This is a genomic window from Streptomyces sp. NPDC059443 (assembly GCF_042750105.1).
In the GTDB taxonomy this organism is placed as follows: Bacteria; Actinomycetota; Actinomycetes; order Streptomycetales; family Streptomycetaceae; genus Streptomyces.
In genome coordinates this window covers 56052-111413 of the sequence record NZ_JBHYVM010000022.1, presented here as the reverse complement: position 1 = coordinate 111413, position 55362 = coordinate 56052, and the positions used below count along the sequence as shown (strand labels likewise).

Genomic DNA, 55362 nt, shown 5'->3' with positions numbered 1-55362 from the left:
CTCGCTGCTGGCCTTGACCGGAGCGGCGGCGCCCGTGTTCACGTCCACGGTCTTGATGGACTGCGAGGAGGCGTACGAGAGCTCGAAGTAGCCGATCGCACCGTCAACGGCCTTGACCTGCGAGGCGACACCGGCGGAGCCGGAGGCGGCCTGGCCACCCGGGGCCGGCCACTTCTTCGCGGCGTCGTAGGACCAGGCGTCGGGGGCCGCGGCCTTGAGGTACTTGCCCAGGTTCTCGGTGGTGCCCGAGTCCTCGGAGCGGTGGAAGGCCTGGATCGCGGTGGAGGGAAGCGTGACGCCGGGGTTCAGCTTCTTGATCGCGTCGTCGTCCCACTTCTTGATCTTGTCGTTGAAGATGTTGGCGATCGTGGGGGCGTCCAGCGTCAGCTTGTCCACGCCGGCGACGTTGAAGCCGATCGCGATCGGGCCGCCGACCATCGGCAGGTCGATGCCCTGGCCGCCGGTGCAGACCTTCTTCGACTCCTCGACGGCGTCGGGCTTCAGCGCGGAGTCCGAACCGGCGAAGCCGACCGTGCCCTGGTTGAACGCGACGATGCCCTCACCGGAGGAGGAGGACTTGTAGTTCACCTCGACGCCGGAGCAGGCCGCCATGTAGTTCTTGATCCACAGGTCGACCGCGTTCTTCTGCGCGGAAGAGCCGGAGGCGAGCAGCTTGCCCTTGGCGCCGTCGCACTTGACGTCACTCGCGGCGGCGCTCGGCTTGCCGGACGCGGTGGCGTCGGTCTTCGTGTTGTTGTCCGAGCCGCACGCCGTGAGGACCAGGGCGCTGGACACGACGAGCGCGCCGAGGGCGGAGGCACGAAGCATGTTCTTGCGCTGAAGCTTCACTTTCGGGTGTTTCCTTCCAGAAGCCGCCGGCCGCTTTCTGTATCGGGGCGGCGTGCGAAGAGGACTACGTCGGTTGCTCGGGGGAATCGTCGCCTTCGCGGTGACTCGCACCTTGCATCTACGAAGTTAGGCAGATCAGGTGAAGCGGCCGACCGGGGTAGGTGAACGGATGGTGAACCGTGGCGGACGGGGTGGTGTGTCCGGACGGATCCGCCCCCTGCCGTAATCCGGCGTTACCTTGCCGTTACCGTTACGTGACCGGCTTCGGCCCCCGGGAGGGCGTGGCCGGATTTCGGCTGCCAGATGTGGTGGAAGGTCAGCCGGGCCGCCTCGACCTCGTGGCGCTGGTCCGCGTGCAGGATCCCCAGGGCGTACGCCGTCGCCGGGGCGATACGGGGCGTGCGCGCGGCCGTGGCCGAGGCCGCCGCGGCTTCCGCAGCGTCCCGGTGGCGGTCCAGGGCCTCGCCCGCGGCGGCCGGCCGGGCCACGTCCTCGCCCAGCGCCTCCCTCGCGTACCGGTGCACCCGCAGGAGGCGGCGCACCTCGTTCCACGGGCCGTCGTGGTCCGCGTTGTACGGGTGCGCGGGGCAGGGCGCGGGGAGGGCGGCCACCGCCGCGGACAGGCGGGATCCGGCCACTTCCGCCAGCGGGACCAGGACCTCGTCCACCCGGCCCCGGGCCGCGACCGCGTCCAGCGGGACCTCGGAGGCCAGTACCGCCACCGCGTCCGCCACCGCGTGGAAGCGGGAGGAGCCCAGCGCCTGGAGCGTCGCCGAATGCGCCCGCGTGCGCGCGAGGGTGAGCTGGCGCTCCAGCAGTGCGCCGGCGCGCGCCGAGCCCACGGTGAGGGAACCCGAGGTCGCGCCGCGCGGGGCGGGTACCTCCGGGGAGCCGGAGAGACGGTGCAGGGCGTCCATCAGCCGGGTCAGCCGGGCTGCGTACGCGTGCTCGTCGGCCAGGGTCGAGGAGAGCCAGACGAGCTCCGTGCGCAGCGAGTCCGCCCAGGCCGAATCGGCCACCGCCCTGAAGGTGGAGAGGGAAGAGGAGATGCGGCGCGCCGCCCCCCGCAGGCTGCGCGCCGCATCGGCTCCCTCGGCGGCGTCGGCACCGCTCTCCTCGTGCAGGCGCAGTCCGCGCAGGAAGGCGGTGGCCTGCGAACGCAGGTAGACGCCGAGGACGTCACCTGCCGTAATCGCGGTCGGGTCATGGTTTGGCTGAGCCACGCCGGCGCCTCCGGGCGTCTATGAGCATCTCCTGAACGTGCCGCAGCGGCTGGCCCTCGCCGTCCGTGCTGTGCCGGGTCCATTCGCCGTCCGGGCCCAGGTGCCAGGAGGAGGTGGCGTCGGACATACCGGTTTCCAGCAGCCGGTCCAGTGCCGCGCGGTGGGCCGGGTCGGCGACCCTGACCAGTGCCTCGATACGGCGGTCGAGGTTGCGGTGCATCATGTCGGCGCTGCCTATGTACACCTCGGGTTCGCCGCCGTTGCCGAAGGCGAAGACCCGGGAGTGCTCCAGGAAGCGGCCGAGGATCGAGCGGACCCGGATGTTCTCCGAGAGCCCGGGGACCCCGGGACGGATCGCGCAGATGCCGCGGACCCAGATGTCGATGGGCACCCCCGCCTGCGAGGCCCGATACAGGGAGTCGATGAGCGCCTCGTCGACGATCGAGTTCATCTTGAGGCGCACGTACGCGGGGCGGCCGGCCCGGTGGTGGGCGGCCTCCTTGTCGATCCGGGAGACCAGGCCGCCGCGCAGCGAGCGCGGGGCCACGAGCAGCCGGCGGTAGGTCTCGCGGCGCGAGTAGCCCGACAGCCGGTTGAACAGGTCGGAGAGGTCCGCGCCGACCTGCGGGTCGGCGGTGAGCAGCCCGAGGTCCTCGTAGAGCCGTGCCGTCTTGGGGTGGTAGTTGCCGGTGCCGACGTGGGAGTAGCGGCGCAGCTGGTCGCCCTCCTGGCGGACGACGAGCGACAGCTTGCAGTGGGTCTTGAGGCCGACGAGGCCGTAGACCACGTGGCAGCCGGACTCCTCCAGCTTGCGGGCCCACTTGATGTTGGCCTGCTCGTCGAAGCGGGCCTTGATCTCGACGAGTACGAGGACCTGCTTGCCGGCTTCGGCGGCGTCGATCAGGGCGTCCACGATCGGGGAGTCGCCGGAGGTCCGGTACAGCGTCTGCTTGATCGCCAGCACGTCCGGGTCGGCGGCGGCCTGCTCCAGGAAGGCCTGCACCGAGGTGGAGAAGGAGTCGTACGGGTGGTGCAGCAGCACGTCCCGTTCGCGCAGCGCGGCGAAGATGTCGGGGGCGGACGCGGACTCGACCTCGGCGAGGTCGCGGTGGGTGCCGGCGACGAACTTCGTGAACTTCAGCTCGGGGCGGTCCAGCGAGGCGATGCCGAAGAGCGCGGTCAGGTCCAGCGGGCCGGGCAGCGGGTACACCTCGGAGGCGTTGACCTTGAGCTCCTGCACGAGGAGGTCCAGGACGCCGGGGTCGATGGACTCCTCGACCTCCAGGCGGACCGGCGGGCCGAAGCGGCGCCGCATGAGCTCCTTCTCCAGGGCCTGGAGGAGGTTCTCGGCGTCGTCCTCCTCCACCTCCAGGTCCTCGTTGCGGGTCACGCGGAACATGTGGTGCGCGAGCACCTCCATGCCGGGGAACAGCTCCTCCAGGTGCGCGGCGATGACGTCCTCCAGGGGGACGTAGCGCTGCGGGGAGGCCTCCAGGAAGCGGGACAGGAGCGGCGGGACCTTGACCCGGGCGAAGTGGCGGTGGCCGCTGACGGGGTTGCGCACGACCACGGCCAGGTTCAGGGACAGGCCGGAGATGTACGGGAACGGGTGCGCGGGGTCCACGGCCAGCGGGGTGAGCACCGGGAAGATCTGGTTGCGGAACAGGGTGAAGAGGCGCGCCTGCTCCTTCTCGGTGAGGTCGTTCCACCGGATCAGGTGGACGCCTTCCTCGGCGAGCTGGGGGGAGATGTCCTGCTGGAAGCAGGCGGCGTGGCGGGCCATGAGCTCACGGGAGCGGGTCCAGATCTGGTCCAGCACCTCGCGGGGCTGGAGGCCCGAGGCCGAGCGGGTGGCGACGCCGGTCGCGATGCGGCGCTTGAGGCCGGCGACGCGGACCATGAAGAACTCGTCGAGGTTGCTCGCGAAGATCGCCAGGAAGTTCGCGCGCTCCAGGAGGGGCGTCGTCGGGTCCTCGGCGAGCTCCAGGACGCGCTCGTTGAATGCCAGCCAGCTGCGTTCCCGGTCGAGGAAGCGGCCCGGGGGCAGCTCACCGCCGTCCTTGTCGTCGTAGGCGTCCAGGTCCGCGTCGAGATCCGGTTCCAGATCGACGTGCGGGCGGTGGGCGGCTATGGACCCGAGACGGGCGTGCGCACCGGTGGTCGCGCGCGCGGCGACCGCCTCGGGGGAGGAGGCGGCGGCGGCCACGGAGGCGGAGACGTCGGCGGCCGAGGGCGCGGACGGGGACGCGAACGTGTGCGACGGGTGCTGGGCGGGGACGTCGGTGGGGCCTGCGCTGGGCTTGTGGCTCATGACTCCATTCTTCCGCGCACGCGGCAGGACAGGCGCGTCGGAAGTGTCGGCCGTCAGTCGGAGTCGGGGCTGCATGCGGTCAGCTTCGCGAGCGCGCATTAATGCCCGGTTAATGGCGTGTGGCTTCCGGGGGCCGGGCGGACGGCTGCGCCGTGCGGGTGACGGGGTGGGGGGGGGGGGCGGGCCGGCCGGGGGGGGGGGGGGGGGGGGGGGGGGGCGGGGCCCCCCCCCCCCGCCCCCTGGGGCTCCGCCCCAGACCCCGCGCCTCAAACGCCGGCGGGGCTGGATCTTGGCGGGGCTGGAATCGTCAGCTTTCCGTGCGGTACATCAGGTCCACCTCGTGGGTGGTGAAGCCGAGGCCCGCGTAGACGGCGAGGGCGGCCGGGTTGTCGGCGTCCACGTAGAGCATGGCGGTGGGCAGGCCGGACGCCGCGAGGTGGTGGAGGCCGATCGCGGTGAGGGCCTTGCCGAGGCCGCCGCCCTGCGCGCCGGGGCGCACGCCGACCACGTAGACCTCGCCGAGCTGCTGCTCCGCGTGCACCTTCGTCCAGTGGAAGCCGACGAGTTCGCCGTCGCGCTCGGCGAGGAAGAAGCCCTTGGCGTCGAACCAGGGCTGCGCGATCCGGTCGTTGAGGTCCCGCTGGGTCAGCGAGCCCTGCTCGGGGTGGTGGGCGAAGGCGGCCGCGTTGACGGCGAGCCAGGCGGCGTCGTCGGCCCCGGGCACGAAGGTGCGGACCGTCACGCCGGGCGGGAGGACGGCCTCCGGCAGCGGGGTCGCGTCCGTGCCGGCCCCGCCGAGCGGGCGGCGCAGCTGACGCAGCTCGCGGAACAGGGTCAGGCCGAGGACCTGCGCGAGGTGGCGGGCCGCGGACTTGCCGCCGTGGGCCCATACCCGGATCCGCTTGCCGGAGGCGGCCAGTAGGGCGGTGCCCAGCGCCCGGCCGTGGCCGCGGCCGCGCATCGAGGGGTGGACGACGAGCTCGGCGGCGGGGGCCTCCACCGGGTCGGTGTCCTCCAGTTGCCCGTAGCCGGCGAGCCGCCCCTTCTCGGTGAGCAGGAAGTGCCGGATCCCCTCGCGCGCTCCGCCGCGCAGCTGGAGGCGGCCCTGTTCGGACACCGCGGTGGTGCCGTCGGTGCGGGCCGCGTCCTCGATCAGCGCGAGGACCGCGTCGGCCTGCTCCTCCGTCAGCTCGTCGAGGGTCTGGATCTGCCGTCCCGGCTCCAGGGCCGTTGCTGCGTCGTCAGTCATGGAACGAGCCTACGACCCCGGCATGTAACCAGCTCGATACCCCGTACCCCCTGTCGCGCTACGCGCGTTGACAATAGGCTGCGGCGAACCTCCCAAGTCGTATCGCTGTCCACAAAGGGGAACAAATGTCAGCGACGCCACAACGGCACCGCCGAGCCCGCCGGTTGACCCTCACCGCTCTCGCCGTGACCGCGGCGGCCGGTGCGATGGTCGCCGCCGCCCTTCCGGCCGGAGCCGCGAGTGGTGGCGGTGAGGGCCGTGGCCACGGCCGCACCGTCGACGTGCAGATGCTTTCGTTCAACGACCTCCACGGCACCCTGGAGCCCCCGCAGGGCTCCTCCGGCAACGTGACCGAACGTCAGGCCGACGGCACCACCAAAGCCATACCCGCGGGCGGTGTCGAGTACCTGGCGACCGGCCTGCGCGAGGCCCGCAAGGGCCACCCGTACTCCGTCACCGCGGCGGCCGGCGACATGATCGGCGCCAGCCCGATGCTGTCCGGCCTCTTCCACGACGAGCCCACCATCGAGGCGCTCAACGACCTCAAGCTGGACGTCACCAGCGTCGGCAACCACGAGTTCGACGAGGGCAAGACCGAGCTGCGCCGCATGCAGTACGGCGGCTGCCACCCGGTCGAGGGCTGCTTCGAGCCCGGCAAGACCTTCGAGGGCGCCGACTTCAAGTACCTCGCCGCGAACGTGGTGGACGAGAAGACCAAGCGCCCGATGCTGAACCCCACCTTCATCTGGAAGAAGGGGGACGTGAAGATCGGCTTCATCGGCGTCACCCTTGAGGGCACCCCCGACGTCGTGACCGCCGACGGGGTCAAGGGCCTCAAGTTCGGCGACGAGGTCGAGACGATCAACAAGTACGCCGAGCAGCTGAACAAGCAGGGCGTGAAGGCGATCGTGGCGCTGATCCACGAGGGCGGCCTGCCCGCGAGCGGCGCGTACAACTACGACTGCAACGTGCCGGGCGCCGGCGCCGGGATCTCCGGTGCCATCGTCGACATCGCGAAGAACGTCTCGCCGAAGGTCGACGCCCTGGTCACCGGCCACACGCACCAGGCGTACGCGTGCAACATCCCCGACCCGGCGGGCAACCCGCGCACGGTCACCTCGGCCGCCTCCTACGGCCGGCTGTTCACGGACACCACGCTCACGTACGACCGCAAGACCAAGGACATCGTGCGTACGGCGATCACCTCGCCGAAGCCGGTCCAGACGGTCGTCAACCGGAACCAGCCCAAGGCCCCGGACCTGACCGCGCTGATCCAGCGGTGGAACGCGCTGGCCGCCCCGGTCGCGAACCGTCCGATGGGCTACATCTCGGCCGACATCTCGGGCCGCGGCTCGGAGGCGTACGAGAAGCCGCTCGGCGACGTGATCGCGGACGCGCAGCTCGAAGCGCTGTCCCCGGCCGCCAAGGGCGGTGCGCAGCTCGCCATCATGAACCCGGGCGGCATCCGCGCCGACCTCGCCTACAAGGCGGCGGGCAGTGAGGGCGACGGCGTGGTGACGTACGGCGAGTCGTACACGGTCCAGCCGTTCACCAACATGATGAACGTGGTGGACCTGACCGGCGCCCAGCTGATCACCGCGCTCCAGCAGCAGGTCAGCGGTCCGGTCAACGGCCCGAACCCGAAGATCCTGCAGGTCTCCAAGGGCTTCACCTACACCCTGGACACCACGAAGGCGGGCGCGGACCGCATCGTCGTGGACTCGGTGAAGCTGAACGGTGCGGCGATCGACCCGGCGAAGACCTACCGGGTCGCGATGAACGAGTTCCTCGCGGGCGGCGGTGACGGCTTCACCGTCCTGAAGGAGCACAAGAACAAGCTGGTGGGCGCGTCCGACCTGGACTGCTTCAACGCCTACCTGACCGGCCACTCCTCGGCGGCGGCGCCGCTGGCTCCGCCGGTGGCGGACCGGATCACGGTCATCAAGTAGTACCTGCGTCAGTACCCGCGAGGGGCGGTGGGCCGGTGACGGCCCGCCGCCCCTTCGGCGTTCTCAGAGGGTGGCCAGGAACGTCCGGATGGCGCCGTGGAAACCCTCCGGGTCGGTGAACGGCAGGAAGTGCTCGCCGTCCAGGGGTGCGTACGAGGTCTCCGGCCGCTTGGAGACCATCGCGTCGGCCTGGGCCTGCGGGAGCGAGGCGCTGCGGACGCCGTGGATCAGCAGTGCCGGGCAGGTGCTGCCGAGCCAGGCGGCCCAGTGGTCGCCGCGGCAGGCCTCGACGGAGTCGAGCACGTCCTGCGGGTGGAACGGCAGCCGCCAGCCCCCGTCGGGGAGCGGGCGCAGGGCCTGGGCGACGAACTGGGAGCCCACCGGCCCGGCCGCGGCGAGGAGTTCCTCGCGGGTGGGCGCGGTGTAGCGCATGTCCCGGAGGAAGGTCAGCCAGGCCATGTCCGTGAGGTTCACCTCCACGGCGGCCTCCGCGTCGATGAGCACCGAGATCCGGTCGGGGTGGGCGGCGGCCAGGTGGACGGCGTTGAGTCCGCCGAGGGAGTAGCCGAGGAGGGCGACGGGGGCGTCCAGGCCGAGGTGGTCGAGCAGCGCGACGGCGTCGGAGACGTAGCCGGCCCGGCTGTAGTCGGCGGCCCGGTCGGAGTCGCCGTGGCCGCGCTGGTCGGGGGCGATGACCCGCCAGGCGTCGCCCAGGGCCTCGGCGAGGCCGGCGAAGGCGAGTCCCTCGGGCATGCCCCCGTGCAGCGCGAGCAGGGGGCGGCCGGGGCCGCCGAAGTCCAGGTACGACAGCGTGCGGTCTTCGATGGTCATCGTGTGGCGCATGGTTCCGCTCTCCCCGGTCGTGTCCTGCTGCTGTGTCCTGCGGTGTCCCGCGGTGATGGACTCAGCCTGCCAGGATTTGGGCAAGCGCGCAATACATACGTCTTGGGCACTTGCCCAAGTGGGGGCGCGGCTACGATCCCGGCATGGGAAATCGCGAGGACCTGCTGGCCGGAGCGCGCCGCTGCCTGGAGGAGAAGGGCTATCTGCGCACCACCGTGCGCGACATCGCTTCGGCGTCGCAGGTGAGCATGGCCGCCATCGGCTACCACTTCGGCTCGCGCGAGGCCCTGCTCAACCTCGCCCTCTTCGCCGCCATGGACGAGTGGGCCGCCGGGTCCGGACGGCTCGCCGGAGAAGGGGACACCGCCGAGGAGCGGTACGCCGACACGTGGGACCGCAAGATCCGGGACTTCGGCGACATGCGCTGGCTCTGGATCGCCTCCGTGGAGGCCTTCGTCCACGCGCAGTCCTCGCCCGAGCTGCTCGCGATCCTCGCCGAGGGCCAGCGCCGGTCCCGGCGCATGGTGGCCGCGCAGCTGCGCGGGGTCCCCGAGAGCGAGGTCGCGGAGGAGGACGTACGGGCCCTCGGCTCGGTGCACATCGCCCTGCTGACCGGGGTGATGGTGCAGGCCCTGACGGACCCGGAGCGGGTGCCGGCGGGGCGGGAACTCGCCCAAGGTCTGCGCACGATGGTGGAGTTGCTCGAAAGATGAGCGTTACCGACGGGTAGTAAACGCGGGCCCCGCACGCCATACTCCGTTCCCATCACCGGGTCGGCAAAGGGGCGGGCATGGCACTGGATCGTCGGGCATTTCTGGTCGGGGCGATGGCGGCGGGCGCGGCGGCGGGACTCGGGGCGGCGGCCGCCCCGGCCTCCGCGAGCACCCTGGGGACCCAGGACTGGATGGCCGGGATCGGCGACTCCACCGCCCTCCAGCGGATGACCATCCCGGGCACCCACGACTCCGGCGCCACCCGGGGCGGGCTCTACGTCGCCTGCCAGAACACCACCATCGCCCAGCAGCTCGACTCCGGGATCCGGTTCCTCGACGTCCGCTGCCGGGTGACCGGCGGATCGTTCGCGATCCACCACGCGGCGTACTACCAGAATCTGATGTTCGGCGACGTCCTCGTCGCCTGCTGGAACTTCCTCGCCGCGCACCCCTCTGAGACCGTGCTGATGCGGCTCAAGCAGGAGTACTCCGAGGAGAGCGACGCCACCTTCCGCGCCGTCTTCGACGACTACCTCGACAACCGGGGCTGGCGCCCGCTGTTCAAGATCGCCGACTCGGTGCCCACCCTCGGACAGGCCCGCGGCAAGGTCCTCCTGCTCCCCGACAACGGCGGTCTGCCCGGCGGCCTGCGCTACGGCGACGGCAACGTCTTCGACATCCAGGACGACTACATGGCCGAACCCTTCGCCAAGCGGGGGAAGATCGAGAACCAGTTCCGCAAGGCGGTCCAGCAGCCCGGCAGGTTCTTCATGAACTACACGAGCACCGCGGCCGCGCTCCCGCCCCGCTGGAACTCCGACCGTCTCAACCCGCAGGTGCAGTCCTTCGTGGACGGCTCGGAACTCACCGGCCGCACCGGGCTCGGAATCGTCCCGATGGACTTCCCCAACACCCGCTCCGGCCTGGTCGCCTCACTGATCCGGCACAACTGACGGCTGCCCGGTCCGCTCCGGCCGGTCGGCCGGAGGCGGGGCCGGGGCGCCCGGGATGCGCAGGACCGCTTCCGCGCCCGGACCGCCGTCCGCCGGGGCGCGGAGTTCGGCCGTGCCGCCCGCGCGCAGGACCGTACGGGCCACGATGGACAGGCCGAGGCCGCTGCCGGGGAGGGCGCGGGCCGAGGGGGAGCGCCAGAAGCGCTCGAAGACGTGCGGGAGGTCCTCGGCCGGGATGCCGGGCCCGTGGTCCCGTACGGTCAGCTCGCCCGCGCGCAGCCGGACCACGACCGTGCTGCCCGGCGGGCTGAACTTCACCGCGTTGTCCAGGACGTTGACCACCGCCCGCTCCAGGGCCGCCGCCTCGCCGCGCACGTACCAGGGCTCCACGTCCGAGCGGAACTCCAGCTCCGGACCGCGCAGCCGGGCCCGGGAGAGCGCGGCGCCCGCGATCTCGTGCAGGGCCACCACGCCCAGCGGGCCCGGCGAGGCCGCGTCGGGGCGGGAGAGCTCCTGCAAGTCGCCGATGAGCGAGGCCAGTTCCGTCATCTGCGCCTTGACCGAGGCCAGCAGCTCCTTGCGGTCCTCCGGCGGGATGGCCCGGCCCGTCTCCTCGCTGCGCGCCAGCAGCTCGATGTTGGTGCGCAGCGAGGTGAGCGGGGTGCGCAGCTCGTGGCCGGCGTCCGCGATCAGCTGGGCCTGGCGCTCCTGGGAGGAGGCGAGCGCGGCCGTCATGGAGTTGAAGGAGCGCGACAGGCGGGCGATCTCGTCGTCGCCCTCGTCGGGGATCCGGACGGTCAGGTCCTCGGTGCGGGCGATGTGCTCGACGGCGCCGGTCAGTTCGTCGACCGGGCGCAGCCCCGTACGGGCCACCCACAGGCCGGCCGCGCCCGCGCCGACGATGCCGATGCCGGAGACGAGGAGCAGCACCCAGGCCAGGGTGGACAGGGGCTTGTCGATGTCGGCGAGCGGCTTGGCCACGGAGATCCCGAAGACCGGGGAGCCCGGCTGGGCCTGCGCGGTACGGGTGTAGACGCGCATCTCGGTGCCGTCGGCGGTGGTCGCGTCGTGCAGGGCGCTGGTGCGGCTCCCGCCCGCGGCGATCTGCTTGTCCAGGGTGGTCACCGGCAGGGTCGTGGTCCCGCTGACCCAGCAGTGGTTGCCGTCGGCCGTCACGATCTGCACGACCGCGTTGAGGTTCCCGGCGATCTCCTGGCCGGGCTGGCTCGGCGGCTTGTCCACGCACGCGCCGTCGCGGATGGTCCGCAGCACCTGCGCGGACACGTTCGTGGACATCAGCGAGCCGTCCAGCTGGTCGCGCAGCTGCGCCCGCACCATCACCCAGGACACGGCGGCGACGGCCGCGACGGCCAGGGCCACCGCGACCGTCACGAGCAGGGCGAGCCGCGAGCGCAGCGGCAGCCCGCGGAATCTGGCGGCCGGGCTCACTCCGGACCGCCCGGGTGGTCGCCGGCTCCCGCGGCGCGCAGTACGTAGCCCACCCCGCGCACGGTGTGGACCAGGCGGGGCTCGCCGCCGGCCTCGGTCTTGCGGCGCAGGTACATCACGTACACGTCCAGGGAGTTGGAGCTGGGCTCGAAGTCGAAGCCCCACACGGTCTTGAGGATCTGCTCGCGGGTCAGGACCTGGCGCGGGTGCGCGAGGAACATCTCCAACAGGGTGAACTCGGTGCGGGTCAGCTCCACCAGGCGCCCGGCGCGGACGACCTCGCGGGTGGCGAGGTCCATGCGCAGGTCGCCGAAGGCCAGGGCGTCCTCGTGCTCACCGGCCCCGGCCGCGGCGGGGGCGGCGTAGGCGCTGCGGCGCAGCAGCGCGCGGACGCGGGCGAACAGCTCGTCCAGTTCGAACGGCTTGACCAGGTAGTCGTCGGCGCCCGCGTCGAGTCCGGTGACGCGGTCGCCGACCGTGTCGCGGGCGGTCAGCATCAGGACGGGCGTGGTGCTGCCGGCGGCGCGCAGCCGGCGGGCGGCCGTCAGTCCGTCCATCCGGGGCATCTGGATGTCGAGGACGATCAGGTCAGGGGCGTACGAGGCCGCCTTGTCGAGGGCGTCGAGCCCGTCGACGGCGGTCTGCACGCCGTATCCCTCGAAGGCGAGGCTGCGGCGCAGGGCTTCGCGTACGGCCGGCTCGTCGTCGACGACGAGGATGCGCTGCGGGTCGCCTTCGGTGGTCATGTCGCTCTCCCCCGGGGGTGGTGGTCGGTCCTACCAGGCTCGCACGGGAGGGCTAGTAGGAGGTTCCGAAGCCGTTGGCGGCGCTGCCGGAGCCGCTGTTGCCGCCGTTGTCGCCCGCGCCGCCGGGGCCGCCGTTGCGCAGGGAGGACAGGTCGGCCTTGATGGTGTTGACCGGGATGGCGAAGCCGAGGCCGACGCTGCCGGCGGTGGAACCGCCGCTGGAGGGGGAGTAGATCGCGGAGGGCATTCCGACGATCTCGCCGTTCATGTTGACGAGGGCGCCGCCGGAGTTGCCGGGGTTGAGGGAGGCGTCCGTCTGGATGGCCTTGTACGAGGTGGTGTCGGAGCCGGTGTTCCCGTTGAACTGCTGGCCGCCGTAGGAGAACGGGAAACCGCCCTGGGGGGACTGCTTCTGCTCGGACTTCGGGACGTTCACCTCGCGGTTCAGCGCAGAGACGATACCGCTGGTGACCGTGCCGGTGAGCCGGTCGGGGGAGCCGATGGCGACGACCTCGTCGCCGACCCTGAGGCCGTCGGAGTCGCCGAGCTTGGCGGGCTTGAGGTCCTTCGCGCCCTCCACCTTGATGAGGGCCAGGTCCTTGTCCGGGTCCGTGCCGACGATCTTGGCGCTGTACTTCTTGCCGTCGCTCATCGTCACCTGGATCTTGGCGGCGCCGTCGACGACGTGGTTGTTGGTGACGATCTCGCCGGATTCGGTGATGACGATGCCGGAGCCGGTGCCCTGGCCGGATCCGGTGCTGGTGTCGATGCGCACGACCGAGGGGCTGACGTTCTGGGCTACGCCGGCGACGGTGCCGTTGCTCGACTGGGAGATGGTGCTGCCGTTGACACCCGTTCCGGTGCCGTGGGCGGTGCCGAGGAACTGCTGGACGGCGGCGGCCGTTCCGCCGCCGACCACGGCGGCGGCGAGGGCGACGGCGGCGAGGAGGGCGACGGGGCGCTTGGCCCTGGCGGGGGCGGCGTGCTGCGGGGCGGCCGCCGCCGGGGCCTCGCCGCCCCAGGTGGCCCAGCCGCCGTTGCCGGCGCCGCCGCTCTCCTGGACGCCGGTCCGGGGGACCGTCTCGCCCTGGATCACCGGGGGCTGGTGCGCCTCGTGCCAGCCCGGCGCGGGGGCCGCCGGAGGGTACGCGGGCGGCGGGGGGTACGACCCGGCCGCGGCCTGGTGGGCCGGCTGGTCACGTCCGTTCGTCCAGCCCTGGCGGTCGTCCTGGTGCGGGTACTCGCCTTCGCGGCGGAAGTTCTCGGTCATGGATACGACTGTGTCCGCGGATCATGAGAGCTTCCTGAGTCCCGGCTGAGAAGCCCGACAGAACCTCGTATGCCCGATATAAACCCGGGCCGTGCCAGGCCCTGGCGGCAGGTCCTAGCGGCAGCCGCAGGAGCGGCGGATGACCAGGGCCGAGGGGAACTGCTTCAGGCGCTCGCGGCGGGAGCCGGCCACGCGCAGGCCGTCGTCCAGGACCAGGTCCACCGCCGCACGGGCCATCGCCGGGCGGTCCGAGGCGATCGTGGTCAGCGGCGGGTCCGTGAGGGCCGCCTCCTTCACGTCGTCGAAGCCGGCGACCGCGAGCTGCTCGGGGACGTCGATGCGGAGCTCGCGCGCGGCCCGCAGCACGCCGATCGCCTGGTCGTCCGTGGCGCAGAAGATCGCCGTCGGCCGGTCGGGCCGGGCCAGGACCTCCAGGGCGACCTTGTACGCGTCGTAGCGGTTGTACGGGGCCTCGATGATCCGGCCCTCGGTCGAGCGGCCGGACTCCTGCATGGCCCGGCGCCAGCCCTCGACGTGGTCGGCCACCGGGTCGCCCACGGACGGGGTGTTCTCGATGCCGCCGATGCAGGCCACGTACTCGTGCCCGTGCTCCAGGAGGTGGCGGGTGGCGAGCTGCGCGCCGCCGATGTCGTCCGTGACGACCGCGACGTCGTCGATGGCCTCGGGGCGCTCGTGCAGGAGGACGACCCGGGCGTCCCAGGCCTCGATCTCGCTGGCAGCCTGCTCGCTCATGCCCTGGCTGACCAGGATCAGTCCGGAGACCCGCATCCCGAGGAAGGCCCGCAGGTAGTGGACCTCGCGCTCGGTGCGGTAGTCGGAGTTCCCGACCAGCACCATCTTTCCGCGCTCGGCGGCGGCCTGCTCGACCGCGTGCGCCATCTCCGCGAAGAACGGCTGACGGGCATCGGGGACGATCATGCCTATGAGGTCGGTGCGCCGTGAGGCCATCGCCTGGGCGACCCGGTCCGGGCGGTAGCCCAGATCCTTGATCGCGGCGAGGACACGCTCGCGCGTGGCCGGGGCAACCGGCCGGGGTCCGTTGTTGATCACGTAACTCACGACGGCGGTAGAAGTACCCGCAAGTCGTGCCACGTCATCCCGCGTCACCTTGGCCACGCGCGGAAGTCTACGCGGGGTGACCTACCTCTGGGCAGGGCGTCCGGAGGAGGTCATTCCCACACGGGTTCCCGCGCCCGCCCTAGTCCATCCGGGTGAGCGCGGCCGCCGCCTGTGCCGCGGCCTCCGCCGCCGCCTTCGTGGCCGCCTGGGCCGCGGCTTCCGCCGCCGCCCGCTCGACCTTCTCCGGGGTGACGAAGCGGTAGCCGACGTTGCGGACGGTACCGATCAGGGACTCGTGCTCGGGCCCGAGTTTCGCGCGCAGACGCCGTACGTGCACGTCCACGGTCCGGGTGCCGCCGAAGTAGTCGTAGCCCCAGACCTCCTGTAGCAGCTGGGCGCGGGTGAAGACCCGGCCCGGGTGCTGCGCGAGGTACTTGAGCAGCTCGAACTCCTTGAAGGTGAGGTCCAGGACCCGCCCCTTCAGCTTCGCCGAGTACGTGGCCTCGTCGACCGACAGGTCACCGTTGCGGATCTCCATCGGGGAGTCGTCCGAGCCGAGCTGCTGGCGCCCGGTCGCGAGGCGCAGCCGCGCCTCGACCTCGGCCGGGCCCGCGGTGTCGAGGAGGACGTCGTCGATGCCCCAGTCGGCGGTGACGGCCGCGAGGCCGCCCTCCGTGACCACGAGGATCAGCGGACAGCCCGGTCCCGTGGAGCGGAGCAGCTGGCAGAGCGAGCGGACCTGCGGAAGGTCGCGGCGGCCGTCCACGAGGATCACGTCGGCGCCGGGGGTGTCCACGAGGGCGGGGCCCTCGGCGGGGGCCACCCGGACGGAGTGGAGCAGCAGGCCGAGTGCGGGCAGCACCTCGGTCGACGGCTGCAGGGCATTGGTCAGGAGCAGGAGTGAGCTCATGCCCGACCACCCGCCCGGCTCGGGCTGTGGTGCGTGTGCGTGTGCGCACGCACGGTTCGCTGGTCCATCACGTCGGTTCCTCCTCGGTCCCGTCGAGGACTTTCGCGGCACTGCTTCGTACGACTTGCCGGCATCCGCCCGGTCCCCGCGCCCTGAGGCCCGGATGGGTGCCACTGATCTCGTTTGTTCCCGGTCCGTTCAACGGGCCGAAAGCACAAAAGGACCCGGGGGCTACGTTGCCCGGATCCTCTCGGCGTCAGAATAGCCCACTGGCCCTGGCGGGGCCGAGGCTTCGACGGTCGTCTCTTCTGTGGTTCGCGCCACCCGGGGGCCCGCATATGGGCCGGTTTCACCGGATCGATGGATGTGGCGCGGGCTGCCTGGGCGCACGCCGGGCGCGCGGAGGCACGCCGGGATCGGTGGCGCGAGGGTTCATGATGGAGGCCGACGGCAGAGCGCCGACGAGAGGAGCGTGCAGTGGCAACCGGAACCATCCGCTACTGGGCGGCGGCGAAGGCCGCGGCCAAGACGGCGGAGGAGCCGTACTCGGCGCGGACCCTCGCCGAGGCGCTCGAAGCCGTGCGGGAACGCCATCCCGGGGAGCTGACCCGGGTCCTGCTGCGCTGCTCCTTCCTCGTGAACGAAGAACCCGTGGGCAAGCGCCCGCACGATTCCGTCGAGCTGACCGAGGGGGGCACCGTCGAGGTGCTCCCGCCGTTCGCGGGCGGGTGAGCGGAGTCCCATGAGCACGCCCGAGGAACAGCAGCAGCAGCAGTACGCGCAGCAACACCAGCAACACCAGCAGGAGCCGGAGCCGTACGGGACCCAGACCTGGCAGTCGCCGACGTGGGACACCTCGTACCAGCCGGTGCAGCCGCCGCTGGACGCCGTACCGGCCCAGCAGCCGCTGGCCCCCGAGGGCTGGTTCCGCGAGGAGCCGCAGGTCCAGGCGGGGGTCCCCGGGGCCGAGTGGCAGCAGCCGCATCAGCAGCCGCAGCCGTATCAGCAGCCGTATCAGCCGCAGCAGCCGCAGCAGTCCTACGCGGATCCGTACGCCGCACCCGCGTACCCGCAGACGGCGGCCCCCGACCACTGGTTCCGCGAGGAGCCGCAGGCCCCCGCGCCCGCCCCCGCGCCGCAGCAGCAGTGGGGCGAGACCGCGTACCTGCCCCCGTACCCCGGTCCGGCCGACCCGGCGCAGGCCCAGGCCCAGGCCCAGGCCCAGGCTCCGGCTCCGGCTCCGGCCCAGGAGTGGACGGACCAGACCGCGTACCTGCCGCCGCAGGCGGCGCCCGAGTTCCAGGCCCAGGCCCAGGCCCTTGCCGCGGACCCGGCAGTGGACCCGGCGGCCGCTGACCCGGCCGTGGGCGGCCCGGCCGCGCACCCGGCCGGTGAGGAGCCCGCCTACTCCCCGCCCACCCTCGCCGGCAACACGCTCCGCGCCGTCGACCCCGCCCAGGCCCGCGCCGAAGGCCGCTCGCCGATCATCGACCCCGGCCCGCAGGCGGCCATACTGACCGCCGCCCTGGGCCTGGTCATCGCCGCGGCCGCCGCCCTGGGCAAGCTGGCCCTGCTCGCGCCGCTGATCGCCCTCCAGGGCCTCACCGCGGGCGGCTGGTTCCGGCTCAACGGCATGTGGCCGGCCCGCCAGGGCATCGCGCTCGCCTTCGCCGGAGCCCTCGTCGCCGACGTGGCCGTGCTCGCGGTGGCCGAGGACAACGGGCCCGGCGCGATCATCGGCACGCTCGGCGCCTGGGTGCTGCTCACGCTGGTCCTCCAGCTGCGCAGCCAGGCCGATCCGGACGAGCGGATGTACGGGCTGATGGCCTCCGTGGCCTCGGCCGCGCTCGCCATCGTCTGCGCCGGCTACCTCGCGGCCGGCGGCGCCGCCGCGACCGTGGGCGCGGCCGCCGTGGCGGTGGCCGTCTTCGCCCGCGCGCTCCCGCTGCCCACCGCGCCCTCGGTCGGCGTCTCGCTGGCCGCCGCGGCCGGTGCGGGCATCGCGGTGGGCGGTCTGACGTCCATCGGGGCCGGCGGTGCGCTGATCGGCCTGGCGGCCGGGGTGTGCGCGCTGATCGGGCTGCGCGTGGCGGCGTACGACTACCCGTCGAAGTTCGTCCACATGACGGCCGGTGTCGCGCTGCCGCTGGCCGCGGCGGCTCCGGCGGTCTACCTGATCGGCCGGGTGGTGGGCTGACGGCCGCCGGGGCCCGCCTCACGGAGGCCGGCGCCCACCTCACGGCCCGCTGACGGGGCCGCATGGTCCACTGGGCCCCACGGACCAACTATCTGGGGGGTGGGCGCGTGCGCGTCCTGCGAGTCGTACTGGTTGTCGGAGTACTGCTGGGCGGGCTGTTCGTCGGGGTGGACCGGTGGGCGGCCGGCTACGCCGAGAACCGGATGGCGGAGCGGATCCAGACCCGCGAGGGCGGGCTGCCGGGCGTGCGCGTGGACATCCAGGGGTTCCCCTTCCTGACCCAGGCGCTCGCCCACGACCTGGACGAGGTGGACCTGAAGGTGTCCAGCGTCGGGGTGACCACCCCGGAGGGCCGCCGGACGAGCCTGTCCGATCTGCGGATCGCCTTCCACGGGGTGAAGCTGAACGGCGACTACAGCGGCGGTACCGCCCGGACCGCCGAGGGCTCCGCGCTGCTGGACTACCCGGCCCTGACCAATGCCGCGCAGCCCGGCGTGACCCTCGCCTACGGCGGGGCGCCGGGCAAGGTGAAGGTCACCGCGACCTTCGAGTTCCTCGGCCGGAAGGTGACCCGCAGCGTGGTGTCCACGGTCTCCCTGGTGGACGCCAAGGACGGGAAGGGCGGGAAGACCGTCCGGGTGCGCGCCGACGAGGTGCCGGGCGAGGGGCTCCCGGGCATCGAGACCGCCGTGCGCAAGCTGACGGACTTCGACCGGCGGCTCGACAGCGGACTGACGGCCGGGATCCAGCTGACCGCGCTGACCTCCGACGAGGCCGGTGTTCACCTCACTCTGGGCGGCACGAACCTGGCACTGGCCGGATAGTGAGACGCGGGGGTCCGTTCCGCAGATGGGACGGGCCCCGCGGGTGTTCCCGCGGGCGGCGCGGCAGCCGCCCGGAGTCATTCGATCCCACTATTCGGACGATCCTGTCTCGGTATATGACACGGCGGTGACAGAGCGGCCGATTCGTCCCTACGATCCATGGCTATGAAGCATCAGCAGGCGGACCTCACGAAGCGACGGGCAGTAGACCTGTGTCGCGTCGCCGCCATGCTCTGTCGATCCATGTGACGTGTGAGCGCATCCCGCTCCATAGCCGGACGACGGCCTTCCGATTTCCCGTGTGACCACCTCTGCCCCCGCCCTCCTGAAGCCTCCCCGCAACAGGATCGTCGAGCGCACCCGGAAACACGCCTCACGCACCACCAGCACCACCCCGCCGCACACTGCCCCGGAGGAGAACACCATGAGCCGCAGCGACGTCCTCGTAGACGCCGACTGGGTCGAGGCCCACCTGAACGACGCCAACGTCGTCATCGTCGAGGTGGACGAGGACACGTCCGCGTACGACAAGAACCACATCACCAACGCCGTCCGGATCGACTGGAAGAGCGACCTCCAGGACCCGGTCCGCCGTGACTTCGTGGACCAGGAGGGCTTCGAGAAGCTCCTCTCCGCCAAGGGCATCTCCAACGACGACACCGTCGTCCTCTACGGCGGCAACAACAACTGGTTCGCGTCCTACGCCTACTGGTACTTCAAGCTCTACGGCCACCAGGACGTCCGCCTGCTCGACGGCGGCCGCAAGAAGTGGGAGCTCGACTCCCGCGACCTGGTCGACGGCACCGAGGTCCCCAACCGCCCGGCCACGAACTACAAGGCCAAGGCCCAGGACACCTCGATCCGCGCCTTCCGTGACGACGCGGTCGCCGCGATCGGCACGAAGAACCTGGTCGACGTCCGCTCGCCCGACGAGTTCTCCGGCAAGCTGCTCGCGCCGGCGCACCTCCCGCAGGAGCAGTCGCAGCGTCCGGGTCACATCCCGAGCGCCCGCAACATCCCGTGGTCGAAGAACGCCAACGACGACGGCACCTTCAAGTCCGACGAGGAGCTCACCGCCCTCTACCAGGCCGAGCAGGTCGACCTGGCGAAGGACACCATCGCCTACTGCCGCATCGGTGAGCGTTCCGCGCTCACCTGGTTCGTGCTGCACGAGCTCCTGGGCCAGGAGAACGTCAAGAACTACGACGGCTCGTGGACCGAGTACGGCTCGCTGGTCGGCGTGCCGATCGAGCTCGGCCCCAACAAGTAGTTCCGACAAGCGATCCGGGGCACGCGACGCCCCGTAGTCATCCCTCTCTAGGACAGGACAGAGAACATGTGTGGAGCACAGATCGGCGGGCCCGACCTCTCGACGCTCAAGCCCGGTGAGACGGCCATCCAGGGCCAGGTCACGCAGAACGGCGAGCCGGTGTCCGGCTACGTCCGCCTGCTGGACTCGACCGGCGAGTTCACCGCCGAGGTCCCGACCTCGGCGACCGGCCAGTTCCGTTTCTACGCGGCCGAGGGCTCCTGGACGCTGCGCGCGCTCGTGCCCGGCGCCCAGGCGGACCGCGCCGTGGTCGTCGTCGAGACCGGCGGCGTGACGGACGTGGCGATCGCGGTCTGACCACCGCACCTGTGTGACGGTATGACCGGCCGAAGGGCCGCACCCCCGGGGGTTGGACGCCATCGGATCGGGGTGCGGCCCTTCGTGCTGCTCCGGACCCTTCGCAGCAGCCGTCTCCGGCTCTACCCTGAAGGCATGTACGCCCGGCGGCGCCGCGCCTACTTCCTGCTCATGGGCGGATGCCTGTTCCTCTTCGTCTCCGCCTGGTCCTTCGTGCGCCTGTTCTCGGTCGAGGCCGCCGTGGCGCTGTGCGTGGTCGCCATGGTCATCCCGCCCGTCGCGGCGATGGTCGCGAACCGGCGGGGTCCGGACGACCGCTGGTGGGACGACCCGTCGGGCGACCCGAAGTCCGACGAGTGGTGGGACGAACTGGACGGAAAGCGGCGGCACGAGGACTGAAACCCGCCGAGATAAAAATGTAATAAGCGTGCGTACAACATCTCTCCACAGCAGGGTGTCATCTGTGTGCGCGGTGAACCGATCGCGCCTCCAGTCCTGTGGGGGGACTTCTTTTGGAACACGAACAGACCATCCCTGAGCAGCGGAAAGAGGAGGAGAGCGCCCCGGAACAGGGCACTCCCGACGCCGCTTCCGACGCCGCTCAGCCAGGTCCCCGCCGCCGTGGACGCCGTACGGTCCTGCTGATCGCGGGCGCGGCCGTCCTCGGCGTCCTGGCGGGCACGGTCACCGGTTACGCGATCCAGTACCACCGCGCACCGACACCGCTGGCACCGCTGGCGCAGGCGGACCTGACGTCCCCGAAGGCGCTCGCGCCCGACGACGCCACCACGAACAAGACGATCAACGCCAACCGCTGGCACAAGACGGACGACGACCTCGCGAAGGTGCTGATCGAGGCACCGAGCGGCGCGAAGAAGGGCGGCTCGGGCTACGGCACCCTCGACCTCCTCGCGCTGGACTTCGAGAAGCCGGACCACATGCTGCGCAACCTGGCCGCCACCAAGACCCGCCGGATCGCTTCGGTGAGCTGGTCGGAGGACGACACCACCTTCGTCGAGGTGACGGTGCTGCAGTTCAACGATCGCAGCGGCGCGGACGACTACCAGGCCGGCCAGTCCAACTACATGTCCACCAAGGATTACGCGGGCAACCCGGGCGTGCCCATCGAAGGGTTTCCCTCGCAGCTCGGACACGTCTGGGTGTACTCGGAGGCCGATGAGAAGCCGGGCTATCTCCCGTTGCGGACCGCCCGGGCCATCGCCCGCCGCGGCGACCTGGTGCTCGACATCCACTACATGAACAACCGGGGCAAGATCGCCGAAGGCGACGTCATGGACCTGGCCAAGCGACAGCTGGAGCGACTGTGACCGAGCCGCAGAACGACGTGACCCCGGCTCCGGTCCCGGCCGAGGCCGTGGAGCCCGTGGCTCCCGTGGCGAAGCCCACGCGCAGGGTCAACCGCAAGGCGGCCGCCCTGGTGGCCGGTGGTGTGGCCGTCGCGGTGCTGCTGGGCGGTGGAGTCTGGGCGTCCTCCGCGATCGCGGACGCCGACCGGGAGGCGCCCACGGCTTACTGGGCGCCCCTCGGCGATCGGCTGAAGCAGCCCGCCGAGCCCGACTCCGTACCGCCGAACGAGCTCTCCGGCAAGCTGCTGCCGGTCCCGTCCGGCTTCGCCCTCGGTCCCGACCTGGGGGCGAACGGCAACAACTTCTTCGTCTCCGGAGAAGCGGCGATGGAGGGCTTCAAGGAGTCCCGCGACGGGCTGTCCACCACGGAGCGCAAGCAGCGCGACGAGACGCTCGCCGAGCTGAAGCTCAGGGGTCTGGCAGGGCGCAGCTACGTCAAGGGCCGGGGCGACTGGATCGCCGAAGTCCACATCATGCAGGCCGATCCGAAGGCCGTGGGCAAGTTCTCCGAGCTCACCAAGAAGCTCCTCGATATCGCCGGCGACAAGCGCGAGGCACCGAAGGTGGACGGGTTCCCGGATGCCAAGTGCTCGCTGCTGGCGATCGGCGAGAAGGACAAGGAAAAGATCGACTCGATCGACTGCACGGCCGTCCAGGGCGATGTGGCCGTCACCTTCCGCGCCTACGGTCCCAAGCCCTTCTCCACCTCCGACGCCGTCGCGTTCTTCAAGAACCAGATGAGCCACCTGAAGTCCCCCGGGGAGTCCGCGTGACCGAGCAGAACACCACCGGAACCGTGCCGGCGCCCCCCGAGGACGCGGTGCCCGCGCAGGCCGCCATGCCCGCGCAGGCGACGCCGCTCGCGGTGAATCCCTTCGCGGCCCCGGAGGTCCCGGCCGCGCCCAAGGACCGCCGCAAGCTGTTCGCCGCGCTGCGCTGGACCGCCGCCGTACTCGTCTTCGGCGCCGTCGGCACGGGAGTCGCGTACGGGGTCACCCAGCCCGCACGCACCGACATCCCGGGCCTGTCCACGAAGGCCGACGGCCGCTGGGTCTACCCGGCGCTGGCCAAGCCGACGCTGCCGCCGGGTGCCGCGCTGCCGTTCGCCAAGGACAACAAGGACGGCATCCACTACGCCGGCCTCACCCAGCTGCTCCTGCCGCCGCCCACCGGCTCCACCCCCGACTCCACGCTGAAGCTGGAGAAGGACGAGGTGGTGAGCACGGACACCTTCCTGGCGGAGTACGACCCCTCCGCTCACCGGGAGATGAAGGACCAGTTCGCCAACGAGGGGCTGCGGCAGATCGTCGGCCGCGGCTGGATCACCCCGGACGGCACCCGCACACGCGTCTACCTGCTGCGGTACCACTCCTCCGGTTTCGCGGACACCTTCAAGGAGTGCAACGTGGGCATGCACCTGAAGGGCACCCACACCATCGTGGACGCGGACTGGACCAAGGCCAAGGGCAAGGCACAGGGCGACCAGGCCGCACCTCCCCTCGGCGGCGTCTCGCTCTACGCGGAGCCGGCCCCGGTCGGCGACGAGCAGGCCAAGGTCGGCTGCATCCGCTCCGGTGACGTCGTGGGCGTCGTCCTCCAGACCCGCAAGGGCGAGGTGGCGACCGTTCCGTTCCACCAGACGGTGATCCTCCAGCACCAGCTGCTCCGCTAGCGCGCGGGCCCGTCGTACGGGCTACCTCACAGAGTGCGCCGGTCCCCAGGCCAGTAGGCTTGGGGACCGGCCCCGTAATGCCGCCCACACACTCCGAGGAGCACCCCGTGCTTGAGGCAGTCTTCACTTCCCTGCTGGTCCTGGTCTGCGTCGGCGTTCTCGCCTTCTCCGGGCTCGCCGTGAAGAAGCTGTACCAGGGCCAGCGCTGATCTCCTGATCGGCCGCCGCCCGCCCCGGATACCGGAACCCCTCCCACAGATCGCCTGAGCAGCCATTCATGATCCAGATCCCGTCCGACCTGAACCCGAGCCTCGTCCCCCTCGCCTTCCTCCTCGGCAACTGGGAAGGCGCAGGCGTCTTCGACTTCCCCGGTGAGGAGAAGTGCAACTTCGGCCAGGAAGTCGTCTTCAGCCACGACGGCCGGGACTTCCTGGAGTACCACTCGCACAGCTGGGTCCTCGACGCCGAGGGCAACAAGGTGCGGCCGCTGGAGTCCGAGTCCGGCTACTGGCGCATCGACGGCCAGCGCAAGGTCGAGGTCGTCATGGTCCGCGACCAGGGCGTCGTGGAGATCTGGTACGGCGACCTCGCCGACCAGAAGCCGCAGATCGACCTGGTCACCGACGCGGTGGCGCGTACCGCGACCTCCCGTCCGCACAGCGGCGGCAAGCGGCTCTACGGCTACGTCAAGGGCGACCTGATGTGGGTCGGCGAGAAGGCCACCCCGGACGTCGAGCTGCGCCCGTACAAGTCGGCCCAGCTGAAGAAGGTCGTCACCCCGGAAGAGGTCGCCGAGATGGCGCGCAACCTCCCGGACATGCCGGACGACGGCATCGCCTTCTTCCGCTAGACCGCGCCCCCGAACGTGCGTGAGCCCCCGGCAGCCTTCGCCGCCGGGGGCTCCCGCGTATGACCGGTCAGCCGTCAGCCGTCAGCCGTCAGTCGTCAGCCGTCAGCCTTCAGCCGGTGGCCGCGACCGGGCCGTCCCAGGCGTTGCGGTCGACGGTCAGGGTGGCGCCGCCGTAGGTCTCGCGCTGGTTGACCTGGTACTGGTGGCCGCGCCGGTGGCCGGTGAAGAGGCCGGCGGAGTACGGCCAGCTCCCGGTGGTGTCGGCGGCGCCGTCGTACTTGGCGTACCAGAGGGCCTCGGGCAGATCGGCCTCGCCGCGCTCGGCCGCCCTGGCGATGCCGGCGGCGCTGGAGGAGGCGAACCCGTAGAAGCCGGGGCGGTAGGCCTTCGCCTTCACCGCCCGGTCGAAGGCCTTGGTGTAGGTGAGCACCGCGTCCGCGCAGGCGGTGTCGGCCGTGTTGTACGCCTCCATGTCCAGGTACAGGGTGCTGCCCGCCCGCATGCCCAGCGCGCCGGCCTTGGCGGCCGCGTCCGCGCCGTCGGCCGCGCCCAGGGACTGCGCGGTGGCGGCGGTGATCTTCTCCGGGCTGGAGCCGGTCTGGCACGGCGGCTGCGCGCCGACGTAGAGCGGGATCAGCTTCCAGCCGGAGGCGCTGACCGTGCTCACCCAGGAGGCGGTGAGCTGCGGCTGCGCGCAGCCGCGGTTCTTGCCGCCGACGTAGACGGCGACGGCCCCGTACGGGGAGGTGCCGCGCCACGCGTTCATCGTGGAGGTGGGCGGCGCGGTGCAGGTGTCGAAGGCCAGGCCGGTGAAGACCCCGCCCGAGGAAGAGCCGGCCGGGGCGCCCGCCGGGGCGTTCCCGCCCGGGGCCTTCGAGCCGCCGGGCCCGGGTGCGGAGGCGGTGCCCGACGCGGACGCGGACGCGGAGGGGGAGGCCGAGGAGGAGGCCGAGGGGGAGGCCGAGGAGGACCCGGACGGGGAGGCGGAGACCGGAGCCGTCCCCGGGGCGGAGGCGGCGGCCGATGCCGCGCCCGATGCCTGTCCGGCCGCCGCGGCGGGGGTACGGGGTTCACCGGCGGGCTTGCCACAGCCGCTCAGCAGCAGGGTCCCCGCGGCGAGGACGGGCATGACGGCGAGGAGACGCTGACGGGGAAGGGGCACGGGGTTCCTTACCGGGCAGGACAAGGCGGAGGCACGGCTGCGCTCCCGAAGATCGCGACGCCATGCCTATCATCCGATCCGGACGCGCGGACAGTTGGGGTGACCATGCCCTGGGCCTACACTGGCCGGGTGGCGACCACCGACAGCAGCGACAGCACGGCCGGCGCAGTCGGCGCGGCAGGCGCGGACGCGATCGCCGGAGCCGAGGGCATCACCGGAGCCGGAGTCGGTGCCGGAGCCGGAGTCGGTGGCGGTGACTGGAAGAGCGACCTGCGCCAGCGCGGATACCGGCTGACCCCGCAGCGCCAGCTGGTGCTCGAAGCCGTCGACGCCCTGGAGCACGCCACCCCGGACGAGATCCTCGCCGAGGTGCGCAAGACGGCCTCCGGGGTCAACATCTCCACGGTCTACCGCACGCTGGAGCTCCTGGAGGAGCTGAAGCTGGTCTCGCACGCCCACCTGGGACACGGGGCCCCCACGTACCACCTCGCCGACCGGCACCACCACATCCACCTGGTCTGCCGCGAGTGCACCGGCGTCATCGAGGCGGACGTGGACATCGCGGCCGAGTTCACGGCCAAACTCCGCGACACCTTCGGCTTCGAGACCGACATGAAGCACTTCGCGATCTTCGGCCTCTGCAAGAAGTGCGCCGCCAAGCACCACGACACGGCGGCGTAGCCACGGCGGAGGAGACGGCCTGGGAGCCCCGGTCGCGGGGTCGTAGGCTGGTGGCATGACCAGCAGCCCCTTGCTCCATCTCCCCGGCGCCGTACCGGCCGAAGGCCGCGACGAGGGCGTCGCCGCCCACTACGGAGAGCTGTACGGCGAACAGCGCACCCTCGCCGACGGCCGCGGCTTCGTCGACCTCTCCCACCGCGGGGTCGTCACCGTCACCGGCCCGGACCGGCTCAGCTGGCTGCACCTGCTGATCACTCAGCACGTCACCGAGCTTCCGCCGGGCCAGGCCACCGAGGCGCTGATCCTCTCCGCGAACGGCCACATCGAGCACGCGCTCTACCTCGTGGACGACGGCGCGACGACGTGGATGCACGTCGAGCCCGGGACCCAGGAGGAGCTCATCGCCTACCTGGAGTCGATGAAGTTCTTCTACCGCGTCGAAGTCGCCGACGGCACGCCCGAGTTCGCCGTCGTGCACCTGCCGGCCGGAGCCATCGCCGAGGTGCCGAAGGAGGTGGCCGTACGGGAGACCGCGTACGGCCGTGACGTCTTCCTGCCCCGCGCCGAGCTGGAGGCCTTCGCCGCCGCCCACGGTCCGGCCGTCGGACTGCTCGCCTACGAGGCCCTGCGCGTCGAGGCGCACCGGCCGCGGCTCGGCCTGGAGACCGACCACCGCACCATCCCGCACGAGCTGGGCTGGATCGGCACCGCCGTGCACCTCCAGAAGGGCTGCTACCGCGGCCAGGAGACGGTGGCCCGCGTCCACAACCTGGGGAAGCCGCCGCGCCGCCTGGTCTTCCTGCACCTGGACGGCTCCGAGGTGCTGCTCCCGGCGCACGGAACGCCCGTACGGCTGGCCGCGGACGGCGAGGAGGGTCGCCAGCTGGGCTTCGTGACCACCGCGGTCCGCCACCACGAGCTCGGGCCGATCGCGCTCGCGCTGGTCAAGCGGAACGTCCCGGTGGACGCGCCGCTGCTGGTCGGCAAGACGGCCGCCGCGCAGGAGGTCGTCGTAGCCCCGTAGGCCCGGCGGCCTGGATGGCGGCCTAGATGTCGATGACGATGGTGAACGGGCCGTGGTTGGTCAGCGAGACGCGCATGTCCGCACCGAACCGGCCCGTCTCCACCGTCGCGCCCAACGCCCGCAGTTGCGCCACGACCTCGTCCACGAGCGGCTCGGCGACCGGGCCGGGCGCGGCCGCGTTCCAGGTGGGGCGGCGGCCCTTGCGGGCGTCTCCGTAGAGGGTGAACTGGGAGATCACCAGCAGCGGCGCGTTCACGTCGCTACAGGACTTCTCGGCCTCCAGGATCCGCACCGACCACAGCTTGCGCGCCAGCAGCGCCGCCTTCTCCGGGGTGTCGTCGTGGGTCACCCCCACCAGGACGCACAGCCCCTCCCCGACGATCTCCCCGACGGTCTCGCCGGCCACCACGACGCTCGCGCCGTCCACCCTCTGCACCACTGCTCGCATACCACCTGTGTACCAGGCGTGCACCGTCCCTAGCGATGCCGGCCGGTATTGGCCGAATCGCTGTGCGCCGGACTGGCCGGTTGTCTCCCCGAACGGTCTTGGGAGACGGGGAGCAGCGCGGGCTGGTCGCTTCGGTCCCGGCAGGTCTTGTCACCTTGGTGGGGTGTGCCTGTGGTCCTTGGCGGGCTCGCGGTCCCGCGTGCCCTGGGTACGGTGACGGTCTGGCCGGTAGCTCTCCGCGCGACGATCCTCTGGTCGTGTGCGGTCACACCTGGCCGACGCCGTGTCCCGTGTCCGAGGGCGCGTCTGCCGATCGCCACCGAGGCCGCGTGGTGGCCGGTGACGGTCGTGGTCTTCGATTGCTGCTGGAGTGGTGCCTTCCAGTGCTGGGTACCCCAGCGGCTGGTGTAGGCGGGGTCGACCGCGACGACGACGAGGCCGGCGTGGTGGGCCATGCCGGCCAGCCGGTCACGGAACTTCGCCGTGGGGAGGTTGGCGACGGTGCGGCGGAACGTCTTGCCGCGCTTGCCTCGTCCCATCGTCTCGCGGCCGGTGGCGCGGGCGTCGGTGAAGCCGAGGTTCTCGATCGCCAGACCGGCACAGCCGTGCTGGTGCGCGAGGCGGATGAGTTCGCTGATCGCCTGCCGCAGGCGCCCGTCGCGCCGGGATGCGGTGCCGGTCAGGTCGGTTGGGACGGTGATGGGTTGGCCGACCGGGTTGCCGTGGACGTCGACGACGCAGGCGGCGAGGTGGTCGGCGTTGAGGTCCACGGCCAGGAGCCGGACGTCGGTGGCGGCCAGCTCCGCAGGAGTCGGGAGCGGCGTTGTCGGAGTGGACCAGGAGGCATCGAGGTACCACCGCCCGCGTTCGGGGTCGCACACGATGTCGTAGCGCACCGAACGGTTTGCTGCGATCCGGTCCAGCCATTGCTCCTGGCGGTGGTTGAAGCTGACGGTGCAGGCGAGCCGGTACCGACCGCGTGGGGCGTTGGCGAGGTGCCTGAGAGGTTCGGGCAGGACGATCGTCACCGTTCCGTTGACCGGTTCCACGCTGATCGTGTAGTTCCCGTACGGCGCACCGGACTCCCCATCAGCAGTCAGGAACAAGCGCTGAGCGTCCCAGCGCTCCCGCCACTCGATCTCGCTCAGCCCGGCGTCGGCGAGGTTGTGCCGCACCTTTGCGAGCCGGCGGCCGCCGACCACGATCGCCGGATGCCCGGCCTCGATCCGCCGCTCCACCTCCGCCAGGCGCTCGGTCAGGGCCTGTAACCGGCACTGCTTCTGCGCACGCTCAGCCCGGCCCGGATACCCCTGGACACCACCCACCCGGCGACCGCACGGCACGGCCAAACGTTTTCTGATCTTCGCGATGGTCCTGCGCAGGGAGGCCCGCTCATCGAATAGACACCGCAGGGAGAGTTGGTACTGGTCCTCGCTGGCTCGTGTGATGGCACCCGCCCACCGGGACGACGACACGTGCGTCAGCGCGCGCTTTCGATCCGCCCGCCGGTTGTTCCTCACCGGAACCACCCCGATCCGCACCCGCTCAGCCAGATCAGCACGGGCGCGCTCGCCCAGATGCCGACCGACCACGCGCAAGACCTCGTTATCGGTAGTGGACAGGTGCAGCCGGTCCCGGATTCGTGCACCCATGGGCGCAGACACAGTGAATGGAGCCCGCAGTGCGCGCAGTACGCCCATCCGCTTCTGCTTGTTCCCACCGCGTGCCATCCGGTCACCGCCTCTCCATCATCTACAGCCGTACTGGCGTTCTCAACTGAGACTGACGTCTCGGCGAGGCCCGGCGTGCCCTGGCAGCCCACCGTTCACCCGTATGAGGTATCCGATGGCCAACTAGAGGCAGAACGAATCAACCGTTGGCCCGTCCGGGGCCGATCGGGTGGAGTGGGACTGCGTCGGGACCACGGAGAGTGGCACGATGCACGCAGGCGGTGCCCCCAGCACCGGTCGAGGGGACGGACACGAACGTATGAACATCTCTGGTACCTCCGCACCTGCACCCGCTGCGACACCCGCAACACCCGTCGCAGCCGCAGAAGGGCCGGGGCTGCGACCGCCCGCGCAGCGCACGGGCACTGACGGTGCCCCCGGCGAGGGCGCGGCGACGGCGGCCACCGCGCTGGGGCTGCCGGAGCTGCGCGCTCTGCGCCGCGACGCGCAGCGCGACGAGGCGGACCTGAGCTACGTGCGGCGCCTGCTCCAGGGCCGCATCGACATCCTGCGCGCCGAGCTCGCCCGGCGTACGGATCCCGAGGCGCCGGTGGTGGACCGGCTGTCGGAGATCCTCGCGGACGCCCCGTCCAGCCGCAGCGCCTCCGCCCGGCACGTCACGCTGGGCACCCCGCACGGGGAGGAGTACCGGCTGCTGGCCGCCGAGATGCTGTCCAACGTGGAGCTGTCGGACCTCGGCGCCCGCACCGACGAGGAACTCCACGAGGGCCTGGCCCGGCTGGTGCGCTACGAGCAGCAGGTCTCGCGGCGCCGGCAGCAGCTCCAGCGCACGGTGGACGACTGCAGCACGGAGATCACCCGGCGCTACCGGGACGGCGAGGCGCAGGTGGACGACCTGCTGGCCTGAGCGGGCGGAAATCCGGGCGACGGGGCCGGATCCGGCGATTAGCGTGGCCTGTTATGAGTGCTGACGTCCGGACGATCACCGAATCCGAAATCTCCGACTGGCTCGGGGCGGTGAACTCCGGGTTCCTGCGCCCCGGTCGCCCCACCGCCAACGATGTCGCCGAGTGCTTCTCGTACGAGGAGCCGCACCGGGTGCTGGGCGGGTTCGACCCCGCGACGGGCCGGTGCGTGGCCACCTTCCGGTCCTTCTCCCAGGAACTGACCGTGCCGGGCGGGGCGTTGCTCCCGGTGAGCGCCGTCTCGAACGTGACCGTGCTGCCCACGCACCGCCGTCAGGGGCTGCTGACCCGGATGATGGGCGTCGAGCTGGCCGCCGCCAAGGAGCGCGGCGACGTCCTGGCGATGCTGATCGCCGCCGAGTACCCGATCTACGGGCGGTACGGGTACGGGCCCGCCGCCTCCGTCTCGGAATGGGAGATCGACGTACCGCGCACCGGACTGGACGCGCACCGGCCGGCGCAGCTCGCGGGCGGGCGGATCGACCTGGTGGACGTGGGCGAGGTGCGGGAGGTGGGCCCGGCGCTGCACGAGCGGCTGCGGGCGGCCACGACCGGCGTGATCCGCCGGGACGCGCGCTGGTGGCGGCGGACCACGGGGGCCGAGGAGTGGTCGCACAGCCCGTACAAGGAGAAGTTCCACGCGGTGTACCGGACGGCGGAGGGCGAGGTGGCCGGACTGGTCACGTACTCCACGGACGACAACTGGACGGACGCGAAGCTCCCGCTGAACACCTTGCAGGTCAAGGACTTCCTCGCCGTCACCCCGGACGCGGAGCGGGCCCTGTGGCAGTTCCTGTGCTCCATCGACTGGGTGCTCAAGGTCCGCACCGGCATGCGCGCCCCCGACGACCTCGTCGCCCGGCTGCTGCCCGACGCGCGCGCGGCCCGGCTGGTGACGGCCGCGGACTGGCTGTGGGTGCGGCTGCTGGACGTCGTACGGGCCCTGCGCGCGCGGACGTACGCCACGGCGGGCATCCTCGTCCTGGAGGTCACCGACCGGGCGGGGCTGGCGGACGGCCGCTACCGGCTGGACGCGGGCGCGGGGGACTGCGTACGGACGGACGGGCCGGCCGACCTGCGCCTGGACGTGAGCACGCTCGGGTCGCTGTACCTCGGCGAGGAGTCGGCGGTGCGGCTGGCGGCGCTCGGCGAGATCACCGAGCTCGGGGGGTCCGGCGGGGCGGTGGCGCTCGCGGACGCGGTGTTCCGCACGCCGCGCCGTCCTTGGTGCCCGGACATCTTCTGAGCCGGCGGACAGGCTGGCGGACGGGCTGGCGGACGGGCCGGCGGATTACGAGACTTGGGACGAAATGGCGACACTGGTGGAACTCCTGCGCGCGGCCGGCTGCGTCTTCGCGGAGGAGGAGGCGGAGCTGCTGACGGCGGCCGCCGAGGACGAGGGGCACCTGGCCGGGCTGGTGGCCCGGCGGGTGGCGGGGGAGCCGCTGGAACACGTCGTCGGCTGGGCGGAGTTCTGCGGTCTGCGCATGGAGGTCGGCGAGGGCGCCTTCGTGCCGCGCAGGCGCAGCGAGTTCCTGGCCCTGGAGGCGGTGGCGCTGGCCCGCCCCGGCGCGGTGGTCGTGGACCTGTGCTGCGGGGTCGGCGCGCTGGGCGCGGCGGTGGCCGCGCAGGTGCCGGGCGCCGAGCTGCACGCGGCGGACATCGACCCGGCCGCGCTGGCGTACGCCCGCCGCAACGTGGCCCCGTACGGCGGGCAGGTCTGGGAGGGCGATCTGTACTCCGCGCTTCCCGCCTCCCTGCGGGGCCGGGTGGATGTCCTGGTGGTCAACGCCCCGTACGTGCCGACCTCCGAGATCGGCCTGCTCCCGGCGGAGGCCCGCGAGCACGAACCGCCCGTCTCCCTCGACGGCGGCACGGACGGCCTGGACATCCACCGCCGGGTGGCGGCGGGCGCCCTGCCCTGGCTCGCCCCGGGCGGCCGCCTCCTGATCGAGACGAGCGCCCGTCAGTCACCGGTCACGGCGTCGGCACTGTCGGCGCAGGGCCTGGCGGTACGGGCGGTGACCTCGGAGGAGTACCACGCGACGGTGGTCATCGCGACGGCGTAGCGGGCTACCGCCGTAGCCGGGTTACCGCCGCAGGCCGCGCAGGCCGCGGGGGGTGCCGATGCCGGTGACGAGGTCGTATCCCGGAATCGCGGAGTAGGGGCCGGCGAAGCCGGTGACGATGTCGTGGAAGCTGCGGGGGTGCGCGTAGGGGTAGGTGTTGGGGCGGTCGGCCGGGCCGGGCCGCCCGGCGAGGGCGTACATGCCCGCGACCAGCGGGGAGGAGACGCTGGTGCCACCGGCGACCTGCCAGCCGACGATCGGGTTGCCGGGGGTCGAGTCGTACACGGCGAAGCCGGTGTCCGGGTCCGCGACCGCGGAGATGTCGGGCGTGGAGCGGGTGAGGCAGGGGGCGACCCCCTGCTGGAAGGCCGGCAGGGGCTCGTACAGGGAGCAGCCGCCGCCGGCGTCGCTCCAGGCGCTCTCCGTCCAGCCGCGCAGGTTGAACGCACGGGTCAGTTTGGTGCCGCCCACCGAGGTGACGTTCGGGGAGACGGACGGATAGACCGGAATGCCTCCGACGTCGCCCGAGGCGAACGTGTAGACGAGGCCCGGGCGGAAGTGGGAGTCGAGGCTTCCCTCGGCCGCTTGCTCGGCGATCGCCCAGCTGCCGTTCACGGCCGTCACGCCCGGCAGGTTGCTCGCCACGTCGACGGCCGGCATGAGGGAGCTGACGATGAACGCCGTGGGAGCCTCGACGAGGCTGATCGAGCAGCCCGGGCAGGTGGCGCTGACGGCCTGCATGTCGATCGCGGCCTCAAGGGCCCAGACGGGGTCGACGGTCCCGGGCTTGGTGCCGGTGGAGTAGATCTTCTGGAAGCAGCCGTTGGCGGTGGTGCAGGGAGGCAGGTGGAACTGGCGGCGGTAGACCGCCAGGTCCTCTTCGGCGGTGGGGTAGTCGTTGGCGACGACGATGGCGACCCTGCGGCCGAACCCGCCGAACCAGGGCAGCTCGTACGCGGTGTGGATGTCCAGCGGCGACAGGCCCTCCGGCTGCTGGCCCGGTGCGAGGGAGGGCATCGCCGGCAGATCGGTCCGGATCATCGCCATGCAGAACGCCTTGCCGGGTTCGCTCCTGTCAGGGCAGAGCCGCACGGAGGTCGGGCCGCCAGGGGCGGGGCCGGTACGCGGCTGCGCGGTCGCGGAACCGGCGGCCAGGCAGGCGAAGGCCGCCGCGGCGGCCACCAGGGAGCTGACAAGACGCCTGCGTCGCATGGCGCTCCTTCAGGACGGCGCGAGGGCGGAGGACGCCCGGGCAGCACCCGGACGGGCGCCACTGTGTCCGCCGCCGCGCCGCCACGGCCGACCGACACGCGTCCGCCCGTCCAGGTGGCCCAGGGGGGTTCGCTCCGACAGTCCAGCCGTCCTGTATGCCGTCACAGGGCTCGTGATGGTGGCGCAGCGTCTACGCCCCCTGTGCGCGGGTTCCCGACACGTTCGCGCAGTGAGCCGCGAGGCCCATGGGTGGGAGTTATTGCAAGCAGCTGCTTGCAATAGTTAGCAAGGTGCGGCAGGATCGGGGCATGGCATCGCTCAACGTCGGAAACCTCGGCGAATACCTCCGCGAGCAGCGGCGGCAGGCGCAGCTCTCGCTGCGGCAGCTGGCCGATGCGGCGGGGGTGTCGAATCCGTACCTCAGTCAGATCGAGCGCGGGCTGCGCAAGCCGAGCGCGGACATCCTGCAGCAGCTCGCCAAGGCGCTGCGGATCTCCGCGGAGACGCTGTACGTGCAGGCCGGGATCCTGGACGAGCGGGACCGGGACGAGGTGGAGACGAGGGCCGCGATCCTCGCCGACCCGTCGATCAGCGAGCAGCAGAAGAACGTACTGCTCCAGGTCTACGAGTCCTTCCGCAAGGAGAACGCCGCCGAGGCGGAGGCTACTGCCGCCGCGGACGCCGATGCCGACGCCGATGCCGGTACAGAGACGCACCACACGAACTGAGACTGTGATCCGGGAGGACCAGCACATGGCCATCGCCGATGACCTGAAGAAGACCCTCACCGACCCGACCCCGCTCTACTTCGCCGCCGGCACCGCCGACCTCGCCGTGCAGCAGGCCAAGAAGGTGCCCGGTCTCATCGAGCAGCTGCGCGCCGAGGCCCCCGGGCGCATCGAGGCCGTGCGCAACACCGACCCGAAGATCGTCCAGGAGAAGGCCAAGGAGGCCCAGGAGGCGGTTACCGCCAAGGTCGCCGAGGTGCTCGGTTCGATCGACCCGAAGAAGCTCGGGGAGACCGCCCAGGACCTGGCGCTGCGCGGTGTCGGCGTGGCCGCCGAGTACGCGGTCAAGGCCAAGGAGGCCTACGACAAGGTCGCCGTCCACGGCGAGCAGGCCGTACGCGCCTGGCGCGGCGAGGTCTCCGAGGAGATCGTCGACATCGCGGTCGTCGTGGAGCCGGAGCCGGAGGCGGAGACCGAGGTGGCGGCCGAGGAGAAGCCCGTGGCGAAGAAGGCCGCCGCGCGCAAGGCCCCGGCCAAGAAGGCCGCCGCCGCTTCGGCGGACGAGAGCTGAGAACCAGAACAGTGTGACGGGCCGGGCACCCGAGGGGTGTCCGGTCCGTTGGTGTTTGCGAAGAGGGCTCTGCCGGTAGCGTGGAGACAGGCGGCATCCGGCGAACGAGGCACGAGAAGGCGGTCAGGCGATGTTGATGAACGGGTTCGATACCGGAGTGCTTCCGCTGCTCGGGCTCGCCATGCTCGGGCTCGCCCTCGTGGCCTTCGTGCTCGCGCTGATCGCGCGCGAGGACGCGTACCGCGCGGCCGACAAGAAGACCAAGACCTTCTGGTCGGTCCTGCTCGGCCTCACCGTCCTCGTGGACTACCTCGTCTGGTCGCAGGTGCTCGGCGGGATGCTCTTCCTGGAGATCGCCGGGCTCGTCGCCACCATCGTGTTCTTCGTCGACGTGCGCCCCGCCCTCAAGCAGGTTTCGGGCGGCGGCGGCGGGCGGCGCAAGGGCGGCAGCAGCAGCGACGGGCCGTACGGGCCGTACAACGGCGGCCGGTAGCCGGATCCGTCTCAGGCTTCGGTGCGCGAGAGCAGGACGACGGCCACGTCGTCCGTCAGTTCCCCGCCGTTGAGGCGGCGGGCCTCGGTGACCGAGGCCTCCAGCAGGCCCTCGCCGCTGAGCCCGGAGTCCAGGTGGCGGTTGATCATCTCGACCATGCCGTCCTGCCCGAGGCGTTCCTTGCCGGCGCCGATCCGGCCCTCGATCAGCCCGTCGGTGTAGAGCATCAGGTTCCACGACCCGCCTAGCTCCACCTGGCGGCGGGGCCAGCGGGCCCGGGGCAGCAGACCGAGTGCCGGGCCGCTGTCCTCGTACGGGAGCAGTCGCGCGGGGCGGCCCGGCCCGGATATCAGCGGCGCCGGATGGCCCGCCAGGCACAGGCCCGCGCGGCGGCCGTCCGGGGCGATGTCCACCGTGCACAGCGTCGCGAAGATCTCCTCGTTGGGCCGCTCGACTTCGAGGACCTCCTGGAGGGTGGCCAGCAGGTCGTCACCGGACAGCCCGGCCAGGGTCAGCGCGCGCCAGGCGATGCGCAGCTCCACGCCGAGGGCGGCCTCGTCCGGGCCGTGGCCGCAGACGTCGCCGATCATCGCGTGGACGGTGCCGTCGGGGGTGCGGACGGTGTCGTAGAAGTCCCCACCGAGCAGTGCGCGGCTGCGGCCGGGGCGGTAGCGGGCGGCGAAGCGGAGGTCGGAGCCATCCAGGAGCGGGTGCGGGAGCAGGCCGCGCTCCAGACGGGCGTTCTCCTGGGCCCGCAGTTTCGATTCTGCGAGCTTGTACTGGGCGATGTCGGCCCGTTTGCGCTCCACCGCGTAGCGGATGGCGCGGCTGAGGAGCCGGCCGTCGAGCTCGTCGCGGAAGAGGAAGTCCTGGGCCCCTACGCGTACGGCCTCCGCGGCGCGCTCCGCGTCCGCCTCGGATGTGAGGACCAGGACGGCGTGCCGGGGCGCGATGCGGAGCACCTGGCGGAGGGCGGCGAGGGGGTCGACGGGCGCGGTGGTGGCGGTGCCGGGGCCGGAGCCTGTGGCGGTGGCGCTGTGGGGGAGGGCCAGGTCGAGGAGGACGCAGTTCACGTCGGGGGTGAGCAGGCGGGTGGCCTCGGTGAGGTTGCGGGCGCTGCGCAGCCGGATGCGGTGGCCGTCGACGTCGAGGATCTCGGGGACGGTGAGGCCGCCGGCCGGGTCGTCCTCGATCACCAGCAGGGTGAGGGAGGCCTGGCCGTAGAGGCTGCCGGGGCCGGGGCCGCCGCCTTCGGCGGACGGGGGCGGGGTGTCCCTCTGCCGCGGTACGGGTGCGGGCGTGGGTACGGGTGCGGGCATCGTCTCCGGTTCCTTCCCGACCCTTGGGGTGCGCTCGTTCGGGCGACCCTAGCGGGCGGGGCGGTGCGAGCGGAATGGCGGGCCCGGTGCGTGGCTCCGTCATATGCGGTTATCGCGGGGGAAAGTCCGCGTGGCCGAATGACGAACGTCACGGCGGGGGCGGTGGGTGTCCCGCCCAGCGAGACGTGGCCCGGGGCGGGCGCCTGCCGCTTGCTGCCGCCGGGCGCGCGTGGCCCGCCGGGTGCGTGGTGCGTGTGCCCGGACCATGGGTGCGGGTGGTGGGCCGCTGCGCGGGGCTGGGTCCCCTACCCGCCCTTCCACCGTTCCCCGGGCTCCGCCCGGACCCGGTCCTCAAGCGCCGGACGGGCTGGAAGGGCTACGCGTCTGGGCGGACCACGGCCTTGATCGGCATGGAGCCCGCGCCCGCCACGGTGACGTTGCGGCCGGGGCGGGGGGCGTGGATGATCGCGCCGTCGCCGATGTACATGCCGACGTGGGTCGCGTCGTCGAAGTAGATGATCAGGTCACCCGGGCGCATGTCCTTGATCGCCACCTTCGGCAGTCGCAGCTGCTCCTGCGAGGTGCGCGGGATCGCTTTGCCCGCCGCCAGCCAGGCCTTCGAGGTCAGGCCGGAGCAGTCGTAGGACTCCGGGCCCACCGCGCCCCACACGTACGGCTTGCCGATCTGCGCGGTCGCGAACGCCACGGCCTTCCTGCCGGCCTCGGAGGTCGCCGTATTCGTGGCGTCCTTCAGCGCGCCCGAGGACAGCCAGGCCGTCTGCGCCTTGTACTGGGCTTCCATCTCCAGCTGGATCAGCTTGGCCTTCTGCTCGGCCTCCAGCTTGCTCTCCAGCTCCTCCGCGGCCTTGATCTTCTCTTCGATCTCCTTCTTGGAGGCCTCCTGCTTGACCCGGTTGGCCTCCAGGGTCTCCCAGTGCGCGCTCGCGTCCTTCGCGTACTGCCGCAAGTCGGTCTGGGTCCGGTTCAGTTCGGAGAGCAGGTCCGAGGTCGCCTTCTCGCCCTGGCGCAGCCGGTCCGCCCCGTCCAGGAACTGCACCGGGTTGTTGCTCAGGGCCAGTTGCGCGCTCGGCGGCAGCCCGCCCGAGCGGTACTGGGCGCGGGCGGCCGCGCCCGCGCGGCTCTTCAGGGCGTCGATGCGCTCGTTGCCGGCGACGACCAGCTTCGCGATCTCGACGATCTTCGCGGACTGGGTCCGGGTCTCGCTCTCCGCGAGGTTGTAGGCGTCCGTGGCGGAGCCGGCCGCGCGGTAGAGGTCCTCTATCTCCTTGCGGACCTGCTCCAGGGACTTGCCCGCCTGCGGCTCCGGCGCCGCGAACGCGGCGGAGACCGTGAGGCCGGGCGCCGTCAGCAGCGCCATCGCGCACAGCAGAGTGAGGGCGATCGAACCTCGCCGCTGCTTCCTCATGGTCCCCCCAGACACCGGAATGACTAATCGTCAGTAACTTGTCACTGCCCTCGGGATGGTGCCATGAGTCGGTGAATTCCAACACCCTTGTGGATATCCACCCGATCCGTCCACGTCACCCGCCGGATACCGGTGACGCCCCCACCCGCATTCATCCCACTGGCCTCAACGCATCCCACCGCACCGTCAGTTCCCCCTGACGCCACCGAACCGGGCCGTCCGCGAGCGGCCAGTCCGCGGACAGCGCCCGCGCCGTCCGGATCCAGCGCTGCCGCGCCCCGTACGAGGCGTAGGGCGCGGCCGCCGCCCACGCCCGGTCGAAGTCGCGCAGGAACGCGTGCACCGGCTCGCCCGGAACGTTCCGGTGGATCAGCGACTTCGGCAGCCGTTCCGCCAGGTCCGAGGGGCGCTCCAGGGAGCCGAGCCGGGTCGCGAACGTCACCGTGCGCGCCCCCTCGGGTCCCAGTGCGACCCACACGTGCCGCCGCCCGATCTCGTCGCAGGTCCCCTCGACCAGCAGCCCGTCGGGGGCGAGCCTGGAACACAGCCGCTCCCAGACCTCCGCGACCTGCTGCTCGTCGTACTGGCGCAGTACGTTCGCCGCGCGGATCAGGGTCGGCCGGATACCGCCCTCCAGCGGCACCTCGAAGCCGCCGTGCCGGAAGCTCAGCCCGTCCCGCTCGTACGGTTTCGCACCAGCGACCCGCGCCGGTTCGATCTCGATGCCGACCACCCGCACCCGCGGAGCCGCCTCCCGCAGCCGCGCCAGCAGTTCCACCGCGGTCCAGGGCGCGGCCCCGTAGCCGAGGTCCACCGCCACGGGCGCGTCCGCGCGCCGCAGTACCGCCCCGTGCGTGGCCGCGATCCAGCGGTCCATGCGGCGCAGGCGGTTGGGGTTCGTCGTCCCGCGCGTCACCGTGCCGACGGGGCGGCGCGGGGGAGGGGAAGAGGAGGGGGTGGAGCGGGAGGCCATGTGCAGAGAGTAAGCGGAGGGCTCCCGCCCGATAAATATCGGGGAAACGGGCCAGGAAATCCGCCGTCCCCGGAATGCGGGACGCGGCCATCCGGGTTGCACTCCTAGAAGAGCGCCGACCGCGCTCCCAGCGCCATGCCGTCCGAGCGAGAGGAACTGCTCCCTTGAGCCAGTACGTGTCCCGCATCGGCGGCAGCATCGGCGGCCGGCTCGCCGCGGCCGCGGGCCGCTCCGCGACCCGCCACGATCCGCCGCGCATGCGCCTGCCCGCCGCCGTGGGCGGACACCGCAAGCCGCGCCGCGTCGCCATGCTCAGCGTGCACACCTCGCCGCTGCACCAGCCCGGCACGGGCGACGCCGGCGGGATGAACGTGTACATCGTCGAGCTCGCCAAGCGCCTCGCCGCGATCAACATCGAGGTCGAGATCTTCACCCGGGCCACCACCGGCGGCCTGCCGCCCGTGGTAGAGCTCGCGCCCGGAGTCCTCGTACGGCACGTGGACGCGGGCCCGTACGAGGGCCTCGCCAAGGAGGAGCTGCCGGCCCAGCTGTGCGCCTTCACCCACGGCGTGATGCAGGCGTGGGCGGGCCACCGCCCCGGCTACTACGACCTCGTCCACTCCCACTACTGGCTCTCCGGCCACGTCGGCTGGCTCGCCGCCGAGCGCTGGGGCGTTCCGCTCGTGCACGCCATGCACACCATGGCCAAGGTCAAGAACGCGGCGCTCGCCGAGGGCGACACCCCCGAGCCCGCCGCCCGCGTCATCGGCGAGACGCAGATCGTGGCCGCCGCCGACCGCCTCATCGCGAACACCGCGGAGGAGGCGGACGAGCTCGTCCGGTACTACGAGGCCGATGCGGGCAAGGTCGCGGTCGTCCACCCCGGCGTGAACCTGGACCGCTTCACCGTCGCCGACGGCCGCGCCGCCGCCCGCGCCCGCCTCGGGCTGCCGCAAGGCGCCGTCATCCCGCTCTTCGCCGGCCGCATCCAGCCGCTCAAGGCCCCCGACATCCTGCTGCGGGCGGTCGCCGAGCTGGTGGACCGGGAGCCGGAGCTGCGCACCCGGCTCTTCGTGCCCGTCGTCGGCGGGCCCAGCGGCAGCGGGCTCGCGAAGCCGGAGGGGCTCCAGAAGCTCGCCGCCAAGCTCGGCATCGCCGACCTCGTGCACTTCCACCCGCCGGTGGCGCAGGACGCGCTCGCGGACTGGTTCCGGGCGGCGTCCGTGCTGGTCATGCCCTCCTACAGCGAGTCCTTCGGGCTCGTCGCCATAGAGGCCCAGGCCACCGGCACCCCGGTGCTGGCGGCCGCGGTCGGCGGGCTGCCGGTCGCCGTCAACGACGGGGTGACGGGCATCCTCGTACCCGGGCACGATCCGGTGGACTACGCCCGCCAGCTACGGCGCTTCGTGGACGAGCCCGGCCTCACCGACCGGATGGGCGCGGCGGCGGCGCGGCACGCGCAGTTCTTCGGCTGGGACACCGCGGCGAGCGGCACGGCGGACGTCTACACCGCGGCGATGCACGATCACCGCCGTCGCGTACGCTCCCACCATGGCTGACGCTGACACCGACCCCGCAGTGATCATCGAGGCGGTCCTGACCGGCGCGGAACTGAGCTGGGAGAGCCCCTCGCCGGGCTCCTACGTGGTCCAGCTCCCCGGCACCCGCAAGCTGAGCACCACCTGCTCGCTCAAGGTCGGCAAGCACTCCCTGTCGGTGAACGCCTTCGTGATCCGCCACCCGGACGAGAACGAGGCGGGCGTCCACCGCTGGCTGCTGGAGCGCAACCTCAAGCTGTACGGCCTGTCCTACGCGGTCGACGCGCTCGGCGACGTCTACCTGACGGCCCGCCTCCCCCTGTCCGTGATCACCCCGGACGATCTGGACCGGCTGCTCGGCACGGTCCTGGAGGCGGCGGACGGGGCGTTCAACACGCTGCTGGAGCTGGGCTTCGCCAGTGCGATCCGGCGGGAGTACGAGTGGCGGGTCTCGCGCGGTGAGTCCACCCGCAACCTGGACGCCTTCAAGAACCTGACGCAGCCGTCGGCTTAGGCGCTGCCGCCGAGGGGCGGGGGCGCGGGGCTCCGGCCGTGCGGCGCCGTAGCCGCGGGCGCCGCCCCCGGACCCCCGCGCCTCAAACGCCGGCGGGGCTGGATGTGTCGGCGGGGCTGGATGTGCCGGCGGGTTCGCTGACAGCCCCCGTCTCACCGGGTCCACCCGCGGGCAGCCCCCGCATCAGCAGCCAGTAGCCCGCCGCGGCGATGGTGCCCAGGACCGCCGTCGAGCCCCACAGCCAGGCCGCGCCGAAGTGCTGGATCGCGAAGCCCGCCATCAGCGGGGCGACCAGGGAGGCCACCGCCCAGGACATCGTGTACATGCCCTGGTAGCGGCCGCGCCCGTGCAGCGGGGAGAGCCGCGCGACCAGGCCCATCTGGGTCGGCGAGTTGACGATCTCGGCCAGCGTCCACACGCAGACGGTCAGCGCCAGGCTCCACACCGAACCGCCGAAGGCCGTCAGCCCGAACCCGTACCCGGCCAGCAGCGCCGAGACCACCAGCAGCTTCTGCGGATCGCGGTGCTCGATGAAACGGGTGACCGGGATCTGGAGCAGCACGATCAGCACCCCGTTGACGCCGATGACCAGGCCGTAGTCGGCGGTGGAGAAACCGGCCGCGCCCATCGCCAGCGGCAGCCCGAAGGACCCCTGCATGAAGATCAGCGAGATCAGGAACGACAGCCCGACCACACCCATGAACCGCCCGTCGCGCAGCACCGTGCCGAGCCCGACCTCCGGCTCGGCGGCGGCCTTCTCCGCCGCGGTCTTCACCGGCCGCGACTCGGGCAGCTTGACGTACACGAGCACCGCGCACACCAGCGTCATGGCGGCCTCGCCGAGGAACCCGGCCAGGTAGCTGTACTCGGCGATGAAGCCCGCCACCATCGCACTGACGGCGAACCCGAGGTTGATGGCCCAGTAGTTCAGCGCGAAGGCCCGTACCCGGTCCTCGGGACGGACGATGTCGGCCATCATCGCCTGCACCGCCGGGCGCGAGGCGTTCGAGGTCATGCCGACGAGCAGTGCCACCGCCGCGATCGCCGCCGGGTGTTCCATGAACCCGAGCAGGGCCACCGAGAACGCGGTCGACGCCTGCGCCGCCATCAGCGTGGGCCGTCGGCCCAGCCGGTCCGTCAGCACGCCCGCGACGAGCGAGGACACCACACCGCCGAGGCCGTGGAGCGCCACCACAAGTCCCACGAACGAGGCCGAATAGCCCCGCTCCAGGGTCAGGTACAACGTCATGAATGTGGCGACGAAGGCCCCGAGCCGGTTGACCAGCGTGCTCGTCCACAGCCACCAGAACTCGCGCGGCAGACCGGACACGCTCTCGCGAGCGGCCCGTCTCAGACTGGCAACGGACATAAGGAATCCCCCCGGCGGTGTAAGTGTCCCTCTACTCGTTCGCACCCTACGGAAGGGTGCACTCCAGGGCCACTGGATTGACGGCCGCCGTCAATCGGGACCCCTCCGGGACCCCCGCGCGGGTCGTCCACACGCCGTCCACACCGCGCGCGGGCGCCCGGGTGCGTCCATTAGGCTCGTACGCATGGCCGACGCACCGTACAAGCTGATCCTCCTCCGCCACGGCGAGAGCGAATGGAACGCGAAGAACCTGTTCACCGGCTGGGTGGACGTCAATCTGAACGAGAAGGGCGAGAAGGAGGCGGTCCGCGGCGGTGAGCTGCTCAAGGACGCCGGCCTGCTCCCCGACGTCGTGCACACCTCGCTCCAGAAGCGCGCGATCCGCACCGCGCAGATGGCGCTGGAGGCAGCCGACCGCCACTGGATCCCGGTCCACCGCTCCTGGCGCCTGAACGAGCGCCACTACGGCGCCCTCCAGGGCAAGGACAAGGCCCAGACCCTCGCCGAGTTCGGCGAGGAGCAGTTCATGCTGTGGCGCCGCTCGTACGACACCCCGCCGCCGGCGCTCGAAGACGGTACGGAGTTCTCGCAGTCCGAGGACCCGCGCTACGCCTCGATCCCGCCGGAGCTGCGTCCGCGCACCGAGTGCCTCAAGGACGTCGTCGTCCGCATGCTCCCGTACTGGTACGACTCGATCGTCCCGGACCTGCTGGACGGCCACACCGTCCTGGTCGCCGCGCACGGCAACTCCCTGCGCGCGCTGGTCAAGCACCTCGACGGCGTCTCCGACGCGGACATCGCGGGCCTGAACATCCCGACCGGCATCCCGCTCTCCTACGAGCTGGACGCGAACTTCAAGCCCCTCAACCCGGGCGGCACCTACCTCGACCCGGACGCCGCGGCGGCCGCCATCGAGGCCGTCAAGAATCAGGGCAAGAAGTAGTCTCCAAGCCGATCGAGCCCCCTGCCCGCGCTTTTCTCAGCGGGTAGGGGGCTCGATGCTTGCCAGGGGCACGTGTCGGGGCGCGGAGTTCGTTACGGGGCGGTCCGTGCCACGGCGCCCTGCGTGGCACCCGGCATGACGGGGGCGGCCTGCACCACGATCGTGCGCGGGGGAGCGGCCGGCGCGGCAACCGGGGCGGCGGCCGGCGCGGCGGCCGGGGCCGCGGGAGCGGCGGCGGGCTTCGCCAGCAGCGGCTCGGCCGCGTCGTGGAGCGTGGTCGTGCCCCCTTGGCTCAGGATCACGTTCGGGTTGAGGATCTTCGAGAGCGAGACGTCTTTGACGCTGAGGTTGTCGAGGAGCGAGAGCAGCGGGTTGTCGGCCGCCTGAGCGGGCGCTCCACCGATCAGAAGGAATGCGCCGACGAGGGCGCCGGACGCGCAGAGTCGAGTGATCTTCATGGCCGGAGAACGCGCGGCCGCCGCCCCCGGTCACCGCTCCCGCCCCGGCGTACCCCGTTCGGCTCCGTCGATGCCCCCGTCCGGCCCGCGCGTCGATCCGTCACACGGTCTTGTGGGCCGCCGTGTGACGTGGTCGGGTGGCGCGGTGGAAGCAATCATCGCCAGTGCGATAGCGGTTCTGGGGACCCTGCTCGGGTCGGCGGTCACCTTCGCGTTCCAGCAGCGGGTGGCCGACCGGGGGCACGAGTTCACCCGGTCGGAGAAGCTGCGCCAGGAACGGCTCGACGCCTACACCTCGTACGCGGGGGCGCTCGTGAACTTCCGGCGGACCCTCGTCCACCTGTGGTTCTGCACCTACCAGGAGCCGTACGGGCAGTACGAGGACCCGGCCGCGGTCCGGGCGCGCTCCTACGACCTGCGCTCCCAGGCCCAAGAGGCCCTGTTCCGGCTCCAGATGCTCACCGGCGACGAGGCGCTGAGCACGCGGGCGCAGGAGCTGTTCTCCGAGATCGGGGTCGTGCACAAGACGGAGAGCCGGGAGGAGTTCGAGATCCGCCGCACCTCCACCCGCGAGGGCATCCGCGCCCTCGTCACCGCCGCGAAGCGCCGGCTCTGAAGCGGTACGCCCGGCGCACCGCGAAGGGCCCCGGCCGACGGTGTGTCGGGCGGGGCCCATCGGGTGCGTCGAGCCGGGCGGAGGCGGTCAGCCGCCGCACTGGCAGGGGGCGCCGGACTGGCAGCCGCAGCCGCAGCCCGAGCCGCAACCGCAGGCCGCGAGCAGCGGGAGACGGAGTCCCTCCGGGGGTCGCGCTTCTTGCTCCGGCGTGATGGGGACGGGGGAATCGGGCATGGATCCTCCTCGTAGGCGTTGTGCCTTCGACCTCATTCATGCCCAGCCGAACCCGTGCGTCAACGGCGCATTGGGGGCTCGTTGTTGAGACGAGTTGATCCGAGTAGATCCGGGTCGATCCGGCCCCCGTCGCGGCTCAGACGCCTTCGACCTGCGTCGGCGGCTGGAGCTCGTCCGCGTGCTCGCCCGTCACCAGGTAGACGACGCGCTTGGCGACCGACACCGCGTGGTCCGCGAAGCGCTCGTAGTAGCGGCCCAGCAGCGTCACGTCGACCGCCGTCTCGATGCCGTGCTTCCAGCGGTCGTCCATCAGGTGCTGGAACAGCGTGCGGTGCAGCTGGTCCATCTCGTCGTCGTCCTGCTCCAGCTGGAGCGCCAGGTCGACGTCCTTCGTGATGATGACCTCGGCGGCCTTCGCCATCAGGCGCTGCGCCAGCTGCCCCATCTCCAGGATGGTGGCGTGCAGGTCGCGGGGGACCGCGGTGTCCGGGAACCGCAGGCGGGCGAGCTTGGCCACGTGCTGGGCCAGGTCGCCGGAGCGCTCCAGGTCGGCGCTCATGCGCAGCGAGGTGACGACGATGCGCAGGTCGGTGGCGACCGGCTGCTGGCGCGCGAGCAGCGCGATGGCACGGGCCTCCAGGTCGTGCTGGAGGTCGTCGACCTTCTGGTCCGCGGCGATGACGCTCTCGGCGAGCTTCAGGTCGGCGTCGAGCATGGAGGTCGTGGCCCGCCCGATGGCGGAACCGACCAGCCGGGCCATCTCGACCAGGCCTTCTCCGATCGAGTCCAGTTCCTCGTGGTACGCGTCACGCATGTCTCGTGTCCCTCTCTCGACCTACTGCTACTGCGGTACTGCCCGGGGGCGGGCCGGGGCGGCCTCTTGCCCCACGTTTACACGTTCACCCTCCAACGCGACCGACTCCGGCATCACAAGTGAATCAACCCCGTCGTCAGGGTGAACTCTGGGCGACGACTGTTCGAGCTGCCACCCGAACGGCTGTGGAAGTGTCCTCCCGCCTGCTTAACCTGGAGTCATGGACGTGAACGCGGCGGTCGCCGCAGCTGCAGCGATTGCCGGTCTTTGTACCGGCGTCATCGCGATGCTGGCGTTCCGCTGGAGCGAGCGCGACCAAGCCCGCCCCACCCGGAGCTCCATGCGCCCCGACATCAATGCGGTGCTCCCACCCGGTGTGGACACCGTGCTTTCCGTACTCCGCTCCTCCGCCGTCGTCCTCGACGAGGGCGACGCGGTGGTCAAGGCCAGCTCGGCGGCATATGCCCTCGGCCTGGTCCGCGGCGGCAAGCTGGCCGTGGAACCCATGCTCCACATGGCCCGCGACACCCGGCGCGACGGGGAGATACGCCAGGTCGAACTGGACCTGCCCCGGCGCGGCACCGGCCGCGGCGAAGCCCTCGCCGTCTCGGCGCGCGTCGCCCCGCTCGGCTCCCGCCTGGTGCTCCTCCTGGTCGAGGACCTCACCGAGGCCCGCCGCATCGAGGCCGTGCGCCGCGACTTCGTCGCCAACGTCTCGCACGAGCTCAAGACCCCGGTGGGCGCGATCTCGCTGCTCTCCGAGGCCGTCATGGACGCCTCCGACGACCCCGAAGCGGTCCACCGCTTCGCCGGCCGCATGCAGATCGAGGCCACCCGCCTGATCAACCTCGTACAGGAGCTCATCGACCTCTCCCGGGTACAGAACGACGACCCCCTGGAGGACGCCGAGCCCGTACGGGTGGACACGCTCGTGGCCGAGGCCATAGACCGCTGCCGCCACACGGCGTCGGCTAAGCAGATCACCATGGCCGCCGGCGGCACCGCCGACCTGCGGGTATGGGGAAACCGGGGGCAGCTCGCGGCCGCCCTCGGAAACCTGGTCGAGAACGCGGTCAACTACAGCCCCGCCCGGACCCGCGTCGGCATCGCCGCGCGCCGGGTCACCGCGCCGGGTGGAGACTTGATCGAGATAGCCGTGACCGACCAGGGCATCGGCATCCCGGAAAAGGACCGCGAGCGCATCTTCGAACGCTTCTACCGCGTGGACCCAGCCCGCTCCCGTGCCACGGGAGGAACCGGTCTGGGCCTCGCGATCGTGAAGCACGTAGCGGCTTCGCACGGCGGGGAGGTGTCGGTATGGAGCTCGGAGGGCCAGGGTTCCACGTTCACCCTGCGACTCCCCGAAGCGGCCGCGCCGGCCCCGGCGACGGCACCCGCACCCGCCCGCCCCCAGCTCGAACCTCAAACCGCACCAGCCATTCCTGCCCCGGAGGTCCTTCCGTGACCCGAGTGCTCGTCGTCGAGGATGAGGAATCCTTCAGCGACGCCCTGTCCTACATGCTCCGCAAGGAGGGCTTCGAGGTCGCCATCGCCGCGACCGGGCCCGACGGGCTCGACGAGTTCGAGCGCAACGGCGCCGACCTCGTCCTCCTCGACCTGATGCTCCCCGGCCTGCCCGGCACGGAGGTCTGCCGGCAGCTGCGCGGCCGCTCCAACGTCCCCGTCATCATGGTGACCGCCAAGGACAGCGAGATCGACAAGGTCGTCGGGCTGGAGATAGGAGCCGACGACTACGTCACGAAGCCCTTCTCCTCGCGGGAGCTGGTCGCCCGCATCCGCGCGGTCCTGCGCCGCCGCGGCGAGCCGGAAGAGGTCACTCCGGCCGCGCTGGAGGCCGGACCCGTACGGATGGACGTCGACCGCCACGTGGTCACCGTCGCCGGCGCGAAGGTCGACCTCCCGCTGAAGGAGTTCGACCTGCTGGAGATGCTGCTGCGCAACGCGGGCCGCGTACTGACCCGCATGCAGCTCATCGACCGGGTCTGGGGCGCCGACTACGTCGGTGACACCAAGACCCTCGACGTCCACGTGAAGCGCCTGCGCGCCAAGATCGAGCCGGACCCGGGCGCGCCGCGCTACCTGGTCACGGTCCGCGGCCTCGGCTACAAATTCGAGCCGTAAAGAGCGAGCAGAACGGGAACGGCCCCCCTCCGCGCGATGCGGAGGGGGGCCGTTCCCGTTGCCTACGGTGCTTCGCGCCTCAGTGACCGGCGCTGGAGGACGGGGAGCCGGACGGGCTGCCCGCGGGGGAGCCGGAGGCGCTGCCCGACGGGGTGGTCGAGGGCGAGCCCGAGGCGCTGCCCGAAGGGCTGCCGGACGGGGTGGCGCCCGCGGCCGCCGGGGCCTCGGTCGGGCCGAAGCGCGCGTACATGCCGGTGGCCGGGACGACGAAGGCCTGGAGCGCCACGTCACCCGCGGTGCTCAGCTGGAAGACGACCTTCTGCACGTTGCCGTCCTCGACGGCCTCGCGGCCGTTCGCGATGGAGGCCGAGGCATTGCCCTTGCCGCCCAGGACGACGGAGCCGCCGGCCGGGACGACGACCTTGGACGCGCCGCTCGCGGGCGTCAGCACGACCGTGCCCTTGGAGCCCTGGAGGGTGATGGCGTCGAGGGTCTGGTCCTTGGTGCCGGTGTTGAAGAGGGTCGCCGAGACGGCGGCCGGGCCCTTCTTGTCTTTCTTGTCCTTCTTGTCCTGGGTGACCACCAGGGCGTTCTGGATCTTGATGTCGCCCTTGGTGATGGCGGCATTGTCCGGCTTGACCTGGAGAGTCTGCGCGTCGTGGCCCGCACCGCACGCGGCCAGCGAGGCGATCGAGAACACGACGGCGGTGGCGGCGAGGGCGCCGCGTCGAAGGCTGCGGCTCACGGCGGAGGCATCTCCTTGGACGTACGAAGCGGAAGGGTGGGCGCTCGGAGCAGCCGAAGTAAAGCCGCTCTAAGGGTGTGTCAGCGGGCTTAGGTTACCGAGCCGCCGCCCCGCCCCCGCACCCGACCCTCCGCAGTGAGGGGGCGGCCCTGTCCGGGTGCCGCCGCGGGCGCGCCGCCGGCGGACGATCAGTGGGCGATCGCCTGGTGGATCACCTGGTGGATCATCCAGCGGATCGGCCCGGCGATCTTCCATTCGGATAAGGGCCGCCGGCGATCCGTTGATCAATTTCGGGATTCCCTCGAACACCGCTTGGTGATCAAATTGCGGATTGGGCCGGAACGGGCCCGTACGGGTGGCCGCCAGTCGAACGGAGTAGTTCGGTTTCCCGCCCCGGAAACCGGCAAAACAGGACGTACATCACACTGACGGGGCCCTCGGGCAGGTGTAACGTAGCCGTTTCGCCCGGTCCGCACAGAGCCTCCGACCTGCGAATACCCCCTTCCGGAAGCCTCTCGCAGCACGTTCCTGTCGGTGTTGTCAAGCCCCGAGATGTGCCCTGACCTGCGAAAACGCCATTCATAACGGTCGGTTCTCGTGTTACCCTGGATAGCCACGGAAGGGGTACCTGTCACATGACGTTCAAGGTTGGCGACACCGTGGTCTATCCCCATCACGGGGCCGCGCTGATCGAGGCCATCGAAACTCGCCAGATCAAAGGCGTGGACAAGACCTACTTGGTGCTCAAGGTCGCCCAGGGTGACCTGACCGTTCGCGTACCTGCGGACAATGCGGAGTTCGTAGGCGTTCGCGACGTAGTCGGCCAGGACGGGCTTGACCGGGTCTTCGAGGTGCTCCGCGCACCGTACGCAGAAGAGCCGACGAACTGGTCCCGGCGCTACAAGGCAAATCTGGAAAAGCTCGCTTCTGGCGATGTCATCAAGGTCGCCGAAGTTGTGCGTGACCTGTGGCGTCGTGAGCGTGAGCGCGGGCTTTCCGCGGGTGAGAAGCGCATGCTCGCGAAGGCGCGTCAGATCCTGGTGAGCGAGCTCGCGCTCGCCGAGAACACCAACGAGGACAAGGCCGAGGCCCTCCTCGACGAGGTGCTCGCGTCCTGACGCGATCGCCCGTACGTGTGGTCGTACACAGTTGTGCCGCGGTGCCCGATGACAAGGTGACTTGTTGCCGGGCGCTGCGGCATGTCTGGACCCGTGTCGGCATCCGGACCCACGCCCGAGCCCATGCTCGGCCCCATGCTCGTACTTGTACTGGCGTGCCGGGTCCGGTCAGCCGCCTCGACCGGTCGTCACGGAAGGGGCGAGGGGCGTCGCACCCGGCACCCTTCAGGCCATACCCATGTCGGCCGAAGTCACAAACCTGGCTCGGAGCTACTGATGTCTGACGAATCGCGCCCCCACCGCACCGCCGCGGTGATCCCGGCCGCCGGACGCGGGGTCCGTCTCGGCCCCGGCGCCCCCAAGGCGCTGCGGACCCTGGGCGGCATTCCCATGCTCATCCACGCGGTCCGCGCCATGGCGCGCTCCCGCGCGGTCTCCCTCGTCGTCGTCGTGGCCCCGCCCGACGGCACCGCCGAGGTGCGCCGTCTCCTGGACGAGCACGCGCTGCCCGAGCGCACGGAGATCCTGGTGGTCCCCGGCGGGGACACCCGTCAGGAGTCCGTACGCGCCGGCCTGCGGGCCCTCCCGGCGGATGTCACCACCGTCCTCATCCACGACGCGGCCCGCCCGCTCGTCCCCGTGGACACCGTCGACTCCGTGGTCGAAGCGGTCCGCGACGGCGCGCCCGCCGTCGTACCGGCCCTGCCGCTGGCCGACACCGTCAAGGAGGTCGAACCCGGCAGGCCGGGCGAGCCCGAACCGGTCGTCGCCACCCCCGTACGGGCCCGGCTGCGCGCCGTGCAGACCCCGCAGGGCTTCGACCTCGCCACCCTGCTGCGCGCGCACGAGAAGCTCGCGGCGGGCACGGCGGACGGCGAGGGGGCCACGGACGACGCCGGGATGGTGGAGCAGCTCGGCATCACCGTCGTGGCCGTTCCCGGCCACGAAGAGGCCTTCAAGGTCACCCGCCCGCTCGACCTGGTCCTCGCCGAGGCCGTACTCGCCCGCCGGAGGGCCACCGATGTCTACTAGTCCCGCTACTGGTCCCGCAGCCCCCCTCATCCCGCTCGTCGGCATCGGCACCGACGTCCACGCCTTCGAGACCGGCCGCGAGCTGTGGTGCGCCGGCCTGCTCTGGGAGGGCGAGGACGGGCTGGCCGGGCACTCCGACGGGGACGTCGCCGCGCACGCCGCCTGTGACGCGCTCTTCTCCGCCGCCGGCGTGGGCGACCTCGGCGCGCACTTCGGCACCTCGCGCCCCGAGTGGTCCGGCGCCGCCGGGGTCACCCTCCTGGCGGAGGCCGCCCGGATCGTCCGCGCCGAGGGCTTCGAGATCGGCAACATCGCGATCCAGGTGATCGGCGTACGCCCGAAGATCGGCAAGCGGCGCGAAGAGGCACAGAAGGCGCTCGCGGCCGCCGCGGGCGCCCCCGTGTCCGTCTCGGGAACCACCACGGACGGGCTGGGGCTCACCGGCCGCGCCGAAGGCCTGGCGGCCATCGCCACGGCCCTCGTGTACCGGACGAACCGGGCCTAGTACCCCGTACGGGGGCCGCGCCCGCGGCTCTTCGACAACAAAGCGGGCCCCGCGTGCCGAAAGGGTCGCGGGGCACTGCTACAGGCCCACTACCCTGGATGCCGTGACTATTCGCCTGTACGACACCAGCGCCCGGCAGATCCGCGACTTCGTCCCGCTCACCGCGGGCTGCGTCTCGATCTACCTCTGTGGCGCCACCGTGCAGGCGGCCCCGCACATCGGGCACATCCGCTCGGGACTGAACTTCGACATCATGCGCCGCTGGTTCACCTACCGCGGCCTCGACGTCACCTTCATCCGCAACGTCACCGACATCGACGACAAGATCATCGAGAAGGCCGAGATCCAGGGCCGCCCCTGGTGGTCCATCGGCTACGACAACGAGCGCGCCTTCAACGACGGCTACAACGCGCTGGGCTGCCTCCCGCCCACGTACGAGCCGCGCGCCACCGGCCACGTGCCGGAGATGATCGAGATGATGCGCGGCCTCATCGAGCGCGGCCACGCGTACGAGGCGGACGGCAGCGTCTACTTCGACGTGCGCTCCTTCCCCGGCTACCTGGAACTCTCCAACCAGGACATCGACGACCTGCGCCAGCCCTCCGAGTCGGGCATCACCGGCAAGCGCGACCCCCGCGACTTCGCCATGTGGAAGGCCACCAAGCCGGGCGAGCCCGACTGGGAGACCCCGTGGGGCCGCGGCCGTCCCGGCTGGCACCTGGAGTGCTCCGCGATGGCCCACAAGTACCTGGGCAGCGCCTTCGACATCCACGGCGGCGGGATCGACCTGATCTTCCCGCACCACGAGAACGAGATCGTGCAGGCCAAGGCCTTCGGCGACGAGTTCGCGAAGTACTGGGTGCACAACGCCTGGGTCACCATGTCCGGCGAGAAGATGTCGAAGTCGCTCGGCAACTCCGTCCTGGTCTCCGAGATGGTCAAGGCCTGGCGCCCGATCGTCCTGCGCTACTACCTCGGCACCCCGCACTACCGCTCGATGATCGAGTACAGCGTGGAGTCGCTGCGCGAGGCGGAATCCGGCTTCGCACGCATCGAGGGCTTCATCCAGCGGGTCATCGAGAAGGCCGGCAAGACGGTCGAACCGGCCGCCGAGGTCCCGCCCGCCTTCGCCGAGGCCATGGACGACGACATGGGCGTCCCGCAGGCGCTCGCGATCATCCACACCACCGTGCGCCAGGGCAACAGCGCGCTCGCCGCCGACGACAAGGAAGCCGCGATCGCGCGCCTGGCCGAGGTACGGGCCATGCTGGGCGTCCTCGGCCTCGACCCCCTCGACCCCCACTGGGCGGGCGAGACGGACCGCGGGGAAGACCTCCACGGAGCCGTGGACACCCTCGTACGCCTGGTCCTGGAGCAGCGCGAGTCCGCTCGCGAGCGCAAGGACTGGGCCACCGCCGACGCCATCCGCGACCAGCTCCAGCAGTCGGGCCTGGTCATCGAGGACAGCCCCACCGGACCGCGCTGGACGCTCGGCCCCCGCTGAGCCCACGGGCGCGGCCGAGGGTGCGGCCCGCGGGAGCGTCCGCGGACGCATCCGCGGGAGTCCGCCCTCTGGACCAGCCACGTTGTGCCGCTCGGCGATCCGGGCCGCACACTCTTCATACGTACATATCGCAGCACCAAGGAAACAGGTAGAGGTCATGGCCGGGAACAGCCAGCGCAGGAACCGCCGCACGTCCAACAAGAAGGGCGCGACGGTCGGCAGCGGTGGCCAGCGGCGCAAGGCCCTCGAAGGCAAGGGCCCCACGCCCAAGGCCGAGGACCGCAAGAAGCACAAAGCCAACCGCATCAGCAACGCCATGGCCCGCCAGGCCGCCAAGCGCCGCCCGGCCCCCCGCCGCGGCGGCCCCAAGGGCACCAGCGAGATGGTCGTCGGCCGCAACCCGGTCTTCGAGGCCCTGCGCGACGGCGTACCGGCCACCACCCTCTACGTCCAGCAGTTCATCGACAACGACGAGCGCGTCCGCGAGGCCCTCCAGCTCGCGGCCGAGCGCGGCAACATCAACCTGATGGAAGCCCCGCGCCCCGAGCTCGACCGGCTGACCAACGGCCTCAACCACCAGGGCCTGGTCCTCCAGGTCCCGCCCTACGAGTACGCGCTCCCGGACGAGCTCACCGCCGCCGCGTACGACAACGGCGAGGACCCCCTCATCGTCGCCCTCGACGGGATCACCGACCCGCGCAACCTCGGCGCGATCATCCGCTCCGTCTCCGCCTTCGGCGGCCACGGCGTGGTCGTTCCCGAGCGCCGCGCCGCCAGCATGACCGCCGGCGCCTGGAAGTCCTCGGCCGGCACCGCGGCCCGTACCCCGGTCTCGCGCGTCACCAACCTGACCCGTGCCATCCAGGACTACAAGAAGGAAGGCATCACCATCGTCGGCCTCGCCGCCGAGGGCACCCACGAGGTGCACGAGCTGGAGGCGCTGGGCGGCCCCGTCGTCATCGTCGTCGGCTCCGAGGGCAAGGGCCTCGGCCGCCTCGTCGGCGAGAACTGCGACTACCTCGTCCGCATCCCGATGCCGGGCGGCGCCGAGTCGCTCAACGCCGGTGTCGCCGCGGGCGTCGTCCTCTACGAGGCCGCCCGCCGCCGCGCCACCCGCGGCCGCGTCTGAGCCGCTTGATCCACTTGGCTCACAGGACGTGACCCGTGAGCGTGCCACCCCGCCCCTTCCGGGCGGGGTGGCTTGATTTGACGGGTCTCGGACACATCCCTGATGTCAAGGCAGTGTCCTAAACACCCATCACTCGGTTAGATGAGTGTGGACACCAGAACGCCAGGGTTCGACGACCAGCCCGCGCTGAGCATGGTCAAGGTGCCGTGCGACCCCGCACAGGTCATCGTCAACCACGCCAGCTTCCGCGTGCGGCTCGCACCAAGCCCGAGCGCGCGTCCCAAGCCCGCGGGCATCCCCGGCCTCGCCCCCGCGCTCGGAGGGGCCCTCGCGGCCGCCGGAGCCGGCGCGGGCCGCCGCCGCCCCGTCGTCTGGAGCGGCAAGTCCGCCCCCGGCGACGCCGCGGCCAGCGCCGCTATGGGAGGCCTGCTCCAGGCCGTGCGCGAGCACGGGCGCGGCCACGACGAGTACGACGGCGGAGCCACCCAGGTCATCCCGCGCATCGACCTCGCCCACGACCTCGCCGAGGACACCCTCGCCACCCCGACCGTCATCGGCCAGCGCAGCTACGGCGCCCACCCCGACGACGCCGACACCCGCAGCCAGCCCGCGGTCCGCGACCTCTCCCCTGAGGCCTACGAGGCCTACGGGGCCGCGCTCGCCGAGGCCTCCGGCCCCGGCACGGACACCCGCCGGGCACCGGGCGACGCACGCGCGCAAGCCCAGTACTACCCCGGCCGCCGGATGAACCTGGGCGTCGTGCTGCTCCCACTGCGCGTCTTCCTCGGCTTCATCTCCATCTACGCCGGCATGGGCAAGCTGTGCGACCCCGTCTACTTCGACGGCGGCGAGCGCGGCTCCATGGTCACCTGGCTCCAGACCCTGCACCCCTGGGCGCTGGCCGAACCGCTGCGCGACTTCGCGCTCGCGCACCCCGTGGGCGCCGGGCTCAGCGTGGCCTTCCTCCAGGTGATCGTCGGCGTCCTGACCGTCTTCGGCCTCTGGCAGCGGTTCGCGGCCTGCTTCGGCGCACTGCTCTCCGCCGCGCTGCTGATGACCGTCAGCTGGAAGACCGTGCCCGCCTACGACGCGCCCGACATCATCTACCTCGCCGCCTGGAGCCCCCTGATCATCGCGGGCGCCCCGGTGTACTCGCTGGACGGGCGGCTCGCGGGCGAGGCCTGGCGCACGCTGGGCCCCCGTACCGAGGTCTGGCGGCTGCGGCGGCGCGTGCTGCGGCGCGGGGCCGTCATGGCCACCGTGGTCTGCGGACTCACCCTGCTCGTCGGCTCGCTCCTCGGCGGGGCCGTCCGCTCCACCACCGTGGTCACCGTGCCCGGGCCCGGCCAGGCCCCGAGCAACTACCTCCCCGGGCGGCCGCTGCCGCGCTCCCCGCAGCAACAGCCGACGCAGCCGACCCCCCCGAAGCCGGCCGCGCAGCCCTCGGCCGGAGCCTCCTCGCCGAGCGCCAAGCCGGGCCGCGGGGCCACCGGTTCGGCCACCCCCGGCGCCACCGGCTCCGGGACCCCTTCCGCGAGCAAGGCCGCCGGCGGCAGCCAGAGCAGCCCGCGCAGCACCCCCCGCCAGTCCACCCCGCAGAAGCCCCCGACCTCCTCCTCGGGGACGGGCAGCGGCGGGTCCTCCGGCGGAGCCGGGGACGCACCGCCGAAGAAGCCCGGCCTGGTCGGCGGCCTCCTCGGCTGACCGGAGCGCGGACCGCACCGCGGCACCACGGAGGAGGGGCCGGCACGCGAAAGCTGGCGGGGCCGCCCGCGGGGGGGGCCCCGGGCCCGCCCCGGCCCCCCGGACCGGACCGGGGGAGGGCATCCTGCGGCGGCAGGCGCAACGGGAGTCCGC

Annotated in this window: 55 protein-coding genes (1 of these 55 cut by a window edge); 34 read left to right on the top strand and 21 right to left on the bottom strand. The window is 71.8% G+C overall.

What is annotated here, in order from left to right; genetic code table 11:
- The 4 genes from pstS to mshD form a co-directional block, all read right to left on the bottom strand.
- On the bottom strand, window positions 1-849 hold the 5' portion of the coding sequence (pstS, locus tag ACFXDJ_RS21910) for a phosphate ABC transporter substrate-binding protein PstS (protein ID WP_384652487.1). It extends 288 nt beyond the left edge of the window; the window shows 849 of its 1137 coding nt (coding positions 1-849); it begins with the start codon at window positions 847-849; its stop codon lies beyond the left edge, outside the window.
- 233 nt (window positions 850-1082) lie between these two features.
- On the bottom strand, window positions 1083-2072 hold the full coding sequence (locus tag ACFXDJ_RS21905; protein WP_384652489.1) for a CHAD domain-containing protein: 990 nt from the start codon (window positions 2070-2072) through the stop codon (window positions 1083-1085).
- Window positions 2053-4383: an RNA degradosome polyphosphate kinase gene (locus ACFXDJ_RS21900; RefSeq protein WP_384652491.1), complete on the bottom strand. Its 2331-nt coding sequence runs from the start codon at window positions 4381-4383 to the stop codon at window positions 2053-2055. The genes ACFXDJ_RS21905 and ACFXDJ_RS21900 overlap by 20 nt, the downstream gene beginning before the upstream one ends.
- A gap of 307 nt (window positions 4384-4690) precedes the next feature.
- Window positions 4691-5632, bottom strand: a complete 942-nt coding sequence (gene mshD / locus ACFXDJ_RS21895; RefSeq protein ID WP_384652493.1) for a mycothiol synthase — start codon at window positions 5630-5632, stop codon at window positions 4691-4693.
- Window positions 5633-5757: 125 nt separating this feature from the next.
- Here mshD and ACFXDJ_RS21890 point away from each other — a divergent pair, with 125 nt between their 5' ends.
- Complete coding sequence (locus tag ACFXDJ_RS21890) at window positions 5758-7581, top strand: bifunctional metallophosphatase/5'-nucleotidase (RefSeq protein WP_384652495.1); 1824 nt, start codon at window positions 5758-5760, stop codon at window positions 7579-7581.
- 63 nt (window positions 7582-7644) lie between these two features.
- Here ACFXDJ_RS21890 and ACFXDJ_RS21885 read toward each other — a convergent pair whose 3' ends face one another.
- The gene (locus ACFXDJ_RS21885) at window positions 7645-8424 is read right to left on the bottom strand and encodes an alpha/beta fold hydrolase (RefSeq protein ID WP_384849999.1); all 780 of its coding nucleotides are present in this window, start codon (window positions 8422-8424) and stop codon (window positions 7645-7647) included.
- 143 nt (window positions 8425-8567) lie between these two features.
- Between ACFXDJ_RS21885 and ACFXDJ_RS21880 the strand changes: the two genes are divergently transcribed.
- The gene (locus tag ACFXDJ_RS21880) at window positions 8568-9137 is read left to right on the top strand and encodes a TetR/AcrR family transcriptional regulator (protein WP_384849997.1); all 570 of its coding nucleotides are present in this window, start codon (window positions 8568-8570) and stop codon (window positions 9135-9137) included.
- A 77-nt stretch (window positions 9138-9214) separates the two neighbouring features.
- Window positions 9215-10090 carry a phosphatidylinositol-specific phospholipase C gene (locus ACFXDJ_RS21875; RefSeq protein ID WP_384652501.1) on the top strand — a complete coding sequence of 292 codons (876 nt, stop codon included), beginning with the start codon at window positions 9215-9217 and terminating at the stop codon, window positions 10088-10090.
- Here ACFXDJ_RS21875 and ACFXDJ_RS21870 read toward each other — a convergent pair.
- From ACFXDJ_RS21870 to ACFXDJ_RS21850, 5 genes are all read right to left on the bottom strand, one after another.
- Window positions 10070-11539 (bottom strand): sensor histidine kinase, encoded by a 1470-nt coding sequence (locus tag ACFXDJ_RS21870; RefSeq protein WP_384652503.1) that lies wholly within the window; start codon window positions 11537-11539, stop codon window positions 10070-10072. The two genes, ACFXDJ_RS21875 and ACFXDJ_RS21870, sit on opposite strands and share 21 nt — an antisense overlap.
- Window positions 11536-12285: a response regulator transcription factor gene (locus tag ACFXDJ_RS21865; protein WP_384652505.1), complete on the bottom strand. Its 750-nt coding sequence runs from the start codon at window positions 12283-12285 to the stop codon at window positions 11536-11538. The genes ACFXDJ_RS21870 and ACFXDJ_RS21865 overlap by 4 nt, the downstream gene beginning before the upstream one ends.
- Window positions 12286-12337: 52 nt before the next feature.
- A complete protein-coding gene (locus ACFXDJ_RS21860) occupies window positions 12338-13555 on the bottom strand; it encodes a S1C family serine protease (protein WP_384849993.1) in 1218 nt (405 codons plus the stop codon).
- A 114-nt stretch (window positions 13556-13669) separates the two neighbouring features.
- Window positions 13670-14692 (bottom strand): LacI family DNA-binding transcriptional regulator, encoded by a 1023-nt coding sequence (locus ACFXDJ_RS21855; RefSeq protein WP_384655078.1) that lies wholly within the window; start codon window positions 14690-14692, stop codon window positions 13670-13672.
- Between the two features lie 82 nt (window positions 14693-14774).
- Window positions 14775-15545: a response regulator transcription factor gene (locus tag ACFXDJ_RS21850; protein ID WP_384655081.1), complete on the bottom strand. Its 771-nt coding sequence runs from the start codon at window positions 15543-15545 to the stop codon at window positions 14775-14777.
- A gap of 477 nt (window positions 15546-16022) precedes the next feature.
- Here ACFXDJ_RS21850 and ACFXDJ_RS21845 point away from each other — a divergent pair, with 477 nt between their 5' ends.
- The 11 genes from ACFXDJ_RS21845 (at window position 16023) to ACFXDJ_RS21795 (ending at window position 24082) form a co-directional block, all read left to right on the top strand.
- The gene (locus tag ACFXDJ_RS21845) at window positions 16023-16277 is read left to right on the top strand and encodes a MoaD/ThiS family protein (protein WP_384655084.1); all 255 of its coding nucleotides are present in this window, start codon (window positions 16023-16025) and stop codon (window positions 16275-16277) included.
- Between the two features lie 10 nt (window positions 16278-16287).
- Window positions 16288-17742: a hypothetical protein gene (locus tag ACFXDJ_RS21840; RefSeq protein WP_384655087.1), complete on the top strand. Its 1455-nt coding sequence runs from the start codon at window positions 16288-16290 to the stop codon at window positions 17740-17742.
- A 107-nt stretch (window positions 17743-17849) separates the two neighbouring features.
- Window positions 17850-18566, top strand: a complete 717-nt coding sequence (locus ACFXDJ_RS21835; RefSeq protein ID WP_384655089.1) for a DUF2993 domain-containing protein — start codon at window positions 17850-17852, stop codon at window positions 18564-18566.
- Window positions 18567-18725: 159 nt separating this feature from the next.
- Window positions 18726-18815: an Ms5788A family Cys-rich leader peptide gene (locus ACFXDJ_RS21830; protein ID WP_350875872.1), complete on the top strand. Its 90-nt coding sequence runs from the start codon at window positions 18726-18728 to the stop codon at window positions 18813-18815.
- Window positions 18816-18990: 175 nt separating this feature from the next.
- A complete protein-coding gene (locus tag ACFXDJ_RS21825) occupies window positions 18991-19836 on the top strand; it encodes a sulfurtransferase (protein WP_384655118.1) in 846 nt (281 codons plus the stop codon).
- Window positions 19837-19902: 66 nt separating this feature from the next.
- A complete protein-coding gene (locus ACFXDJ_RS21820; RefSeq protein ID WP_384655092.1) occupies window positions 19903-20193 on the top strand; it encodes a DUF1416 domain-containing protein in 291 nt (96 codons plus the stop codon).
- 135 nt (window positions 20194-20328) lie between these two features.
- Entirely contained in the window at window positions 20329-20592 is a 264-nt protein-coding gene (locus ACFXDJ_RS21815; protein WP_266575166.1) for a DUF3099 domain-containing protein, read from the top strand.
- Between the two features lie 113 nt (window positions 20593-20705).
- The gene (locus ACFXDJ_RS21810) at window positions 20706-21521 is read left to right on the top strand and encodes a hypothetical protein (protein ID WP_384849990.1); all 816 of its coding nucleotides are present in this window, start codon (window positions 20706-20708) and stop codon (window positions 21519-21521) included.
- Window positions 21518-22333 carry a hypothetical protein gene (locus ACFXDJ_RS21805; protein ID WP_384849987.1) on the top strand — a complete coding sequence of 272 codons (816 nt, stop codon included), beginning with the start codon at window positions 21518-21520 and terminating at the stop codon, window positions 22331-22333. The genes ACFXDJ_RS21810 and ACFXDJ_RS21805 overlap by 4 nt, the downstream gene beginning before the upstream one ends.
- On the top strand, window positions 22330-23232 hold the full coding sequence (locus ACFXDJ_RS21800; protein ID WP_384849984.1) for a hypothetical protein: 903 nt from the start codon (window positions 22330-22332) through the stop codon (window positions 23230-23232). Before ACFXDJ_RS21805 ends, ACFXDJ_RS21800 begins: the two co-directional genes overlap by 4 nt.
- A gap of 277 nt (window positions 23233-23509) precedes the next feature.
- On the top strand, window positions 23510-24082 hold the full coding sequence (locus ACFXDJ_RS21795; RefSeq protein ID WP_384655104.1) for an FABP family protein: 573 nt from the start codon (window positions 23510-23512) through the stop codon (window positions 24080-24082).
- A gap of 109 nt (window positions 24083-24191) precedes the next feature.
- Here the strand turns inward: ACFXDJ_RS21795 and ACFXDJ_RS21790 are convergent, their stop codons facing one another.
- Entirely contained in the window at window positions 24192-24887 is a 696-nt protein-coding gene (locus ACFXDJ_RS21790) for a glycoside hydrolase domain-containing protein (RefSeq protein ID WP_384850022.1), read from the bottom strand.
- 567 nt (window positions 24888-25454) lie between these two features.
- Between ACFXDJ_RS21790 and ACFXDJ_RS21785 the strand changes: the two genes are divergently transcribed.
- Together ACFXDJ_RS21785 and ACFXDJ_RS21780 are read left to right on the top strand one after the other, a co-directional pair.
- Complete coding sequence (locus ACFXDJ_RS21785) at window positions 25455-25925, top strand: Fur family transcriptional regulator (RefSeq protein ID WP_384850019.1); 471 nt, start codon at window positions 25455-25457, stop codon at window positions 25923-25925.
- Between the two features lie 55 nt (window positions 25926-25980).
- The gene (locus ACFXDJ_RS21780; protein WP_384849981.1) at window positions 25981-26949 is read left to right on the top strand and encodes a YgfZ/GcvT domain-containing protein; all 969 of its coding nucleotides are present in this window, start codon (window positions 25981-25983) and stop codon (window positions 26947-26949) included.
- A 22-nt stretch (window positions 26950-26971) separates the two neighbouring features.
- Here ACFXDJ_RS21780 and dtd read toward each other — a convergent pair whose 3' ends face one another.
- On the bottom strand, window positions 26972-27397 hold the full coding sequence (gene dtd, locus ACFXDJ_RS21775) for a D-aminoacyl-tRNA deacylase (RefSeq protein WP_136213713.1): 426 nt from the start codon (window positions 27395-27397) through the stop codon (window positions 26972-26974).
- Window positions 27398-27426: 29 nt separating this feature from the next.
- Complete coding sequence (locus ACFXDJ_RS21770; protein ID WP_384849978.1) at window positions 27427-29049, bottom strand: hypothetical protein; 1623 nt, start codon at window positions 29047-29049, stop codon at window positions 27427-27429.
- 337 nt (window positions 29050-29386) lie between these two features.
- On the opposite strand from ACFXDJ_RS21770, the gene ACFXDJ_RS21765 reads away from it, so the two are divergent.
- The 3 genes from ACFXDJ_RS21765 (at window position 29387) to ACFXDJ_RS21755 (ending at window position 32122) form a co-directional block, all read left to right on the top strand.
- Entirely contained in the window at window positions 29387-29995 is a 609-nt protein-coding gene (locus tag ACFXDJ_RS21765) for an AmfC protein (RefSeq protein WP_384849975.1), read from the top strand.
- 53 nt (window positions 29996-30048) lie between these two features.
- Window positions 30049-31299 carry a GNAT family N-acetyltransferase gene (locus ACFXDJ_RS21760; RefSeq protein WP_384849972.1) on the top strand — a complete coding sequence of 417 codons (1251 nt, stop codon included), beginning with the start codon at window positions 30049-30051 and terminating at the stop codon, window positions 31297-31299.
- 64 nt (window positions 31300-31363) lie between these two features.
- The gene (locus ACFXDJ_RS21755; protein WP_384662325.1) at window positions 31364-32122 is read left to right on the top strand and encodes a putative protein N(5)-glutamine methyltransferase; all 759 of its coding nucleotides are present in this window, start codon (window positions 31364-31366) and stop codon (window positions 32120-32122) included.
- Window positions 32123-32143: 21 nt separating this feature from the next.
- On the opposite strand, the gene ACFXDJ_RS21750 is transcribed toward ACFXDJ_RS21755, so the two are convergent.
- Window positions 32144-33334 (bottom strand): peptidase S8, encoded by a 1191-nt coding sequence (locus ACFXDJ_RS21750; protein WP_384662323.1) that lies wholly within the window; start codon window positions 33332-33334, stop codon window positions 32144-32146.
- Between the two features lie 308 nt (window positions 33335-33642).
- Here ACFXDJ_RS21750 and ACFXDJ_RS21745 point away from each other — a divergent pair, with 308 nt between their 5' ends.
- The 3 genes from ACFXDJ_RS21745 to ACFXDJ_RS21735 all read left to right on the top strand — a co-directional run bounded on the left by ACFXDJ_RS21745 (window position 33643) and on the right by ACFXDJ_RS21735 (window position 35126).
- Complete coding sequence (locus tag ACFXDJ_RS21745; RefSeq protein ID WP_384849969.1) at window positions 33643-34062, top strand: helix-turn-helix domain-containing protein; 420 nt, start codon at window positions 33643-33645, stop codon at window positions 34060-34062.
- Between the two features lie 25 nt (window positions 34063-34087).
- Complete coding sequence (locus ACFXDJ_RS21740; RefSeq protein ID WP_384849966.1) at window positions 34088-34633, top strand: hypothetical protein; 546 nt, start codon at window positions 34088-34090, stop codon at window positions 34631-34633.
- 130 nt (window positions 34634-34763) lie between these two features.
- Complete coding sequence (locus tag ACFXDJ_RS21735; RefSeq protein WP_384849963.1) at window positions 34764-35126, top strand: DUF2516 family protein; 363 nt, start codon at window positions 34764-34766, stop codon at window positions 35124-35126.
- Window positions 35127-35137: 11 nt separating this feature from the next.
- On the opposite strand, the gene ACFXDJ_RS21730 is transcribed toward ACFXDJ_RS21735, so the two are convergent.
- The 3 genes from ACFXDJ_RS21730 to ACFXDJ_RS21720 form a co-directional block, all read right to left on the bottom strand.
- A complete protein-coding gene (locus ACFXDJ_RS21730) occupies window positions 35138-36445 on the bottom strand; it encodes a PP2C family protein-serine/threonine phosphatase (RefSeq protein WP_384849960.1) in 1308 nt (435 codons plus the stop codon).
- Window positions 36446-36821: 376 nt separating this feature from the next.
- The gene (locus ACFXDJ_RS21725) at window positions 36822-37871 is read right to left on the bottom strand and encodes an NlpC/P60 family protein (RefSeq protein WP_384660860.1); all 1050 of its coding nucleotides are present in this window, start codon (window positions 37869-37871) and stop codon (window positions 36822-36824) included.
- 151 nt (window positions 37872-38022) lie between these two features.
- Window positions 38023-38844 carry a class I SAM-dependent methyltransferase gene (locus tag ACFXDJ_RS21720; protein ID WP_384849957.1) on the bottom strand — a complete coding sequence of 274 codons (822 nt, stop codon included), beginning with the start codon at window positions 38842-38844 and terminating at the stop codon, window positions 38023-38025.
- Between the two features lie 164 nt (window positions 38845-39008).
- Here ACFXDJ_RS21720 and mshA point away from each other — a divergent pair, with 164 nt between their 5' ends.
- Together mshA and ACFXDJ_RS21710 are read left to right on the top strand one after the other, a co-directional pair.
- On the top strand, window positions 39009-40403 hold the full coding sequence (gene mshA / locus ACFXDJ_RS21715) for a D-inositol-3-phosphate glycosyltransferase (RefSeq protein WP_384660864.1): 1395 nt from the start codon (window positions 39009-39011) through the stop codon (window positions 40401-40403).
- Window positions 40396-40896, top strand: a complete 501-nt coding sequence (locus ACFXDJ_RS21710) for a YbjN domain-containing protein (protein WP_384660865.1) — start codon at window positions 40396-40398, stop codon at window positions 40894-40896. Before mshA ends, ACFXDJ_RS21710 begins: the two co-directional genes overlap by 8 nt.
- A gap of 82 nt (window positions 40897-40978) precedes the next feature.
- On the opposite strand, the gene ACFXDJ_RS21705 is transcribed toward ACFXDJ_RS21710, so the two are convergent.
- The gene (locus ACFXDJ_RS21705) at window positions 40979-42265 is read right to left on the bottom strand and encodes an MDR family MFS transporter (RefSeq protein ID WP_384660868.1); all 1287 of its coding nucleotides are present in this window, start codon (window positions 42263-42265) and stop codon (window positions 40979-40981) included.
- Window positions 42266-42449: 184 nt separating this feature from the next.
- On the opposite strand from ACFXDJ_RS21705, the gene ACFXDJ_RS21700 reads away from it, so the two are divergent.
- Window positions 42450-43208 carry a phosphoglyceromutase gene (locus ACFXDJ_RS21700; RefSeq protein ID WP_328299518.1) on the top strand — a complete coding sequence of 253 codons (759 nt, stop codon included), beginning with the start codon at window positions 42450-42452 and terminating at the stop codon, window positions 43206-43208.
- 92 nt (window positions 43209-43300) lie between these two features.
- Here the strand turns inward: ACFXDJ_RS21700 and ACFXDJ_RS21695 are convergent, their stop codons facing one another.
- Window positions 43301-43666, bottom strand: coding sequence for a hypothetical protein (locus tag ACFXDJ_RS21695; protein ID WP_384660871.1), 366 nt, complete (start codon window positions 43664-43666; stop codon window positions 43301-43303).
- 145 nt (window positions 43667-43811) lie between these two features.
- Here ACFXDJ_RS21695 and ACFXDJ_RS21690 point away from each other — a divergent pair, with 145 nt between their 5' ends.
- Window positions 43812-44282: a hypothetical protein gene (locus ACFXDJ_RS21690; protein WP_384660874.1), complete on the top strand. Its 471-nt coding sequence runs from the start codon at window positions 43812-43814 to the stop codon at window positions 44280-44282.
- A gap of 370 nt (window positions 44283-44652) precedes the next feature.
- On the opposite strand, the gene phoU is transcribed toward ACFXDJ_RS21690, so the two are convergent.
- Complete coding sequence (phoU, locus tag ACFXDJ_RS21685) at window positions 44653-45330, bottom strand: phosphate signaling complex protein PhoU (protein ID WP_112449136.1); 678 nt, start codon at window positions 45328-45330, stop codon at window positions 44653-44655.
- Window positions 45331-45550: 220 nt separating this feature from the next.
- Between phoU and ACFXDJ_RS21680 the strand changes: the two genes are divergently transcribed.
- Both ACFXDJ_RS21680 and ACFXDJ_RS21675 read left to right on the top strand, forming a co-directional pair.
- A complete protein-coding gene (locus ACFXDJ_RS21680; RefSeq protein ID WP_384660877.1) occupies window positions 45551-46795 on the top strand; it encodes a sensor histidine kinase in 1245 nt (414 codons plus the stop codon).
- On the top strand, window positions 46792-47472 hold the full coding sequence (locus tag ACFXDJ_RS21675) for a response regulator transcription factor (protein WP_007265514.1): 681 nt from the start codon (window positions 46792-46794) through the stop codon (window positions 47470-47472). Before ACFXDJ_RS21680 ends, ACFXDJ_RS21675 begins: the two co-directional genes overlap by 4 nt.
- A gap of 79 nt (window positions 47473-47551) precedes the next feature.
- Here ACFXDJ_RS21675 and ACFXDJ_RS21670 read toward each other — a convergent pair whose 3' ends face one another.
- Window positions 47552-48217 (bottom strand): DUF461 domain-containing protein, encoded by a 666-nt coding sequence (locus ACFXDJ_RS21670; RefSeq protein ID WP_384662614.1) that lies wholly within the window; start codon window positions 48215-48217, stop codon window positions 47552-47554.
- Window positions 48218-48852: 635 nt separating this feature from the next.
- Between ACFXDJ_RS21670 and ACFXDJ_RS21665 the strand changes: the two genes are divergently transcribed.
- From ACFXDJ_RS21665 to ACFXDJ_RS21640, 6 genes are all read left to right on the top strand, one after another.
- Complete coding sequence (locus ACFXDJ_RS21665; RefSeq protein ID WP_003953493.1) at window positions 48853-49335, top strand: CarD family transcriptional regulator; 483 nt, start codon at window positions 48853-48855, stop codon at window positions 49333-49335.
- A 276-nt stretch (window positions 49336-49611) separates the two neighbouring features.
- The gene (gene ispD / locus ACFXDJ_RS21660; protein ID WP_384662611.1) at window positions 49612-50367 is read left to right on the top strand and encodes a 2-C-methyl-D-erythritol 4-phosphate cytidylyltransferase; all 756 of its coding nucleotides are present in this window, start codon (window positions 49612-49614) and stop codon (window positions 50365-50367) included.
- A complete protein-coding gene (gene ispF, locus ACFXDJ_RS21655) occupies window positions 50357-50872 on the top strand; it encodes a 2-C-methyl-D-erythritol 2,4-cyclodiphosphate synthase (RefSeq protein ID WP_384849954.1) in 516 nt (171 codons plus the stop codon). Before ispD ends, ispF begins: the two co-directional genes overlap by 11 nt.
- 103 nt (window positions 50873-50975) lie before the next feature.
- Complete coding sequence (gene cysS, locus ACFXDJ_RS21650; RefSeq protein WP_384662605.1) at window positions 50976-52376, top strand: cysteine--tRNA ligase; 1401 nt, start codon at window positions 50976-50978, stop codon at window positions 52374-52376.
- Window positions 52377-52533: 157 nt separating this feature from the next.
- Window positions 52534-53505, top strand: coding sequence for a 23S rRNA (guanosine(2251)-2'-O)-methyltransferase RlmB (rlmB, locus tag ACFXDJ_RS21645; protein WP_384662602.1), 972 nt, complete (start codon window positions 52534-52536; stop codon window positions 53503-53505).
- Between the two features lie 141 nt (window positions 53506-53646).
- Complete coding sequence (locus ACFXDJ_RS21640) at window positions 53647-55209, top strand: DoxX family membrane protein (RefSeq protein WP_384849951.1); 1563 nt, start codon at window positions 53647-53649, stop codon at window positions 55207-55209.
- Window positions 55210-55362 lie beyond the last annotated feature (153 nt).

Excerpts from the sequence above, each read along its gene's own strand:
- ACFXDJ_RS21745 (WP_384849969.1), top strand. The coding sequence starts at position 33,643 with ATGGCATCGCTCAACGTCGGAAACCTCGGCGAATACCTCCGCGAGCAG.
- ACFXDJ_RS21900 (WP_384652491.1), bottom strand. The coding sequence starts at position 4,383 with ATGAGCCACAAGCCCAGCGCAGGCCCCACCGACGTCCCCGCCCAGCAC.
- ispD (WP_384662611.1), top strand. The coding sequence starts at position 49,612 with ATGTCTGACGAATCGCGCCCCCACCGCACCGCCGCGGTGATCCCGGCC.
- ACFXDJ_RS21730 (WP_384849960.1), bottom strand. The coding sequence starts at position 36,445 with ATGCCCGCACCCGTACCCACGCCCGCACCCGTACCGCGGCAGAGGGAC.
- ACFXDJ_RS21735 (WP_384849963.1), top strand. The coding sequence starts at position 34,764 with ATGTTGATGAACGGGTTCGATACCGGAGTGCTTCCGCTGCTCGGGCTC.
- ACFXDJ_RS21720 (WP_384849957.1), bottom strand. The coding sequence starts at position 38,844 with ATGGCCTCCCGCTCCACCCCCTCCTCTTCCCCTCCCCCGCGCCGCCCC.
- ACFXDJ_RS21880 (WP_384849997.1), top strand. The coding sequence starts at position 8,568 with ATGGGAAATCGCGAGGACCTGCTGGCCGGAGCGCGCCGCTGCCTGGAG.
- ACFXDJ_RS21640 (WP_384849951.1), top strand. The coding sequence starts at position 53,647 with ATGAGTGTGGACACCAGAACGCCAGGGTTCGACGACCAGCCCGCGCTG.
- ACFXDJ_RS21825 (WP_384655118.1), top strand. The coding sequence starts at position 18,991 with ATGAGCCGCAGCGACGTCCTCGTAGACGCCGACTGGGTCGAGGCCCAC.
- phoU (WP_112449136.1), bottom strand. The coding sequence starts at position 45,330 with ATGCGTGACGCGTACCACGAGGAACTGGACTCGATCGGAGAAGGCCTG.
- ACFXDJ_RS21850 (WP_384655081.1), bottom strand. The coding sequence starts at position 15,545 with ATGAGCTCACTCCTGCTCCTGACCAATGCCCTGCAGCCGTCGACCGAG.
- ACFXDJ_RS21705 (WP_384660868.1), bottom strand. The coding sequence starts at position 42,265 with ATGTCCGTTGCCAGTCTGAGACGGGCCGCTCGCGAGAGCGTGTCCGGT.
- ACFXDJ_RS21770 (WP_384849978.1), bottom strand. The coding sequence starts at position 29,049 with ATGGGTGCACGAATCCGGGACCGGCTGCACCTGTCCACTACCGATAAC.
- dtd (WP_136213713.1), bottom strand. The coding sequence starts at position 27,397 with ATGCGAGCAGTGGTGCAGAGGGTGGACGGCGCGAGCGTCGTGGTGGCC.
- ispF (WP_384849954.1), top strand. The coding sequence starts at position 50,357 with ATGTCTACTAGTCCCGCTACTGGTCCCGCAGCCCCCCTCATCCCGCTC.
- ACFXDJ_RS21840 (WP_384655087.1), top strand. The coding sequence starts at position 16,288 with ATGAGCACGCCCGAGGAACAGCAGCAGCAGCAGTACGCGCAGCAACAC.
- ACFXDJ_RS21815 (WP_266575166.1), top strand. The coding sequence starts at position 20,329 with ATGTACGCCCGGCGGCGCCGCGCCTACTTCCTGCTCATGGGCGGATGC.
- ACFXDJ_RS21890 (WP_384652495.1), top strand. The coding sequence starts at position 5,758 with ATGTCAGCGACGCCACAACGGCACCGCCGAGCCCGCCGGTTGACCCTC.
- ACFXDJ_RS21860 (WP_384849993.1), bottom strand. The coding sequence starts at position 13,555 with ATGACCGAGAACTTCCGCCGCGAAGGCGAGTACCCGCACCAGGACGAC.
- ACFXDJ_RS21830 (WP_350875872.1), top strand. The coding sequence starts at position 18,726 with ATGGCTATGAAGCATCAGCAGGCGGACCTCACGAAGCGACGGGCAGTA.
- ACFXDJ_RS21875 (WP_384652501.1), top strand. The coding sequence starts at position 9,215 with ATGGCACTGGATCGTCGGGCATTTCTGGTCGGGGCGATGGCGGCGGGC.
- mshD (WP_384652493.1), bottom strand. The coding sequence starts at position 5,632 with ATGACTGACGACGCAGCAACGGCCCTGGAGCCGGGACGGCAGATCCAG.
- ACFXDJ_RS21725 (WP_384660860.1), bottom strand. The coding sequence starts at position 37,871 with ATGAGGAAGCAGCGGCGAGGTTCGATCGCCCTCACTCTGCTGTGCGCG.
- ACFXDJ_RS21665 (WP_003953493.1), top strand. The coding sequence starts at position 48,853 with ATGACGTTCAAGGTTGGCGACACCGTGGTCTATCCCCATCACGGGGCC.
- ACFXDJ_RS21795 (WP_384655104.1), top strand. The coding sequence starts at position 23,510 with ATGATCCAGATCCCGTCCGACCTGAACCCGAGCCTCGTCCCCCTCGCC.
- ACFXDJ_RS21765 (WP_384849975.1), top strand. The coding sequence starts at position 29,387 with ATGAACATCTCTGGTACCTCCGCACCTGCACCCGCTGCGACACCCGCA.
- ACFXDJ_RS21740 (WP_384849966.1), top strand. The coding sequence starts at position 34,088 with ATGGCCATCGCCGATGACCTGAAGAAGACCCTCACCGACCCGACCCCG.
- ACFXDJ_RS21750 (WP_384662323.1), bottom strand. The coding sequence starts at position 33,334 with ATGCGACGCAGGCGTCTTGTCAGCTCCCTGGTGGCCGCCGCGGCGGCC.
- ACFXDJ_RS21865 (WP_384652505.1), bottom strand. The coding sequence starts at position 12,285 with ATGACCACCGAAGGCGACCCGCAGCGCATCCTCGTCGTCGACGACGAG.
- ACFXDJ_RS21710 (WP_384660865.1), top strand. The coding sequence starts at position 40,396 with ATGGCTGACGCTGACACCGACCCCGCAGTGATCATCGAGGCGGTCCTG.
- ACFXDJ_RS21820 (WP_384655092.1), top strand. The coding sequence starts at position 19,903 with ATGTGTGGAGCACAGATCGGCGGGCCCGACCTCTCGACGCTCAAGCCC.
- ACFXDJ_RS21885 (WP_384849999.1), bottom strand. The coding sequence starts at position 8,424 with ATGCGCCACACGATGACCATCGAAGACCGCACGCTGTCGTACCTGGAC.
- ACFXDJ_RS21700 (WP_328299518.1), top strand. The coding sequence starts at position 42,450 with ATGGCCGACGCACCGTACAAGCTGATCCTCCTCCGCCACGGCGAGAGC.
- ACFXDJ_RS21780 (WP_384849981.1), top strand. The coding sequence starts at position 25,981 with ATGACCAGCAGCCCCTTGCTCCATCTCCCCGGCGCCGTACCGGCCGAA.
- ACFXDJ_RS21760 (WP_384849972.1), top strand. The coding sequence starts at position 30,049 with ATGAGTGCTGACGTCCGGACGATCACCGAATCCGAAATCTCCGACTGG.
- ACFXDJ_RS21680 (WP_384660877.1), top strand. The coding sequence starts at position 45,551 with ATGGACGTGAACGCGGCGGTCGCCGCAGCTGCAGCGATTGCCGGTCTT.
- ACFXDJ_RS21755 (WP_384662325.1), top strand. The coding sequence starts at position 31,364 with ATGGCGACACTGGTGGAACTCCTGCGCGCGGCCGGCTGCGTCTTCGCG.
- rlmB (WP_384662602.1), top strand. The coding sequence starts at position 52,534 with ATGGCCGGGAACAGCCAGCGCAGGAACCGCCGCACGTCCAACAAGAAG.
- ACFXDJ_RS21695 (WP_384660871.1), bottom strand. The coding sequence starts at position 43,666 with ATGAAGATCACTCGACTCTGCGCGTCCGGCGCCCTCGTCGGCGCATTC.